This is a genomic window from Phycisphaeraceae bacterium, assembly GCA_019636655.1.
Classification (GTDB): domain Bacteria; phylum Planctomycetota; class Phycisphaerae; order Phycisphaerales; family UBA1924; genus JAHBXB01.
Map to the genome: position 1 here is coordinate 633,320 of JAHBXB010000002.1, position 57,671 is coordinate 690,990.

The 57,671-nt window shown below is 69.4% G+C and carries 50 protein-coding genes (2 of these 50 running past the window's edge); 29 read left to right on the plus strand and 21 right to left on the minus strand.

The annotated features are described in order from the left end of the window. Together KF745_08115 and KF745_08120 are read left to right on the plus strand one after the other, a co-directional pair. On the plus strand, window positions 1-861 hold the 3' portion of the coding sequence (locus KF745_08115) for a trypsin-like peptidase domain-containing protein (GenBank protein MBX3358378.1). The gene continues 546 nt to the left of window position 1, outside the view; only the last 861 of its 1,407 coding nucleotides appear in the window; its start codon lies beyond the left edge, outside the window; the stop codon is at window positions 859-861. Window positions 862-951: 90 nt separating this feature from the next. Then, window positions 952-3,285 carry a PDZ domain-containing protein gene (locus KF745_08120; protein ID MBX3358379.1) on the plus strand — a complete coding sequence of 778 codons (2,334 nt, stop codon included), beginning with the start codon at window positions 952-954 and terminating at the stop codon, window positions 3,283-3,285. Window positions 3,286-3,294: 9 nt separating this feature from the next. On the opposite strand, the gene KF745_08125 is transcribed toward KF745_08120, so the two are convergent. Both KF745_08125 and KF745_08130 read right to left on the minus strand, forming a co-directional pair. Then, a complete protein-coding gene (locus tag KF745_08125) occupies window positions 3,295-4,998 on the minus strand; it encodes a hypothetical protein (protein ID MBX3358380.1) in 1,704 nt (567 codons plus the stop codon). A 106-nt stretch (window positions 4,999-5,104) separates the two neighbouring features. Continuing rightward, window positions 5,105-5,959 carry an ATP-binding cassette domain-containing protein gene (locus KF745_08130; GenBank protein MBX3358381.1) on the minus strand — a complete coding sequence of 285 codons (855 nt, stop codon included), beginning with the start codon at window positions 5,957-5,959 and terminating at the stop codon, window positions 5,105-5,107. Between the two features lie 23 nt (window positions 5,960-5,982). Here KF745_08130 and KF745_08135 point away from each other — a divergent pair, with 23 nt between their 5' ends. Further along, the gene (locus KF745_08135) at window positions 5,983-7,266 is read left to right on the plus strand and encodes an aminotransferase class V-fold PLP-dependent enzyme (GenBank protein ID MBX3358382.1); all 1,284 of its coding nucleotides are present in this window, start codon (window positions 5,983-5,985) and stop codon (window positions 7,264-7,266) included. A 31-nt stretch (window positions 7,267-7,297) separates the two neighbouring features. On the opposite strand, the gene KF745_08140 is transcribed toward KF745_08135, so the two are convergent. From KF745_08140 to KF745_08150, 3 genes are all read right to left on the minus strand, one after another. Further along, window positions 7,298-8,551, minus strand: coding sequence for a methyltransferase domain-containing protein (locus tag KF745_08140; protein ID MBX3358383.1), 1,254 nt, complete (start codon window positions 8,549-8,551; stop codon window positions 7,298-7,300). Then, window positions 8,548-9,657, minus strand: coding sequence for a polysaccharide pyruvyl transferase family protein (locus KF745_08145; protein ID MBX3358384.1), 1,110 nt, complete (start codon window positions 9,655-9,657; stop codon window positions 8,548-8,550). The genes KF745_08140 and KF745_08145 overlap by 4 nt, the downstream gene beginning before the upstream one ends. A gap of 107 nt (window positions 9,658-9,764) precedes the next feature. Continuing rightward, window positions 9,765-12,662, minus strand: a complete 2,898-nt coding sequence (locus KF745_08150; GenBank protein ID MBX3358385.1) for a glycosyltransferase — start codon at window positions 12,660-12,662, stop codon at window positions 9,765-9,767. A gap of 134 nt (window positions 12,663-12,796) precedes the next feature. Here KF745_08150 and KF745_08155 point away from each other — a divergent pair, with 134 nt between their 5' ends. Beyond that, window positions 12,797-14,431, plus strand: coding sequence for a glycosyltransferase family 4 protein (locus KF745_08155; GenBank protein ID MBX3358386.1), 1,635 nt, complete (start codon window positions 12,797-12,799; stop codon window positions 14,429-14,431). On the opposite strand, the gene KF745_08160 is transcribed toward KF745_08155, so the two are convergent. After that, entirely contained in the window at window positions 14,416-15,495 is a 1,080-nt protein-coding gene (locus KF745_08160) for a glycosyltransferase (protein MBX3358387.1), read from the minus strand. The genes KF745_08155 and KF745_08160 overlap by 16 nt on opposite strands. A gap of 124 nt (window positions 15,496-15,619) precedes the next feature. On the opposite strand from KF745_08160, the gene KF745_08165 reads away from it, so the two are divergent. Further along, window positions 15,620-15,988, plus strand: coding sequence for a PilZ domain-containing protein (locus KF745_08165; protein ID MBX3358388.1), 369 nt, complete (start codon window positions 15,620-15,622; stop codon window positions 15,986-15,988). 4 nt (window positions 15,989-15,992) lie between these two features. Here KF745_08165 and rpiB read toward each other — a convergent pair whose 3' ends face one another. Beyond that, window positions 15,993-16,454 (minus strand): ribose 5-phosphate isomerase B, encoded by a 462-nt coding sequence (gene rpiB, locus KF745_08170; protein ID MBX3358389.1) that lies wholly within the window; start codon window positions 16,452-16,454, stop codon window positions 15,993-15,995. Further along, window positions 16,451-17,599, minus strand: a complete 1,149-nt coding sequence (locus KF745_08175; protein MBX3358390.1) for a Sua5/YciO/YrdC/YwlC family protein — start codon at window positions 17,597-17,599, stop codon at window positions 16,451-16,453. Before KF745_08175 ends, rpiB begins: the two co-directional genes overlap by 4 nt. 274 nt (window positions 17,600-17,873) lie before the next feature. Between KF745_08175 and KF745_08180 the strand changes: the two genes are divergently transcribed. Together KF745_08180 and KF745_08185 are read left to right on the plus strand one after the other, a co-directional pair. Next, complete coding sequence (locus KF745_08180; GenBank protein ID MBX3358391.1) at window positions 17,874-18,932, plus strand: prepilin-type N-terminal cleavage/methylation domain-containing protein; 1,059 nt, start codon at window positions 17,874-17,876, stop codon at window positions 18,930-18,932. Window positions 18,933-19,053: 121 nt separating this feature from the next. Continuing rightward, window positions 19,054-21,711 carry a ComEC/Rec2 family competence protein gene (locus KF745_08185; protein ID MBX3358392.1) on the plus strand — a complete coding sequence of 886 codons (2,658 nt, stop codon included), beginning with the start codon at window positions 19,054-19,056 and terminating at the stop codon, window positions 21,709-21,711. A 16-nt stretch (window positions 21,712-21,727) separates the two neighbouring features. Here KF745_08185 and KF745_08190 read toward each other — a convergent pair whose 3' ends face one another. Beyond that, a complete protein-coding gene (locus KF745_08190; protein MBX3358393.1) occupies window positions 21,728-23,761 on the minus strand; it encodes a hypothetical protein in 2,034 nt (677 codons plus the stop codon). Window positions 23,762-23,815: 54 nt separating this feature from the next. Further along, window positions 23,816-24,085, minus strand: coding sequence for an HU family DNA-binding protein (locus tag KF745_08195; protein ID MBX3358394.1), 270 nt, complete (start codon window positions 24,083-24,085; stop codon window positions 23,816-23,818). 147 nt (window positions 24,086-24,232) lie between these two features. Between KF745_08195 and KF745_08200 the strand changes: the two genes are divergently transcribed. The 6 genes from KF745_08200 to ruvX all read left to right on the plus strand — a co-directional run bounded on the left by KF745_08200 (window position 24,233) and on the right by ruvX (window position 28,619). Beyond that, the gene (locus KF745_08200; GenBank protein MBX3358395.1) at window positions 24,233-24,595 is read left to right on the plus strand and encodes an ATP-dependent Clp protease adaptor ClpS; all 363 of its coding nucleotides are present in this window, start codon (window positions 24,233-24,235) and stop codon (window positions 24,593-24,595) included. After that, window positions 24,592-25,569 carry a hypothetical protein gene (locus tag KF745_08205; protein MBX3358396.1) on the plus strand — a complete coding sequence of 326 codons (978 nt, stop codon included), beginning with the start codon at window positions 24,592-24,594 and terminating at the stop codon, window positions 25,567-25,569. Before KF745_08200 ends, KF745_08205 begins: the two co-directional genes overlap by 4 nt. A 72-nt stretch (window positions 25,570-25,641) precedes the next feature. Continuing rightward, entirely contained in the window at window positions 25,642-26,160 is a 519-nt protein-coding gene (locus KF745_08210) for a hypothetical protein (protein MBX3358397.1), read from the plus strand. Window positions 26,161-26,223: 63 nt separating this feature from the next. Further along, the gene (locus KF745_08215; GenBank protein ID MBX3358398.1) at window positions 26,224-26,829 is read left to right on the plus strand and encodes a nitroreductase family protein; all 606 of its coding nucleotides are present in this window, start codon (window positions 26,224-26,226) and stop codon (window positions 26,827-26,829) included. Between the two features lie 52 nt (window positions 26,830-26,881). Continuing rightward, window positions 26,882-28,030, plus strand: coding sequence for a hypothetical protein (locus KF745_08220; GenBank protein MBX3358399.1), 1,149 nt, complete (start codon window positions 26,882-26,884; stop codon window positions 28,028-28,030). 115 nt (window positions 28,031-28,145) lie between these two features. Then, window positions 28,146-28,619, plus strand: coding sequence for a Holliday junction resolvase RuvX (gene ruvX / locus KF745_08225; GenBank protein ID MBX3358400.1), 474 nt, complete (start codon window positions 28,146-28,148; stop codon window positions 28,617-28,619). Here the strand turns inward: ruvX and KF745_08230 are convergent. Further along, a complete protein-coding gene (locus KF745_08230; protein ID MBX3358401.1) occupies window positions 28,616-29,518 on the minus strand; it encodes an AsmA family protein in 903 nt (300 codons plus the stop codon). The two genes, ruvX and KF745_08230, sit on opposite strands and share 4 nt — an antisense overlap. 176 nt (window positions 29,519-29,694) lie before the next feature. On the opposite strand from KF745_08230, the gene KF745_08235 reads away from it, so the two are divergent. Continuing rightward, on the plus strand, window positions 29,695-30,501 hold the full coding sequence (locus KF745_08235) for a glycosyltransferase (protein ID MBX3358402.1): 807 nt from the start codon (window positions 29,695-29,697) through the stop codon (window positions 30,499-30,501). Continuing rightward, window positions 30,494-31,312: a polysaccharide deacetylase family protein gene (locus KF745_08240; protein ID MBX3358403.1), complete on the plus strand. Its 819-nt coding sequence runs from the start codon at window positions 30,494-30,496 to the stop codon at window positions 31,310-31,312. Before KF745_08235 ends, KF745_08240 begins: the two co-directional genes overlap by 8 nt. On the opposite strand, the gene KF745_08245 is transcribed toward KF745_08240, so the two are convergent. The 5 genes from KF745_08245 to KF745_08265 form a co-directional block, all read right to left on the minus strand. Further along, window positions 31,309-32,940, minus strand: coding sequence for a hypothetical protein (locus KF745_08245; GenBank protein MBX3358404.1), 1,632 nt, complete (start codon window positions 32,938-32,940; stop codon window positions 31,309-31,311). The genes KF745_08240 and KF745_08245 overlap by 4 nt on opposite strands. Before the next feature lie 134 nt (window positions 32,941-33,074). Continuing rightward, window positions 33,075-33,683: a hypothetical protein gene (locus tag KF745_08250; protein ID MBX3358405.1), complete on the minus strand. Its 609-nt coding sequence runs from the start codon at window positions 33,681-33,683 to the stop codon at window positions 33,075-33,077. Between the two features lie 112 nt (window positions 33,684-33,795). Further along, window positions 33,796-36,627 carry a leucine--tRNA ligase gene (leuS, locus tag KF745_08255; GenBank protein ID MBX3358406.1) on the minus strand — a complete coding sequence of 944 codons (2,832 nt, stop codon included), beginning with the start codon at window positions 36,625-36,627 and terminating at the stop codon, window positions 33,796-33,798. Between the two features lie 621 nt (window positions 36,628-37,248). Next, on the minus strand, window positions 37,249-37,995 hold the full coding sequence (locus tag KF745_08260; GenBank protein ID MBX3358407.1) for a hypothetical protein: 747 nt from the start codon (window positions 37,993-37,995) through the stop codon (window positions 37,249-37,251). Then, a complete protein-coding gene (locus KF745_08265; protein ID MBX3358408.1) occupies window positions 37,985-38,218 on the minus strand; it encodes a helix-turn-helix transcriptional regulator in 234 nt (77 codons plus the stop codon). The genes KF745_08260 and KF745_08265 overlap by 11 nt, the downstream gene beginning before the upstream one ends. Before the next feature lie 128 nt (window positions 38,219-38,346). Here KF745_08265 and dcm point away from each other — a divergent pair, with 128 nt between their 5' ends. From dcm to nuoF, 4 genes are all read left to right on the plus strand, one after another. Continuing rightward, window positions 38,347-39,558: a DNA (cytosine-5-)-methyltransferase gene (gene dcm / locus KF745_08270; protein ID MBX3358409.1), complete on the plus strand. Its 1,212-nt coding sequence runs from the start codon at window positions 38,347-38,349 to the stop codon at window positions 39,556-39,558. Window positions 39,559-39,561: 3 nt separating this feature from the next. Further along, window positions 39,562-39,966 (plus strand): DNA mismatch endonuclease Vsr, encoded by a 405-nt coding sequence (gene vsr, locus KF745_08275; protein MBX3358410.1) that lies wholly within the window; start codon window positions 39,562-39,564, stop codon window positions 39,964-39,966. A 125-nt stretch (window positions 39,967-40,091) separates the two neighbouring features. Next, window positions 40,092-40,799, plus strand: coding sequence for a hypothetical protein (locus KF745_08280; GenBank protein MBX3358411.1), 708 nt, complete (start codon window positions 40,092-40,094; stop codon window positions 40,797-40,799). 97 nt (window positions 40,800-40,896) lie between these two features. Next, window positions 40,897-42,309, plus strand: a complete 1,413-nt coding sequence (gene nuoF / locus KF745_08285; GenBank protein MBX3358412.1) for an NADH-quinone oxidoreductase subunit NuoF — start codon at window positions 40,897-40,899, stop codon at window positions 42,307-42,309. 55 nt (window positions 42,310-42,364) lie between these two features. Here nuoF and KF745_08290 read toward each other — a convergent pair whose 3' ends face one another. The 3 genes from KF745_08290 to KF745_08300 all read right to left on the minus strand — a co-directional run bounded on the left by KF745_08290 (window position 42,365) and on the right by KF745_08300 (window position 46,438). Then, window positions 42,365-44,566 carry a M48 family metalloprotease gene (locus KF745_08290; protein MBX3358413.1) on the minus strand — a complete coding sequence of 734 codons (2,202 nt, stop codon included), beginning with the start codon at window positions 44,564-44,566 and terminating at the stop codon, window positions 42,365-42,367. Between the two features lie 153 nt (window positions 44,567-44,719). Beyond that, on the minus strand, window positions 44,720-45,139 hold the full coding sequence (locus KF745_08295) for a hypothetical protein (GenBank protein ID MBX3358414.1): 420 nt from the start codon (window positions 45,137-45,139) through the stop codon (window positions 44,720-44,722). Window positions 45,140-45,553: 414 nt separating this feature from the next. Then, window positions 45,554-46,438, minus strand: a complete 885-nt coding sequence (locus tag KF745_08300) for a hypothetical protein (GenBank protein ID MBX3358415.1) — start codon at window positions 46,436-46,438, stop codon at window positions 45,554-45,556. Between the two features lie 367 nt (window positions 46,439-46,805). Between KF745_08300 and KF745_08305 the strand changes: the two genes are divergently transcribed. Further along, a complete protein-coding gene (locus KF745_08305) occupies window positions 46,806-47,675 on the plus strand; it encodes a menaquinone biosynthesis protein (GenBank protein MBX3358416.1) in 870 nt (289 codons plus the stop codon). Between the two features lie 27 nt (window positions 47,676-47,702). Here the strand turns inward: KF745_08305 and KF745_08310 are convergent, their stop codons facing one another. Continuing rightward, window positions 47,703-47,846 carry a hypothetical protein gene (locus tag KF745_08310; GenBank protein MBX3358417.1) on the minus strand — a complete coding sequence of 48 codons (144 nt, stop codon included), beginning with the start codon at window positions 47,844-47,846 and terminating at the stop codon, window positions 47,703-47,705. Between the two features lie 149 nt (window positions 47,847-47,995). Between KF745_08310 and KF745_08315 the strand changes: the two genes are divergently transcribed. The 4 genes from KF745_08315 to KF745_08330 all read left to right on the plus strand — a co-directional run bounded on the left by KF745_08315 (window position 47,996) and on the right by KF745_08330 (window position 52,180). Further along, window positions 47,996-49,708, plus strand: a complete 1,713-nt coding sequence (locus KF745_08315; protein MBX3358418.1) for a hypothetical protein — start codon at window positions 47,996-47,998, stop codon at window positions 49,706-49,708. After that, window positions 49,705-50,631, plus strand: a complete 927-nt coding sequence (locus tag KF745_08320) for a glycosyltransferase family 9 protein (GenBank protein MBX3358419.1) — start codon at window positions 49,705-49,707, stop codon at window positions 50,629-50,631. The genes KF745_08315 and KF745_08320 overlap by 4 nt, the downstream gene beginning before the upstream one ends. Before the next feature lie 87 nt (window positions 50,632-50,718). Then, complete coding sequence (gene lptB, locus KF745_08325; GenBank protein MBX3358420.1) at window positions 50,719-51,564, plus strand: LPS export ABC transporter ATP-binding protein; 846 nt, start codon at window positions 50,719-50,721, stop codon at window positions 51,562-51,564. A gap of 16 nt (window positions 51,565-51,580) precedes the next feature. Continuing rightward, entirely contained in the window at window positions 51,581-52,180 is a 600-nt protein-coding gene (locus tag KF745_08330) for a PEGA domain-containing protein (GenBank protein MBX3358421.1), read from the plus strand. Here KF745_08330 and KF745_08335 read toward each other — a convergent pair. After that, window positions 52,084-52,722, minus strand: a complete 639-nt coding sequence (locus KF745_08335) for a NeuD/PglB/VioB family sugar acetyltransferase (protein ID MBX3358422.1) — start codon at window positions 52,720-52,722, stop codon at window positions 52,084-52,086. The two genes, KF745_08330 and KF745_08335, sit on opposite strands and share 97 nt — an antisense overlap. A 62-nt stretch (window positions 52,723-52,784) precedes the next feature. On the opposite strand from KF745_08335, the gene KF745_08340 reads away from it, so the two are divergent. The 5 genes from KF745_08340 to plsY all read left to right on the plus strand — a co-directional run. Beyond that, complete coding sequence (locus KF745_08340) at window positions 52,785-53,378, plus strand: hypothetical protein (GenBank protein MBX3358423.1); 594 nt, start codon at window positions 52,785-52,787, stop codon at window positions 53,376-53,378. A 274-nt stretch (window positions 53,379-53,652) separates the two neighbouring features. After that, on the plus strand, window positions 53,653-55,032 hold the full coding sequence (locus tag KF745_08345) for a hypothetical protein (protein MBX3358424.1): 1,380 nt from the start codon (window positions 53,653-53,655) through the stop codon (window positions 55,030-55,032). A 126-nt stretch (window positions 55,033-55,158) separates the two neighbouring features. Then, window positions 55,159-55,743, plus strand: coding sequence for a UvrB/UvrC motif-containing protein (locus KF745_08350; protein MBX3358425.1), 585 nt, complete (start codon window positions 55,159-55,161; stop codon window positions 55,741-55,743). Next, the gene (locus KF745_08355; GenBank protein MBX3358426.1) at window positions 55,649-56,992 is read left to right on the plus strand and encodes a protein arginine kinase; all 1,344 of its coding nucleotides are present in this window, start codon (window positions 55,649-55,651) and stop codon (window positions 56,990-56,992) included. The genes KF745_08350 and KF745_08355 overlap by 95 nt, the downstream gene beginning before the upstream one ends. 23 nt (window positions 56,993-57,015) lie before the next feature. Beyond that, window positions 57,016-57,671, plus strand: partial view of a glycerol-3-phosphate 1-O-acyltransferase PlsY gene (plsY, locus tag KF745_08360; GenBank protein MBX3358427.1) — the 5' portion only. 49 nt of this gene lie beyond the right edge of the window; 656 of the gene's 705 nt are visible here — the first part of the coding sequence; the start codon lies at window positions 57,016-57,018; its stop codon lies beyond the right edge, outside the window.

Genomic DNA, 57,671 nt, shown 5'->3' on the forward strand with positions numbered 1-57,671 from the left:
CGCTTCCTCCCCGAGGTCAGCGAGTACAGCCTGTGGTTCCAGACCGATGCGGCGATCAATCCCGGGAACTCGGGCGGTCCGATGGTGAACACCGCTGGAGAGGTCGTCGGCATCAACTCGCGGGGTATGTCGGGCTGGGCCGAGGGGATGGGGTTCGCGATCCCGTCGGAGACCGTGAAGTACATGGTGCCGCAGCTGCGCGAGCACGGGCACGTGGACTGGACGTGGTTCGGGCTGCAGCTCCAGCCGCTGCGGGATTTCAACCGTGACATGTACTTCGAGGGGGTGGATGGCGTGATCGTGGCGGAGACCGATCCGGACAGCCCCGCGAGGTCGGCGGGTTTGCAACCGCGAGACCGCCTGCTGGCGGTGAACGGGACCCCGCTCAACGGCGTGACCGAAGAGGACCTGCCAGCGATCCGACGCACGCTCGGCCTGCTGGCCAAGGGCGAACCGGCGACGTTCGCCGTGCGGCGGGGCACGGAATCGCTGTCGTTCTCGATCGTGCCGAGGGAGAAGGGGAAGGTTGAAGGGGAGGAACTTGCCTGCAAGCGGTGGGATCTGACCGCCAAGTCGATCAACCAGTTCGACAATCCCGAGTTGTACTTCCATCGGCAGACGGGCGTCTTTATCTATGCCGTGAAGTACCCGGGCAACGCGTCGTCCGGCGGGCTCAGGACGAATGACATCCTGCTCAAGATCGAGGGGAAAGACGTCGAGTCGCTGGCCGACGTCGAGGCGATCCACAAGGAGTCGCTCGCTTCAATCGAAAAGAAGAGCCGGGTGGTCTTTTCTGTGCTGCGGGGCGGGCTGATGCGCCAGGTGGTTGTCGACTGCACTAGGGACTACTCGAAGGAGTAGCCTTGCCTCTCTCGTCCGCGTTGGAGTTGCCAGGAGCCCGATGGAACGCCAGCCGCGCGGGACCGCGCAGCGACCAATGGAGGTTCGACGATGCGCCGATGGACACTTGTGCTCGTGCTCGCGGTCCTGACCTGCATGACAACGCCGGCACTGCGTGCGGCAGCGCGTGGCGACGACGACTCGCCCAAGGCGCGAGCGTTGGCGGAGGTCGGGGCGAGCCTCGCACCCTCGCTGGTCCAAGTCGAGATCACCGGCCAGTACGACAAGGGGGAGGCCCCGGGCCAGGACCGGATGGCGATGTGGCGCGCGTATTACAGCGCGATCGATTCCAGCGGCGGAGTCTCGGAATCAAATGAACTGTGGGAGGAGTTGATCAAGCAGGAGCGGCCGCGGTCCCAGTGCGGCTACCTCGTGTCGCCGACACGGGTGTACACCTCGGACCCGATGTTGGACCCTCGCTTCATCAAGAGCATCCAGGTTCGGTTTGGGGATCGGGTGGTGGACGCGAAGCCCGCCGCGTACCCGTTGCTGGAGCACGGACTGTTCCTCGATCTGGCCGAGCCGCTTCCCGACACGAAGCCCCTGGTGTTCGACCCGTCGAAGCCGGGGCCGTACTACACCGTGTCGTACGGACGGAGCGGGGGCATCTGGGCCACGCGGGTGAACGGGCTGCGCGCGGGGGTGCTCCTGACCGACGACGGGCGGCGGCTCGTGCCGAACCCGATCGAGACGCTCGTAGTAAGCAAGGACGGGGTACCGGTCGCTCTGACGGGCTCCGGCGGGCTGGACGTCGACGACGCGTGGAAAGTCGATCCGTCCCAGTGGAAGGCCGAGACGTCGGCGGGCATGGATTCGGCGATCGAGCGGGTCAGGGCCGCCTCAGCTCGCGGCGTCCTTCGCGCCCAGCTTCTCTTCCGCAGCCCGCGTGTGGCTGACGGAGAGGCCTCCCGGTACGGCCGCTACATGCCACGGGGAGACGAGAGCGAGACGATGACGGAGTGGAACGGCTCGGCCGTTCTCGTGAACGACACAACCGTGCTGGTGCTTGCGAGCCTCAAGCCGAAGGTGACGGCGAGGCTGGAGAAGATCCGCCTGTTCACCGCCGACGGGCAGGAACTCGCGGCGACGTTCTCGGGCTCGTTGAAGGACTGGGGCGCCATCGTCGCGACGCTCGGTGCGCCGACAGCGGGCGCGGTCACCTTCTCGACGGCGCCGATCCGGCAGATCGAGGACCGGCTCCTGATCAAGTCCGAGGTGGCCGTCAAGGGGGAGACGCGGATCGAGCATCTCTGGCGGGACCGGATCGACGGGTTCTTCACCGGCCATCGGGGCGATGTGTTCCCCAACATGTCAGGATCGCGCGAGTCGATGAGCAGTTACTACGGTCGCGGTGATACGAACCCGGCCCTGAACTTCCTGTACACGCTCGATGGGTCGCTCGTGGGCGTGCCGATGGAGCGCCGAGAACGGGTCGCCGCGGATGACCAGTATTCACGCGGGTACTCCCTCGGCTCCTCGCTTCCGACGCTGATCGTGCCTGCGGCGCAGGTTACGGCCGTGCTCGATGCGGGGAGCGCGAGCATCGACCAGGACAACCGGCCGCTGAGCGAAGAGCAGGAGAAGCGGCTCGCGTGGCTGGGTATAGAAATGCAGGGGATGGACCCGGAACTGGCTCGCGCGAACGGTGTGACTGAGCAGACCAACGGCGGGCGGTCGGGCGGCATGGTGACCTTTGTCTACGAGGGATCGCCCGCGGCGGCGGCGGGGATTGAAGTGGGCACGATCCTGCTCCGGCTGCACATCGAGGGGCAGCCCAAGCCTCTGGAAGTCTCGGTGACGGAGAACCCGCTGGGCGCCATGGGCGACCAGTTCTGGCAGTACCTCGATCGCGTGCCGGAGGAGTACTTCGACAGCATGCCCCAGCCGTGGGGCAACGCGGAGACGCCGCTGACCCGGGCCCTGACCGACATCGGCTTCGGGACTCCGTTCACGGCGGATGTCTTCCGCGACGGGAAGGTCGAGCAGGTCGGCTTCACGGTCACGGAAGGGCCGTCGTACTACGGCTCGGCGGCCCGCATCAAGTCCGAAGAACTGGGGCTGTCGGCGCGGGACCTGACCTACGAGGTGCGCCGCTACTTCCAGATCAAGCCCGATGAGCCCGGCGTCATCGTGGCCAAGGTCGAGGGCGGCACGAAGGCCGCCGTGGCGGGTATCAAGCCCTACGAAATCATCAGGTCGATCAATGATGAACCGATCCGCAACGTCGGCGATCTGGAGGCCGCCATCAAGAAGGGCGGCGAACTGCGTATCGCGGTGAAGCGGATGACCAAGGGCCGGACCGTCAAGATCACGCTCGGCGCCAAGGACAAGGAACCGATCCGGGACACCGACGATGAGCCCGCGCCCGCCAACGCCGGCAACTGAGCGACGAGGCTACGGACAGCCGAGCGCGAGCACCCATGACCGCACCATCAAGGCGATGTCGGCCGGGTCGACGGCGCCATTGCGGTCGGCATCGGCGACCAGCGTTCCGTCGTTGAGGTCCCGGAGCCAGGCAACGATGAACGCGGCGAGGTCGGCCGGGGTGACCTCGCCGTCCTGGCTCGCGTCGGCACGGGCGAGGAGGCCCGCGGCGATATCGCAGTCATCGGGGATGCCGTTGCCGTTGCAGTCCCGGGCGGCGCCGGAGGCGATCTCGGAGTCGTCGGGCTGGCCGTTGGCGTTGCAGTCGTCGGGGCCGATGCGGGCGAAGTAGACGTCCTGCTCGCCGTTGTAGGTGGCGCAGAACGCAAGAGAGGCGCCGAGCAGGTCGGACTCCATGTCGAAGTAGTCGCCCATCTTGTTCTGATTGGGCCAGCCGACGTGGGAGTTGAACTCGACACCGAAGGGCCGCTCGGCGGACCATGTGTCGCCGCCGTCGGGGGAACTTCGGTAGCACATCGTGCCGCGGTTCGCGGTCTGGCTTGCGCGGGTGTCGATCCAGACGACGTCGAGCCGGCCGTCGGGGGCGACGGCGAGCGTCGCCATCCACTGCCAGGCGTTGGGGCCCGGCGGGTCGGTGTTCACGCGGATGGGGGGCGACCAGGTCTGGCCGTTGTCGGTGGAGCGGGAGAGCATGACATCGAGCGGGTCGACGCCGGGTGGGTCGACATTGGCGAGTAGGTAGATCCAGCCGCGGCGGAGGCCGTTGGAGTGGTCGATCGCGAGGTTGATCTGGCCAGGGAGGCCGCCGGGGTTGGGGCTCACGGAAAGCACCGCGTCGCCGCCCATGGGCACTGTGGCTACAAAGGAGAACGCGGGCGCCTGCTGAGCAATGCCGGCGTTGGCCGACCGGGCAACAAAGAAGAGACTGGTGCGCGAACTGTTGGGGATTCCCGCAACGAGCACCGATCCATCCGGGGCGACAGCGACCTGACCAAAGACGGGGCTCAGGGGAATCGGGGCCAGGTCGGTCCAGGTGACGCCGTTGTTGAAACATCGGTTGAAGGTGTTGGGGGCGTAGGGGTTCGCGGCAATGTTCCAAGCCTGGTAGATCGCGCCGCGGGCGGGCCCGGTGGTACGGTCAACGGCCATCCAGGCCTTATCGCCGCCGTAAGCGAGATAAGGGCCGCCGGCCCACGACTGGCCGGCGTTGTTCGACACGAAGATGTCGCAGCGGTAAGGTCCGCCGCCGGCGTAGAGCAGGTTCCAGAAGAGCACGCCGTCGGCGTTGAACCGCATGACCGGATCGGTCCGGAAGACTCCGGGCTGGATGGTGCGCGCCCGCCATGTCCGGCCGCCGTCGAGCGAGTGACCCCAGCCGCCCTGGCGGAAGTTGCTGGTGATGGTGTCGAACTGCCGCCATCCAATGACGACGCGGTTCGGGGCGGTGGGGTCGACGGCGATCGTCGGCTCGTTCGCCGCGTCACCAACCGTGTTCAGGCCAAGAGACGTGACGTTGACCTGGTGGATGCGGACCGAGGGACCGGGGCCGCGGAGGCCGTCGGCGATGGCGGGAACAGAGAGGATAAGGGGGCCGGGCTTGCCCGGCGGATCGTCCGCCCGCTCGCGAGCGATCTGCTGGGCCATGGCGGGCAGCGCGGCGCCAGCGATGATGATGCCGGCAACACACGGGCGACGACACAGAGCGGTGTTCATTGGTGCATTCATCATGCCATCGCCCGACTGGCTATGCAAACTCATGTTGTATTGTTGCTCGCGGGTCATGCCCGGCGGGCACCCGCCCGGCGAGGCCTGGGCGTCCCTACCACTGGCCGTCGCGAGCGTGCAGGACCGGCATCGCCTGGAGGTACTCGCGTGCCGCCTTGGAATCGGCCTCCAGGAACTGCTCGTAGGGCCCGTCAAAGCAGACGGTGCCGCCGTCGAGCATGACGACCCGGGGCGCGAGCCGGCGGAGCAGGTCGCGGTCGTGGGTGACGATGATGGAGGTGCGCCGGTCGGCGCCGTCGGGGGCGGGGTTCTCCACCTTGCGGTGGTGGAAGTTCCAGATCAACTCGTGGATGTGGCCACCGATGATGGGGTCGAGACCGGTGGTGGGTTCGTCGTAGAAGACCACGACCGGGTCGATGGCGATGGCACGGGCGATCGCGACCCGCTTGGCCATGCCGCCGGAGAGTTCCTCACGCGACTTGTTCATCACGTCCTCGGGGTCGAGGGCCGCGGCAGAGATGGCCTCGACCGCCCGCGAGCGGATCGTCTCTTCGGAGAGTTCGGTGTGCTCGCGGAGCCAGAGCGCGATGTTGTCGTAGACCGAGCCGGAGAAGAGGGCGTTCTTCTGGAAGACCACGGACCAGTGGAGGCGGATGGCGTCCATCGTGTCGGCATCGGCTTCGGCGATGTTGACCATCCGGCCGTCGGGCTGGTCGTGGTCGGTGACCTCGACGGTGCCGCTGGAGGCCAGGAGCAGGCCGTTGAGGTGGTCCAGGAGGACGGTCTTGCCGCCGCCGGAGGCGCCGACGATCGCGATGATCTCGCCGGAGCGGATCTCGAAACTGATGCCCCGGAGGACCTCGTGGTCGTTGAAACTCTTGTGGAGCTTCTGCACCCGGATCTCCACTGGTAAAATGGCCTGCCCGGGCGCTGGCTCGGCGTTGCTCATGGCTCAGAATAGCGGGTATCGCGATGACAGGACCCGGACCGACCATCTACCTCGACTCGAACGCCACGACGCGGCCGGCGGATGAGGTTGTCGCCGCGATGACCGAGGCGCTCACCGGGTGCTGGCACAACCCGTCGTCCATCCACCGGCCCGGCCAGGGCGCCCGGCAGAAACTGGAACTGGCCCGCAAGGAGGTCGCCGGGCTAATCGGCACCAAGCCGCGGTTCATCACGTTCACAGGTTCCGGCACCGAGGCGCTGGACCTGGCCGTGCGCGGCACGCTGGGGATGACGACCCGCCGGACGATCGTCACCACGCAGGTGGAGCACGGGGCGCTGCGCGGGCTGTGCCGGAGCCTCGCGTCCCACGGCGGGTGCCAGGTGAGACACGTCGGCCTCGGCGCGGGCGGCGTGGTGGATACGCGGAGCCTCGAATCGCTGATCGACGACTCGGTGGCGCTCGTCTCGATCCAGTGGGCGAATAACGAGACCGGCGCGATCCACCCGATCGACGCCATCGGCGAGATCTGTCGACGCAAGGGGGTGACGTTCCACTGCGACGGGACGCAGTGGGTCGGCAAGATGCCGACCAACGTCGAGGCGGGAACGGAAGCGGGGGCCGGGGCCGCGGGGGGAGGGGGTGTCAACGGTGCGGCGGGGCACACCGGCGCCGACCAGCACACGAGCGTGCAGGCGACCTGGGGCGGATCGGGGCGGTTCATCGACATCCTCACGTTCTCGCCGCACAAGTTCCACGGTCCCAAGGGCGTGGGCGTGGTGTACCTGCGGCAGGGCGTCAAGCTCGCTCCGGTGATCCATGGCGAGCAGGAGCTGGGCCGCCGCGGCGGGACAGAGAACGTGCCCGGGATCCTCGGGGCCGGCGCGGCGGCGCGGCTGGCGAAGCAGTGGCTCGCGGATCCGGCTCGCATGGCGGCGATGGAAGCGCTGCGGGACCGCTTTGAGCAGAGCCTGGTCCGGGCCGTTCCCGACGCGGTGCTCAACGGGCCGCCGGACCGCCGGCAGCGGCTGTGGAACACCTCCAATGTCGCCTTCCCGCGCCTGGAGAGTGAGGCGCTGCTGCTGCTGCTGAGCGAGCGCGGCGTGTGCGCCTCGGCGGGGTCGGCGTGCTCCTCGGGGTCGCTCGAGCCCAGCCCGGTGCTGCTGGCCTGCGGCGTGCCGCCGGAGCGCGCGCACGGCTCGCTGCGGTTCAGCCTCTGCCGGGAGACGAGCGCCGAGGAGATCGATCACGCCGTGCGGATCGTTGCCGAGTGCGTGGACCGGCTGAAGAAGTCGATGGTGACGGCGTAGGGGCGGGGCGTGGCAAGAGAACCGTGCGTGCTCAGCCGCGAGCGGCCTTGTCGTTGCGGGCGAGATCGGTCCCATAGATCCGCACAACGGGGATGCGCCTGGGGGTCAACCACGCGTGGGCACGATCGAAGATCGCCTGCTCGAACGCGTCCGAAGAAATAACGACGGCGTCGACGTCGTCCAGGGGAAGCGCCTGGGGCCTGTAGACCGGCACGCCCCGGAGAGTCGAGACCTTGGGAGTGTCATCGATGACGGCGACCACGCGAACATTGCAGGAGTTCCATGGCTGGCAGATGATCGGCTCGGTGTGCCGCCCGGCGCCGTAGAGAGCTATTCGGCGCCACCCAGAGGCGGCGCATCGCTCGGCGACTGACTCGATGAGCCGTCGGCGGATCTGCTCGGCACGTGCAGCCAGATCGCCGTGGTGGGCACGCAACGATCCGAGTTCCGCCATGGCCCGCTCCAGCGCCGAGGGAGGGGCGGGCGGCGCGGCGCTGGGGGCGGCGACCGTCTCCAGCCGTTGCGGCCGCGTCGCCTCGACGACCAATGCGATCGATGGAATCCACGCGCGGCCGGTTTCGCCGCCATCGTGCTTGTCGATGCCTCGCAGCTCCGCATGGCGGCTCTCGCCGAACCTTGCACGCACCACGGAGTCAAACCCGGCCAGCCGCAGCGACTGCCCGATCGTCTCGAAGTCGTACACAAACTTGTGTCCATCGAGCCACATGCCGTGGTTGAGGACCATGGCGCGGGTCAGTTTCTCCCCAGGCTGGAACGCGTACCGCGTGTCTAGCCAGCGGAGACGGTGGGCGTCGATCACCTCATCGGGAGCAGGGTTCAGCTGCCGGAGGTAGATCCGGGCCTCGGCCTCGAGGTCGGGGGTGACGACGCGGACGACGCCGCCGGGACGGAGAATGCGAGCCCACTGGCGCAGGATCTCGTGCCCTTGCTGGAGCGTGAAGTGCTCGAAGACGTGCTCCGAGTACACGCACGAGGCGCATCGGTCGGGGAGCGCCGCGAGGGCTTCGAAGATGTCCAGAGCGACAACCGGTTCCTTTGCAGAGTCAACAGCCGGCGCGACGTACCACTCGCCGTCGCCGTTATCAATGTTGGTCCAGCCGGCGAGCGGGAACGTGCCGCACCCGAAGTTGAGCTTGTCGAGGCTGGAAGCGAGGAGCCTGGCGGTCTCTCGCTCGACACGGGCCGCGGATGTCGCGGGTGCCTGCAGTGCTGTGACGGTGGTGGCCATAGTGTCCTGCATGTTGCGGATCTGACGGGTGCTCACGCCGCGCGTGTCTCGCACGGGGCCGCTTCGGACGGCTGGTTTTCCGCGGCGACGCCGAAGGTCCAGATCTCGGGGCTCGGCAGCCACGGCCCCACACCGCGGACCTGGTCCGCGAGGGTGCGAAGTTCCCGCTGCGCCCCGGCCTCGCCGCGAACAGACGGCCTCGGGTCCGAAGCGGGCGGTGCGAGTGCGCTCAAGGTGGAGAGCGGCCGCGCCTCCCGTATGAACGCCGCGAACTCCCGGAACACCGCCGGGTTCGAGCGGGCGAAGGCGATCGCGCTCTCGAGCTGTTCCGACGACCGGCAGACGGGGATCGGCACACCCGAGGCCTCGATCATGCCTTCGATCTTCCACGTGTTGCTCGGAAGAGCAACGAAGGGAATTCCGGCGCGGCCGGCGAGGCAGACGCCGTGGTGCCGCGCGGTGACCAGCAGTTCCGCCCGGGCGATGTTCGCCAGGGCCGACCGCCAGGTCGCATGGTGCGATCCGTGCGCAAACGGGTAGTAGAAGCTCTTCGACGCCGGGAGCGACCTCCAGTATCCCATCATGATTCGGCCGACGTCGTTGTTGCGCGCCGAGTGCCAGTCGGTGATGACGATCCTGCCGGAGAGATCGATCAGCGGCTGGTCGTCAAAGGACGCCTCGAAGAACGAATCCGGAACGACGCGGCAGCGGATGCCGCGAGACTTCATGTAGTCGGCTGATCGGACATCACGGAGGCACAGGTCCTCGACGGCGCTCAGAACCCCGTCGAAGCCCGGCACGTCCTCGAGCACGCCGTTGATGATGAGGGTGCGCTTTCCGAGCCGCTGGGCCGCGCCGAGGATGGCGAGCCATTGGAGGCCGAGGCCGTGGTGCACCGAGCCCTCCGCGTTCAGCACGACCGCGTCGCACGCCTCGATGTCGGCGACGACTTCGGGGTCGGAGAGCGCGGCATCGATCGCGGCGGCCTCATTCGGCCGCGACAGGTGCGCGTGCGTAGCGACGAAGCGCCGGCGCACCACCTCGTGGCCCATCGCTCCGAGCATCCGGGCGTGGGCGTCGCCGACGGCCAGGCACCCGATGTGCGGGTAGATCGCGGTTTCGTTCAGGAGCACGATTCGCATGTGACGGGAAACCTCGGGCGACGGACTCAACGGCAACGCACGCGGGGAGGATCGGCATTTGCCCGAAAGAGGGGTGAGAAAGCCCGCGACTCGGCCGGGCGCCCGGCTCAGACCGCGGCGACGGGCTCCTCGTACGCCGCGTAGACCGGCAGCACACGGACGCCGCGGTCCATCAGCGGCCGGCAGCGCTCCCACATCTGGCTCTCGAAGGCGTCGGAGGAAAGCAGCACCGCATCGGGCCTGAGTTCGTCGATGGCTCTCTCGGGGGTCAGCACCGGGAGTCCGAACATGTACTCCCACACCGGGGGGTGATCGTCCATGATCCCGACGATGGGGAGGCCGCGGACGAAGAGCCCGGCAACCCGGCGGGTGTGCTTGCCCGCCCCGAAGACCACGATCCGGCCACACCCTTCCTGCTGCGCCCGGCGCGCGATCGCTTCCATTCGGCCGACGATGCGCGAGGCGCGGTGCCGGTCGGCGTCGCTCCAGTCCGGCGCCGTCAGCGACGGGGAGAAGACGACTGCAAGGCCGGCGTCCGCCCAGCCGCGGGACCGGGCGAGGATGTCGGCGTCGCGTGCCGCCTCCTCGGAGTCGATGATCACGGCATCGGAGGAGAGCGACGGCGAGCCGTGGGCGATGCGGGCGTAGCCGTTCTCGCGCAGGACCGCCTCGATGCGGCGGACCGCCGCCTGCGGCTCCTCCGCCCAGCGCTTGAACCAGCGCCATGTCTCCCTGAGATGGAGCCCCAGGGCCGACCGGGTGTTCTCCGCGGGGTGCGCGAGGGCCGAATCGAAGACCCGCCGGTACTGCCTCGCCATCGCCTGAAGGGAGGCATCGGCACGCGCCTTCTCCCACGCCGCGCGGGACATGGACGCCAGGCGGGCACGATCGGATGCGAGATCCGCCAGCCGCTGCGCCATCAGGCCCGGCTCGCCGACCGGGACGACGACGCCCGAAACGCCGTCGCGGACCCAGTCGTCCACGCCGCTGTTCACCGCGGTGACAGAGGGAACAACGCCGGCGCCCATCGCCTCGAGCATCGAGATGCTCGTCCCCTCGAACTCGCTGACGAGCACGCTCACATCCATCGTCGGCAGGAACTCGCGGACCCACTCGGCGCTGCGGGCGCCGTGGATCGTCACCGTTCCGGAGCGGAGCGTCCGCCGCGCGAGCGACTCGCGCCACGCGCCCAGGTTCGGGCCATCACCCACCATGTGGAACTCGAACGGGGCGCGCCGGGACTCAAGGCCGTCGATCAGGGGCAGCAGGTCGTCGATCCGCTTCTGGGTCTGCACCATGCGGCCCAGGTAGGCCAGGCGCAGCGGGCCGCCCGCGGGAACCGGCCGGGGCTCCGGCGCGACGGGAACGCCGTACGTGATCTGCGAGATCTCGCGAGGCTGGGCCGTCCCGCGTGTCGCCCGCTCGATCTCCGCCATCCACCGGGCGCACACACGCGACACACCGACGCCAGCGTCCCACTCCCGGTACGTGGCGATCATGTCGCGGTAGTAGGGCTCGTCGGTGTGCGCGATGGCGACGGTCCGGACCCCGGCGTGCCGGAGCTGCGCCGCCGCGATGTAGGTCAGGTCCGTGTAGTTGGGGAGGACGATCGAGGCGCCCATCCGCTGGAGCGAGTCGCGGACCGTGTGGATGATCTCGGTGTGATCCACGTACGGATCGATGAAGCACACTTCCGTGAGATCGTCCCGGTCGAGCGGCATCCTGCCGACCCGCCACGCATCGGGCTGGAGGACGATCAGCAGGGTTCGGACGTCGTAGCCGAGGTCCTCCTGCGCGAAGGCCCGTGCGAGGCGACCCGACCATGTCCGCACCCCTCCTACCGCCGACTCATCGCATACCACGCAGCTGACGACCCTCGGACGCGAGGGCGGATCCAGCCGCGGGGCCGGCTGCATGGGCGAGTCGATGACCACTGTCGTGCGGCCTCCTCGGGGCCGGGCGATCAGATCGGCGAGCAGATCCGCAAGGGCCTCGGCCGCCGCAGCGCCGCCGCCGGCGGGCTCGTGAAGCTCGACCAGAGCTCCGAGCTGCCGGGCATCATCGGCCCGCGTCGGCGAGAGCAGGCGACTGACCAGTTCGTCCGCCGTCGCAAGCCACTGGGTCTGCCCGGCGACGAGCTCGCGCGCGGCGCGGAGGCGTGCCAGTGTGGCTGGCGGCAGGGACGCCGCCGCGGACCAGTCCGGGCCCTCTTTGGAACCACCGCTCCACGCACACATCGCGGGCTGCCAGAGCGGAGTCGGGTGGACATGGAGAAGCCCGGTCGGGCATCCCGCGGCCATCGCCTCGACCATCAGCGTTGACGGGGTCGTGATCACCGCCGATGCGGAGGCCAGGGACTCGCCAAGGGGGAGTGTGTCGGGCGGGACGCCCAGGTCGGAGTCGAGGCCCGCCGTGAGGCGCCAACGGACACCCAGTCCGCGGGCCTCGAGGACCGCGCGCAACTCCCGCAGCGCCCCGAGCAGGCGGGCCCGCTCCGCCGGGGCAAAGGCGGGCTGGTTGGCGGTGGCAATCAGAACGGTCGGCCTTGAGCCGTCCCGGCGGCGCCCTTCGGGCAGCGATTGGACCATCCGATCGATCCGCGGCAGGCCTGCCGCAACCGCTTCGTTCCCCAGCGCACTGAGCACCTCCTGGTCGACACGCCCGGCGCACGCCACGATGTCGACCGGCGCTGGGCGCAAAAAGTGCGCACCAACGCGGGGGTTGACGAAGGTGTTGCGGTACTCGACCAGGCCGTCCATCAGCAGCACGGTCGTCGCCCCGATGCGGCGGGCCTGGCGGAGCGCCAGCGCGTTCGCCGCGGCGAACGCGTCGGAGATGACCACCACGCGAGTGCTCGGGGTGAGGGGCACGGGCGGTTGGTCTGGGAGGAGCCGGTCGCAAGCGAGGCTGTGTCGGACGAGGGCCCGCTCGAGCCCCGCGAAGTGGTCGACCACCGTACCGCACTGCACCAGCATGACCGGGAAGGAGTGGCGAGCATCACTCATGGGCGTCTAGATCGGTTGCGGGGCGATCCTGGTCGCGAAATCGAGAGGCCGTCATGGGGTCGGCGCGTGGGAGTCGATTCCTGCGCACTGTTCGCGTGCGGGGCTCCGGCGGGCCGATTGACACTACCTCATCGATGACCCTGGCACCCACGACATCGCCGGCCCCGATCCCGAGCCGGACGCCCGCGCCTGCACCGTCGCGCGCGCCGGTGGTGATCTCGCTGCCGGACGGCGTGTCGGTCTCCGGGGTCACCACGTGGGCGCTCAGGCTTGCCGGAGCCCTGGCGACCGCGGGGCGGCAGGTCGTGCTCGCCGCGCACGCGGAGCCCGACGGGATCACCCGGTTGGAGGCCCGTCTGCCCCGCGGCGTGCACACCGTCCGGCTCGATTCGCTGCCTCCCCTGCGCTCCGCCGGCGGGAACCTGGGGCCGTTCATCGACGCGTACCGGGACGTGTTCCGCACCGTCTCGGACGCGGTCGGATCGCCGGTGGTGTTCGCCCCATCGCTGCTGGGGGATTGCTACGGGATCGGCGCGGCGATCTGCCTCGTCGAGCCCGAACTGGTGCGACTACTCGCGGTTCAGCACTCCGACATCGAGTACGACTACCGCGTCCTCGGGCGCTACGAGCCGGTGATCGCCCGGTTCGTCGGCGTCAGCTCCAGGGTGACGACGACGCTGCGGTCGCGCCTGGCCAAGTCGGGGGCGGCCCGCAGCGCGGACACGATCCATGTGCCCTACGGCGTTCCGGTGTCCCCCGCGCTCCCCGGCCGCGCCCCGGTGATGATGCGTCCATCGCGCCCGCTGCGGCTGGTGTACACGGGCCGGATGGAGCACGCGCAGAAGCGGGTCGGGGCCCTGGTCCTGCTGTCGGATGAACTGCACTCGCGCGGCATGCACCATGTGCTCACCCTGATCGGCGATGGCCCCGCCGCGCCGGAGATTGACGCGGCGTGCGCGGAACGCGCCGGGCGGATGAAGAGGATGGCCGGCGTCAACCCCGACGATGTGCTGCAGCACGTCGCCGCGTCGGACGGGTTCGTGCTGGCGTCGAGGTACGAGGGGCTGAGCGTGTCGATGCTCGAGGCCATGTCGCGCGGGTGCGTGCCGATCCTGACACGGGTCGCGTCCGGGGCCGCGGAGGCTGTCGTCGACGGCGAGAGCGGGTTCTTCGCCGACGTGGACGCGGCCGATCCCGACGACCGCGCTGTCGCCCGGGCCCTGGCCGACGCGATCGAACGCTGGCTGGGGTGCGATACCGCCGGGGCGGCGCACGCGGCGTGGCAGACCGTCCGCGAGCGGTTCAGTCTCGATCGCCACGCCCAGGTGATGAGCGAAGTGATCGACGATGCGGCCACATCGGAGCCGCGACGATGGCCCGCCGACAGGCCGTGCGCCTACTCGGCGATGCCCGGCGGCGAGGGCGCCTCGGGGAGCATCCCCGCGGACGGCGCGGCCCGGCTTCAATCACTGCTGGGCTCGCTCGCCGGCCGGACGGTGGTGCTGCACGGGGCCGGCGAGCACACGGTCGGGCTCTCGCGGGTTCTCGCCGCGTCGCCGGCCCGCATCGTCGCGGTGTGCGACGACGACCGGGCGCGGTGGGGAGGATCGCTGCTGGGCTGGCCGGTCATCGACCCGGCCAACGCCGCGGCGACCGGGGCCACCGACGTCGTGCTCTCCTCCTGGCTCCACTCGGGCGCCCTGTGGGCCCGACGCGGGATCTACGAGCGACAGGGCCTGCGCGTGCACCGCGTCTACCCGGCCGATTGAGGCCCCCGTCCCGGCTCGGACCCCGAAGCCTCGAGAAAGCCCCGCCGCCACTGCCACCGCTTGAGAAGCAGGTGCTGCTGGTAGATCGCATCGATCAGCGTGCGCGCCGCCGGGGAATCTCCCGAGGGCGGGAGCGTCGCCGCGGGCGTGGTCGCGAGCGAGGCGAACGTCTCGCGGACCCGGGCCGCCGCGCCGGCTTCCCGCTCGACAAACTGGCGGGAGTACTCGACCTCGGCCGGGGCCGTGATGTCACGCCCGAACGTCGCTCGGGCGCAGTCGGGAGACATCCGCGCGAACCCCCACGCGGCGAGCCCGAGCGCGTGCTCGCGTGCGAGATACCCCTGCGTGCTCTGGTGGTGGTCGTGCCACACCCGAGCGGCGGGCCGGAAGAGCACCGGCATGCCGAACCTCGCGTGAAGCCGGAAGGCGATCTCGATGTCCTCGTAGCCGTACTTCTCGGGATAGACGGTGAAGCACCCGGCCTCGCGCACGCGGTCCAGCGGGTAGGAGACGTTCAGACCAAACGCGTGGCGGAAGCCCCAATCGCGCTCCGGGTCCGACGCCGCATCGACCCCGTGCCGCTCGCGCCAGGCGTGCGAGCCGGGCATCTGGTCGTGGAAGAAGATCATGGACGTCTCTCGCACCAGGCGGTCGAGGAGCGTGTCGTCCTCGCCTCGCAGCCGCACCCACGGCGAATCGCCGACGACCGTCGCGGGTCCGAGCCCCGCGCCCTCCCGCGCCCGGTGCGCCTCGATGTGCAGCCGGCACAGGGGCGGTTCGGCGAGCACATCGTCGTTGAGCGACAGCAGGATCCGGCCGCGGGCATGCTCGATTAACCGGTTCCGCACGGCGGTGTAGCCGCAGCGCGGGTACTCGAAGATCGACGCCCGCAATGCCCCCGAGGCGTTCCGCGCGATCGCCAGGGTTTCGCCGTCATCGGGGCCGTCGATCCCGACCAGGACCTCAAACCGCGCCGAATCCAGGTCCTGCCGCTGCAGGCACCCGATGCACGCGGCGAGTTTCTGCGGCCGGGCCCGGGTCGGGATGATGACTGAGAGATCCATGCGAGTCCTGCGAAAGGGTCGGTGGGGTCGTTTTTGCCGTCTGGGAGCCGCCTGACGTTAAGCCGGCCGGTTATCCGGCCGATTCGATAACCACCGGCACGTCGGCCAATGAAGGAGATCGGCCATGGACAGCGTCCCGCAGCGCGACACGTTCCCGTTCCCGACCTTCGGCCCCTCGGCCATGGAACGCCGTCGGCACGAGCGAGTGGTGATCAGCAGGGCCTGCAAGATCTTCCGGCCGCTCACCCGCCGGTACACCGCCGCGCTCACCCGCGACCTCTCCGAGGGCGGGGCCATGATCGAGATCGAATCGGCACGCCCTCTCGCGGTCGGCGAGCAGATCGGGGTCGGGGTGTCGTGGACCGACTCGCCGGTGCTCCGGGAAGAATCCCTGATTGAGGGGGTCGTGGTCCGCGTTGTCGAGACCGACGACGACCGGCAGTACGTGGCTGTGCGGTTCTCCGACGCGTGCGCCCTGGTCGCCGCGGCGTAGTCGCCTACTCAACCTTGGCCGGGTCCTCCCCCTGCTCGATCGATTCGATCTTGCGGAGACGCCGCTCGTGCCTGCCGCCCTGGAAGGGGGTCGCGAGCCAGACCTGGACGATCTTCTCGATCAGCCGCTGCCCGAGCAGGTCCGCGGAGAGGCAGAGCACGTTGGCGTCGTTGTGGCTTCGGCTCATCTCGGCCGTCAGTTCGTCGTGCACCAGCGCGGCCCGCACACCCTTGACCTTGTTCGCCGCGATCGTGGACCCCACGCCGGTGCCGTCCAGCAGCACGCCGCGATCCGCCTGCGCCGATGCGATCGACGTGCCCACGGCGAACGCCGCATCCGGGTAGTCGGTGGTCTCCCCGCCCAGCGACCCGGCGACGGTAACGTCGTGCCCGTCGGACCGGAGCCGGTCGGCAAGCTGCTTCGCCGCCGCGGCACCACGGTGATCGGCCCCGATGCACAGCCTCATGCGTCCGCCTCCCTCAATCGCCGCTCGATCGCGGCCTTGATCGCCCCGGCCGTCTGAGTGTACACGTGCGGCGGAAGGCCCATCGGGTCATCGATCTCCCGCCCGTCCGGGTCGAGGAGGGCGGTCTTCGCGTCGGCCTCCGGGTCCAGGGAGAGCACGGCCCGCAGGTGGGACGTCGTCATGACATAGATCACATTGGCCTGCGCAATCAGCCCGCGGGTCAGGGGACGGGAGCCGCGGAGCATCGACGAATCGACCCCGAGCGAATCCAGGGCCGCAACCGCCTCCCGGGTGGGCCTCGCGCCGGTCGTCGCCCCCGTGCCGGCGGACAGCACCACGGTCTTCTCCCCCGCCGCGACCCCGACCCCCCGGCCGATCAGGTCGTCGGCAATCGCCTCGGCCATCGGGCTGCGGCAGGTGTTGCCGGAGCAGACAAAAAGGATGGTCCGCTGCATCTGCTTGGCCACGAAACGCTCCTCGTACGCCCCCTCCCGCACCACCTCGTATCCGCCCGCGGCAGGCAGGCGGAGCACCGTCGCCGGACGCGATCCGGGCAGGCCGTCATCGAGGACGTACGTTACGTCCGCCCCGAGTTCGGCAGCCGCCCGGGCGGCATCGTCAGCACTCGTCGCAAACCGCCCCGGCCCCACTGGCATCTCCGCGACCAAGAGAGACCCGCGCGCCTCGGAAAGCACCCGGGCCGCGGCGGGGTGGCGGATGCGCCAGATCGCGGCCTCGGGCCCCCGATCCGCCACGATGGTTCCGCCAAAGGCCTCGCGGACGCGATTGGCCATCGGGTCCGGCACCGGAAGCAGGACCACGACCGGCCCCGGGCTAAGCCGACGAACCACCCTCTTCTGGGAAGGCCGCAGCCCTGAAGTCACGCCAGCCACAATCTCGTCGTCGTCGGCGCTGCCGGGGTTCGCCGCGGCCACCGCTGTCGGATCTCGCTCGCGGCGAGCCCGATCGACCACCCCCCGCAGGGCCGCCGCGGATCCTCCCCCGGCGAGGGCAGCAATGGCATACACCCCGTCGGTCGGGATCACGATGCACCCCCCGGCAAGCGCGGTAACAGCCTCGGAGATCGCGCTGGAACGCTGCGAGGCGGTCATCGTTCGCAGAATGGCCGCCGGGGTCGCCCTCATACCGGGAGTATGGACGTCCCGGGGGCGAAGTTCAAAGGCGAACCATATATACTCCGAACACGTGTCGCTGGGCGATACTGTGTACTCTTTGGTAAGGTTCCCCGGTACGGGGATCATCGCCGCGTTCGCGGACGAATAGGTCGGCGCAGCACACGCCGGACCGCCAGGCGGCGGAGCGTCCCCGGTTGGGTGGGCTGGTTGGTTCCGGCGTACCGGGCCGACGGTTGCGGCTTCAACACTGGCGTGTGTGGTGGCGTACAGGAGCAAGGGCACAATGGCACACGGCAAGGGTTCGGATTCGCTCCGCGGGTTCACGATCGTTGAGTTGCTGGTCGTGATCCTGATCATCGGGGTCGTGGTCGCGCTGGTCTTCCCGGCGATCACCGGATCTCAGCGGGCCGCAAAGAAGGTTGCCACAACGGCGATGCTTGCGGACCTGTCATCCGCCGCGTCGGCGTTCTCGATCGACAACAAGCGCACCCCGGGGTACTTCACGACGGCGGACATGGGCGATCAGGCCAACGTCGATCGCGGGTTCACGGGGATGAACAACGTGCTGCTCGACCTGGCTGGCGGGATCGTTGCTGCCGGGGGCGGCGGGCCGGGCGCGGGCGACATCGTCGTGGTCGGACCGACGGCGGCCAAGACCGTCACCGTTGACGTGGGCCGCATCGGCGCCACGGGCGGGAACCAGAAGGCCTACTACTCGCCCCCGGCCAAGAACTGGGTCGTCAACGGTCTTGTGGCGCAGAAGCAGACCAACGTCGCCGACCACTCCAAACTCCCGGACCTCGTCGACTCCTTCGGCGACCCGATCCTGGCATGGTCCGAGGACTCGACGGCGGGGAACTCGAACTTCTCCAGCAAGGCCCGCATCGCGGGCACACCGGGCAGTTACGCCAGGTTCTACTGGGCGGAGAACGCGGCCTTCCTCCAGGCAACGAACCTTGGCAGACTGGGTAAGACCCAGGCGTACACCGCTGCGAATACTCCGAGCAGCCTTCTCGGCGGCGGCCGGTCCGATGTGGACCTGGCGACCTCCCTCGCAGGCCTGCTGGGTAACCCGGCGTTCCCCGAGTCGACGGCCGCGGGCGTGGCTCCGAAGCCGGCCGCGGCTCGCGGCGGGCTGGTGTTCCACTCGGCCGGTGCTGACGGGTTTTACGTTGGGACCACGGACGACGGCGGCAAGTTCGCCGCGTCCAATGCGGGGCCTTTCACGCCGAACACGCTGGCGTACAACAACCCGGTCGCGACCCAGGCCGGGCAGGCCCAGGTCGATGCAATGTCTCGCTTTGACGACATCATCTTCAAGGGCGACGGCAGCGGCGGCTGATCGCACGCGGTTCCGAACTCCAATGCAACATTCGAGCCGGCCGGCGGGCCGGCTCTTTTTCTGCGCCCGAGTCACTTGACGTTCCCCTGTGGATCCGGGATCGTCTGGCCCCGTGGGCGGCATGCCGAGCGTGCATTCGTGGGCCGATTCCGCCGGCGCAGCGCCGGGGCGAAGTGCGCCCGCGCGCCGGTCGCTGGTAGCACTCGCTGCGTTTGCAACGGGCCTCGTGTTGGCACGGGGCATCCCGACGGTCCCTGCCTCGGCGTGGTTCGCGGTCGCATGCGGGGCGATGGCCGCGGCGAGTGCGCTCGGATGGCGAGTCGGCGCGCCGCGGGCCGCGCTCTCGGCGTGGGCCTGCCGCGCCGCGCTGGTCGCCGCGGCGGTTGCCTTCGGTGCCGGATGGCTGGACGCACGGGTTTCCCAATCGCCCGCAGGATCGCTCGCGGCGCTGCTCGCCACGGGCGATGACACCGATGGCGAAGACGAATCGCGGCCCGTGATCGTGACCATAGAAGGGATCGTGGCGGCGCCGGCCCGTGCCGAGCCGCCGATCCGTGGGGCGCTCGCCGAGTTCGCATCGACGCCGCCCTCTCGGCTCCAGACCATCGAGATCGCGGTGTACGCGGCGATCTCGGATTCGGGCCCGCAGCACGCCTCGGGCTCCGTCCTTGTGCGGGGACCCCGCGAGGCCATCTCGCCGCTGCCGGTCGGCTCCGCGGTGCGCGTGACGGGCGAGTTCCTCCCCATCGAGCACGCACGCAACCCGGGCCAAGTGGACCGCGCCCTGATCGCGGCCCAGGAGGGGATCGCCGGGACGATCACGTCGCCCGATGCATCGCTCCTTGCTCCGGCAGAACTGCCCGTCCCCGCCTCGGCCAGACTCGGCGAGCTCTGGTCCCGCGTGATCTGGAGGCTTCGATCCGGCGCCGCATCGGCGCTCGACGCGGCGCTCGCGGATACGGGCGATCCCGGGACCGCCCGCACGACTCGGCAGCGCGGCGTGCTCCGCGCCCTGCTGCTGGGGGACTACGACCCCGCGGCCGGGGACGTGACCTCCGCGTTCACGCGCCAGGGGCTCGTGCACCTGCTGGCCATCTCCGGGTTCCACCTTGTCGTCATGGCCGCGGTGGCGATGTCGCTACTGCGGCTCCTGGGCGACCTTGGGTGGCTCGAGCCGGCGATCACCGCGTCGCTCGTGCTGCTGTACCTCCTGGTCGTGCCCGCCCACGCGCCGGTGCTCCGCGCCGGCATCACGGTCCTGGCCATCCTCCTCGCGCAGGCGATGGGACGCCGCTACGACCCGCTGAGCGTGCTGGGGTGGACGGCGATCGCGCTGCTGCTGTGGCGTCCGCTGGACCTGTGGTCGCTGGGGTGGCAGCTGAGTTTCGGCATCGTCGGATCGCTGCTGTGGCTCGGCCGCGACGCCCACGGGCTGCTCTTTGGATCCCCCCTCAAGGGGACCGTTCCCACCCGGCACAAGACCCAGCTCGGCGCGGCGGCGGCGTGGGCGATGGCGGCCCTCTCCCGCCTGCTGGCCACCAGCCTGCTCTGCTGGGCCGTGGCGGCGCCGGCCATCGCGCTGCACGCGGGCCTGCTCAGCCCCCTGGCCGCCGTCACGGGGCTGGTCGTGCTCCCGCTGATCGTCCTGATGATGTGGATCGGGTACGCGGCGGTCGTGCTCGCGCTCGTCTCGCCGGCGGCGGCCCATCCGCTCGGATCGGTGCTGGCATGGCTGGCCGACCAGACCGTCGCGATGGTCATGGCGCTTGATTCGATTCCCGGACTGGTCGTGCGCTTGCCGAGCGTGAGCGTGGCCTGGACGTTCGCCGCGACAGGGCTGGCGCTCGCCTGGTTCCGGTTCGGGCGTACACGGTTCAGATTTCTCGCGCTGGCATCGATCGTGGTCGGCGCGTGGTTCGCGGGCGAGGCGCTGCTGGGTCCGCGACTGGCCGCCTCCGGGTGGCTGGGACGCACCGTGCTCTCGGTCGGTGTCCTCGACGTCGGCGATGGATCGTGCACCCTGATCCGGTCCGGGTCGGACAGCGTCCTGGTCGACTGCGGCTCATCGCGCACGGGGATCGGAGAGCGGGAGATCCCGAGGTCGCTCCGCGCCCTCGGCTCGGCGCGCGTCGGCACGCTCGTGCTCACCGGATCCGACATGGCCCGCGTGGCAGGCTCCGTCGACCTCTTCGACACAACGGGGGTGCGCACCCTGGTCGTCGGCGAGACCTTCAACCGCGTGGCGACGCTGATGCCAGGCTCGACCCCCGCCGCGGTGCTGCGGGCGGCAAGAGAACGCGGGATCCGCGTCCACACCGTCGCCGCGGGAGACCGGATCCAACTCGGGCGAGCCACCCTCGAGATCGTGTCGCCCGCGCGCGGCTCCGCGGTGCTCGATGGCGAGGATGGCTCGCTGGTGGTGGTCGCCGTCGTCGAGACCGACGCCGGCCCCCGGCACGCGGCGGTGATGCGCGGCGTCGGCGACGCGACGGCCCGGTCGCTCCTCCAATCCGGCGCCATCCCGCACCCCGACCTGCTCGTGCTCGGGACCCGCACCAGGGCCAAGGAGGCGACCGGGGCGCTCCTGCGTTCCCTCGGGGCGCCCGCGACGATCATCTCGACCGGCCGCACCCAGGTAGGCCGGCGCGGCGCCTCGTCGCTGTTGTCATCACTCCCTCACGCCCGGGTGTGGACAACCGCGCGGCACGGCGCGATCGAGGCGCGGTTCGACCGCGATGGAAGCATCGGGGTTGTCCCTCTGGTTCGCACCCGGGAGTAAGCGCCGCGACCGAGACTCAGTGCGTCGCCGCGTCCAGCTCGGCCTTCGCGTTGTCGTCGGGCATCTTCGACCGAACCGAGTCGGCAAACGACCGCGCCGCGCCGGGGCCCTGCACGAGCCGGATCGCCCTCGCCGCCTCCGCCGCGTCACGCGCGATCTGCTCCGGCCGGAGCGACAACTTGATCAGTTCCACCTCGGAGGTCCGCAGCGTGCTCATCGTCGGTGCCAGCGTCTGCCACACGATGTCGCGCACGAGGGGGACCTGGTCAAGCCGCCCGGCGTCCGCGATGATCCGCGCCGCCTGCAGCGTCTCGTTGAACCGCCCGGCCAGGTACGCCGGAACGATCCCCGCCAGGGCCACATCCACATCGACGGCGCTCGCATCGTCGCTCAGGAGCGAGACGAGCAGCCGCGCCGCGTCATCCCCCCGCCCTGCCAGGGAAAGGGCCGTCATGGCGTCGGCGAACTTGCGGCTCTTGATGGCCGGGGCCACCTGGTCCTGCACGTTCGCAGCGCCCTCGAGCGGAACATCGGTGGATTCGTTCCGTTTGGCCGGCGGCCCGAAGGTGATCAGCGGGTCGCCGACGACCGCGATCTTCCACACGGGCGCGACATCGAGCCGCCCCGCCACGCCCCATGGGAACCCCGCCAGCAGTCGCTTGGCCATCAGCGGTGTCGGCACGAACGCCTGCAGGAACGGCTCGTGCACCGAGCCGATGTAGGCGTACGCCCCGTGGTCGATCCACCGCCCCCCCACTCCCGCCCGCTGCCCGGGCCGCATCAGCGACCAGGAGTGCACGAAGTGCACCATCGCTGGGTGGGCGAGCACGGGCGCATCGCCGGCAAAGCCCTTGCCGGGCTTGAGATCGAAGTAGTCCCAGTACCCAGACGAGTTGACGAAGACCAGGTCGCAGTCAAGCCCGCCGCGGTAGGCGCCGTCCTTCTCGTCCGCGTTGGCGCCGCGCACGCGTCCCGCCGCGCTGCGACGAAAATCCTCGATGCCCTGGCGGCCGCTGTCGTTGACCATCGACTTGATGCCGGCCTTCTCCAGCTCCGTCGCCGCGGCCGTGCAGTCGAACGCGTTCCAGGGGGCGGAATCGTCGTAGCCGTCAAACAGCCACGCCCGGCTCGGCTGCAGGAACAACCCGCACATCCCGCGGTACGCCGCCCGCGGCTCGGAGCCGAACACCTGCCCGGCCCACGCCCACCTCGCGCCGCGCTGGCCCTCGAGCGAGCGGCCCACCAGGTCGGTCGTCGCCAGCCGCTCGCGCTGGTCGCCGGCCGGGAGCGCGGCCTTCGCCGGGACGTCCATGCAGAGCGTGACCGCGTCGATGTCGTCGCCCAGCGCGCTCCAGCGATACCCGGTCGCCTCGAGCCCCTTCTCGATCGCGGCGCTCAGCGAATCGATCTCGCTCAGCGGCGCATCATGGTCGACGCCGCCGCGAGGAACATCGGCCCAGATGATCGGCTCGCCCCGCCCCGCCGCGATCGCCAGCGCCGCGGTCCACGCGGGATCCCGCGTCGACGAGACCACAACCCCCGGCGGCACAAACCCCAGGTGCTTCCATTGAGCGGCAAGCCCCGTCGCGTCCGCGGCGCCCCAGGCCCGTGCCACGGCGTCGGCCACCGCCGCCTCGCGTGCCGCGGGCTCCTCAGGGAAGCCCGCCGAATCGGCCGGGCGCTTCCACCGCACCACCCTGGTTGGCTTGAACGCCCTGACAAACCTCGCGATGTCCTCTCGCGCGGTAAAACTCCCGTCGTCGATCAGCACGGGGAACCGGCTCGCGAGCGACCACGACCCGATCGCCGCCACGTACGACGCGGCATCGGGCACCAGGACGACCACGGGCGTGACCGCCAGTTGCCGTCTCGCAAACTCGACCCTCGCCCCGAGCCGCACTTGAGGCGGCAGGCTGTCAATGCTGATCTGCTGCCCGTCGGCCGGCGGAGCGGGCGGAGTGGCGGGGCCGGGTGAATCGGGGGGCTGGCCCACGACCGCCACGCAGGGAGCCACCAACAACACCGCCGCCCAGGCATGGAGCATGGCCATAGAGGAGTCTACGTCCGGTGGACCGCGATGTTCCGAACAATGGCCGAGCGACGGCTACAGCGATTCCTTCATCTGCGTCGCCGGCTTGAACGTGCAGGTCGTCGACGCCTTGATCTCGATGGGCTGCTTCGTCGCGGGGTTGATCCCCTGCCGGGCCCCGCGGTGCTTCTTGGCGAAGGTGCCGAACCCGGCAATGGCCACCTTGTCGTCCCGCTTCACGCCCAGGGAGATGCAATCCAGCACCGTCTCGAGGGCCTTCTGAGCCTCGGGACGGCTCACCTTCAACTCCGACGCCACCGCCTCGATCAAGTCGCCTTTGTTCACACGTCACTCCTTTATTCCGGCCCGGCCCGGGAGGCGCGGTCCGTCGCGCCGGTCCCGGAGGGGCTCGGTGCACAATAGATCTCCAACGCCGCAAGTCCAGCCTCCGCGGCAAGGCCCACCGCGGGCGCCGCCGGCTTAGCATTCCCCGTGGCCCAGGCCCAATCGACCAAGCCGGCGCCCCGACCGAAACTCGATCCCGAGCAGCCCAGGCTCTGGAACGTGGTGCTCCTCAACGACGAGGAGCACACCTACGAGTACGTCATCAAGATGGTCCAGGAACTCTTCGCCCACCCCGTTGAGAAGGCGTTCAAGATCGCCAAGACCGTCGACACCGACGGCCGCGCCGTCTGCCTGACCACCCACCGCGAGCACGCCGAACTCAAGCAGGAGCAGGTCCACGCCTACGGGCGCGACCCGCTCATGGTCGAGAGCAAGGGCTCCATGTCCTGCATCATCGAGCCCGCGGACCTCGGCAGCGACGACGACGAAGACCGGGACGCCGACCGTTGAGCACCGCCCCGCCGCCCGCCGCCGCGCGCCCGGTCGTCATCCAGACCGAGCACCTTGACGCCTCCGCCGCGGCGTGGCTCGCCGAACGCTGCGAGATCGTCCGCTGCTCCAGCGACGATCCCGGCTTCGCCCGCGAACTGGCCCGCGCCGATGGCCTCGTCATCCGCACCTACACCCAGATCACGGACTCCCTGCTCGCCCAGGCGCCCCGCCTGCGCGTCGTCGGCCGGGCGGGCGTCGGCGTAGACAACGTGGATCTCGCCGCGTGCGCCGCTCGCGGTGTCGCCGTCGTCAACACCCCCGCGGCGAACACCCGGGCGGTCGTCGAGTTCGTCACCTCGCTCCTCTTCGATGCCATCCGGCCACGCGTGGCCCTCGACCGGGCGCTCCCCACCTCCCAATGGAAGGCCCTCCGGTCCGAGTTGATCGCCCCGCGCCAGGCGAGCGACCTCACGCTGGGCATCCTTGGCCTGGGCCAGATCGGCTCCCAGGTCGCCCGTGTCGGCGCCGCCCTCGCCATGCGCGTGATCTACCACGACCTGGCCGAGATCCCAGAGCCCGGCCGGCACGGCGCCGTTTCGGTGCCCCTCGCCGACCTGCTCGCACAGTCCGACGTCCTCACCCTCCACGTCGACGGCCGGCGCTCCAACCGGCACTTCATCGCCGCTCCACAACTCAACCTCATGAAGCCGGACGTGGTGCTCATCAACACCTCGCGGGGGTTCGTCGTCGATCCCGCCCCGCTCGCCGCGTTCCTGAAAGCCAACCCCGGTGCCGCCGCCATGCTCGACGTCCACGACCCCGAGCCCTTCGACCCCTCGTTCCCGCTGCTCGGGCTGGCCAACGCCAGGCTCTCGCCGCACATCGCCGCGGCCACCGCCACCGCCCACCGGAACATGTCGATGGTGGTGCGCGATGTCTGGCGGGTGCTGCAGGGCCTCGCTCCGGAGTTCCCCGCCCGTTCGGACGACTAGGCCCGCCCGGGGGCGGCGCCGCCTCGGACCGCCCCGGCGCGCCTACACAACTCCGCCGCCACGGAGTCCCCGATGTTCCTCTCGCCGCTGCTGTCCGCCGTCCTGATCTTCCTCGCCCGCATCGCGGACGTCTCGCTCGATACGCTCCGGCTGGTCTCCATCATCCAGGGCCGTCGCGGCGCCGCGTGGGTGCTCGGGTTCCTGCAGGTCCTGATCTGGCTCTACGCCGTCTCCAGCGTGCTGAGCCACATCCAGCAGATGCCCTGGCTCGCCCTCCCCTACGCCCTCGGCTACGCCACCGGGAACTACGTCGGCGTCACCATCGAGCAGTGGCTCGGCTACGGCGTGCAGGTCGTCCGCATCTTCACCCGGCGCGGCGCCCAGACCGCCGCCATCCTCCGCGGCGACGGCTTCGGCGTCACCGAGATCGACGGCCGCGGCAAGGATGGCCCCGTCTCCATTCTCACGATCGTCACCCGCCGCCGCGCCGCGACGACCGTCACGGTCCGCGCCCGCGAACTGGATCCCGCCTGCTTCTTCACGATCGATGATGTCCGCTTCAAGTCCGCCCCGGTCCCGGCCTCGCCCTGAGAACCCGCGGCCGCGCGACACCGCCGGCCTCGCTAGGCTTTCTTTCACGATTGGAGGCCCGCGATGCGCAAAGACGCCCCGACCGAGCACCCCGTGCACGAACTGGTCCGCCAGCGCTGGAGCCCGCTCGCGTTCGATCCCGCCCGCTCGATCGATCTCCCCACCCTCGCCTCGCTCTTCGAGGCCGCCCGCTGGTCGCCCAGCGCGTACAACGAGCAGCCTTGGGCGTTCATCTACGCCCGGCGGGAGGATGCCAAGGCCTTCGACCGCATCATCTCGTGCCTGGTTCCCGGCAACCAGACCTGGGCGAAGCGCGCCTCCGTGATCATGATCACCGCCGCCAGGCAGGCCTTCGAACGAAACGGCAAGCCCAACCGGCACGCGGGCCACGACATCGGCCAAGCCGCCGCGTGGATGACCGTGCAGGCCGAGTCCGTCGGCCTCCGGGTCCACCAGATGGCGGGGATCGACCCCGAGAAGTGCCGCACGGAACTGGGTATCCCCGCGGGGTGGGACGCCCTCACCGCGATCGCCATCGGCTTCCCCGACAGCGCCGAGACCCTGCCGCCGGACCTCCAGGCTCGAGAGACCGCGCCGCGCTCCCGCAAGCCGATGAGCCACGTGGCCCACGCCGGGACCTTCGACGCTCCGCCCAACTTCGCGGGCTGAGCCTCCCCGGCGGGCGTGCAGCCGGGCGGCGAGGCGTGTACATTCCGCTGCTATGCGATACGCGATGATCATGGCCGGTGGATCGGGCACCCGCCTGTGGCCGATGAGCCGCAAGGAGCGCCCGAAGCAACTCCTGCCGCTGATCCCGCGCGACGGCGGAGCCCCCGTCTCGCTCCTCGAACTCGCCGCCCACCGCCTCGAAGGCCTGATCCCCGCCGAGCGCCGCTACATCTGCACCGGCGAGCAGTACCGCCACGCCATCAAGAGCGTCCTCCCCGAGTTCTCGGATGACCGGATCCTCGGCGAGCCCACCGGCCGCGACACCGTCAACGCCGTCGGCTTCGCCGCCGCGGTCTTCAACAGGATCGACCCCCCCACCGCCAAGGACCCCGGCGCCATCTTCGCCGTCCTCACCGCCGACCACATCATCGAGCCCGAGAACGCCTTCCGCGAGCGGATGGACCTCGGCTTCCGCCTCGTCGAGGCCGATCCCGCCCGCCTGGTCACCTTCTCGATCAAGCCCACCTACGCCGCCACGGGCTTCGGCTATGTCGAGCGAGGCGCCCCGATCACCGACACCGCCGACCCCGCCCGCGCAAGGAGCCCACAGGCCTTCCGCGTCGCCCGGTTCGTCGAGAAGCCCAACGCGCAGCGCGCCCAGGCCTACGTGGAATCGGGGCACTTCGGCTGGAACAGCGGGATGTTCGTCTTCAGCGCCGCCACCGTGCTCGACTGCCTCAAACGCTTCAAGCCCGAGAGCCACGCCGGCGTGATGCGCATCGCCGAGGCGTGGGGAACGCCGCGCCAACGAGCCGTCCTCGACGAGGTCTACCCCACGCTCCCGAAGATCAGCGTCGACTACGCCATCATGGAGCCGGCCTCACGCGACCACGCCGTCTCCATCGCCACCGTCGTCATGGACCTCTCCTGGATCGACGTCGGCTCCTGGCCCAGCTACGGCGAGACCCTCCAGCCCGACGCCACCGGCAACCGCCGCGGCGGCGAGGGCGGCTCCTCGTCGATCATCCTCCAGGGCCGAAACAACCTCGTCGTCAGCGACAACCCCGGCCACACCGTCAGCATCCTGGGCGCCGACGACCTCATCGTCGTGCACACCAGGGACGCGACGCTGGTCATGCCCCGGAGCAAGGCCGAGGAACTCAAGTCGCTGCACGCCGTGGTTGATGAGAACCTCAAATAGGTGAACCTCTATCCGGTGCAGCCGCGATCCCGCCCGCCGCCCCGGAGCGTCTCGCACCGCCCCGCAACCCCCTCGAACACTTGCCCCCGCCACCGCAACCCGGTGTAATGTGCCCGTGCGCTACCTCGCGATCGACCTCGGCGACAAGCGGACCGGCCTCGCCGTCGGCGACGACGAGACCCGGATCGTCTCCCCCTTCGACGTGATCCAGGTCCCTCTCTCGGTCAACGGCGGCGATGCGCTCCTGGGCGCCCTCGCCCGCGCAATCGAGGAGATCCTCGGCTACTCCGCTCAATCCAAGGGCGAACTGATCGTCGGCCTCCCGCTCAACATGGACGGCACCGAGGGCCCGCGGTCCAAGGTCGTGCGCTCCTTCGCCGCGCGCCTCGGCGCCCGCGTCAAACGCCCGATCCGCTTCCAGGACGAACGCCTCTCCTCCGCCGCCGCCGACTGGTCGATGGCCGGCTCCGGCTTGACCCGCGGCGAGAAAAAGGAAAAGCGCGACGCCCTCGCCGCCGCGGCGATCCTCAACGACTTCCTCGCGACCATCCCGCCAAAGCCCCGCCCCAACCCGCCGCCGGGCCCTTAGTTCTTCTTCTTCGGGATCAGGTCCCCGATGCCCTTCTTCGCGTCCTCGAGGCCCTTCTTCAGATCGTCCCCGGTCTTCTTGATGTCCTCGACCGCCTTCTGCGCCTCCGCCTTCACATTCTCCACCGTCCCCTTTGCATCACCGATCACCTGCATCCCCAGCCCCTTGAGGTCGTCCAGCTTCGCCAGCGAACCCTGGAGGTCGCTCAGCACATCCGCCGGGATCAACCCCCCGCCCCGCTCCACCGCCGCGTTCATCAACGCCTGCACCACGATCCCCGCCAGTTCCGAGATCGTCACCCCCGTCCCGCCCACGCCTGTCCCCGTCTTTCCCACGTTCTTGAGCGCGATCTCGTCGATGGGCACCTCCACCTTGCCGATCCCACCCGGAGCATCAAGCAGTTCCAAGTGCACCTTCACGTTGCGGATCGTCAACTCGTTGATCACCAACTTTTTGTCCGATCCCGACGACGACGGCTTGGGCTCTGCGCCCTTTGGCCCGGAGACCTTCTGGATGTTGTCCAGGATGACGTTGTAGTTCCCCTTCCCGTCCTTGCGTTGCAATCGGACGTCGATGTCCTCCAGCCTGAACTGCGGCACCTCGATCACGTCACTGGTCAGCGAAGCCAGCGACACCTTCACCCCTCCCTCGCCCAGCGCCAGGAAGTGCGGCGCCGAGTACCCCGCGGGGGAGCCGACGCTCAGACCCGTCAGCGAAAACCGCCCCGAGAGAAGCCCGAGGCTGACCCCGTCCACCCTCGTGGGAACCCCAAGGGCATACGTCCCGCCCTTCTCGATACCCGACTTCGCCAGCGACCCCGCGAAGTACACCACCCCACCCACGGCCACCATGAGGAGAACGACCAGCACCACCACGGCGATCAGCAGTTTCTTGATCATGCACCAACTGTATCAAGCCGGCCCGGTCCGACGGCACGCCACCCACCCCTATCACCACCTCCCGTCCCACCCCGTTTCAGCGTAGAATCGCCCTTCGTTCGGTCACGGAACGGTCAGTCCGCTCGTGCGGCCCGGCCTCCTCCGCGGCCGCAGTCCCCGCGATGCACGGAGGCTTGATGGCGACAACGACTCCCGCACCGGTCTTCGGCGGCGCCCTCCGCGCCCCGGTGCGCGTCGAAGTCCCCGTGCACCGCGCCGCGGTCATGGCCGTCCTCATGCCCGTCTACAACGAGGGCGAACAGGCCGCCCAGGTCGCCCGCGACGTCACCGCCTTCGCGCAGACCCGCCCGCAGCACGACTTCACCTTCGTCCTCGACGGCTGCAGCGACAACACCGAGCAGGTCATCCTCGACCACCTCGCCGGGTACCCCGGGGGCAACGTCCACGTCCTCGCCCTCCGCCGGAACCGCGGCAAGAACGGCGCCATCCGCGCCGGTCTGCGCCGGACAAACGCCCGCCTCGTCTGCTACCTCGACGGCGATCTGGCCTACTCCCTCGACCACCTCGATGCGCTGGAGTCCGCCCTCGCGACCCACGACGTCGCCATCGGCTCCCGCAGCCTCGTCGCCCGCGAGGAGGGCCGCCCCGGCCTGCTCCGCCGAATCCTCGGCTCTACCTTCAACACCATCGCCCGCGCCATCCTCGGCATCCCCTTCCGCGACACCCAGGCCGGGCTCAAGGGCTTCCGCATCGACGCCGCCCGCCGGCTCTTCGCCCAGCAGCGCATCCGCAACTTCGCCTTCGATGCCGAACTGCTCTACCTCGCGTGCCGGGACGGCCTTTCCGTCGCCGAGATCCCCGCCCGCGTGAACCCCGGGCACGCCGCCATCGGCTCCAACGTCCGGCTCGTCCGCGACTCGCTCCGCATGCTCGCCTCCCTCATCCAGGTGCGCCTCGACGACTGGCGCGGCCGGTATGACTGACCGCGCGGTCCTGACATTCGACGCTGAGGAGTTCGACATCCCCCTCGAGTTCCGGCGGCAGATCTCCGACGCCGATCAACTCCGCATCGGCGCCGACGGCTTCGCCGCGGTCCTCGACATGCTCGACCGCACCGGCGCCCCGGCCACGTTCTTCATCACCGCCCGCCTCGCGCTGCACAGCCCCGACCTGGTCCGCCGCGCCGCCTCGCGCCACGAGATCGCCTCGCACTCCTGGAGCCACACCGGCTTCGCCCCCGACCACCTCCGCCGCTCCCGCGAAACGCTGGAGTCTGTCTCGGGCGCTCCGGTCATCGGTTTTCGCATGCCTCGCATGGCGACCGTGGACCACGCCGCCCTCGCCGAAGCCGGGTACACCTACAACTCCTCCGAGAACCCCACCTGGCTCACGCGCCGCGCCTCGCGCACCGAGGGCCCCCTGGGCGCCTATTTCTCCGGCCCCCTGCTGAACATCCCCGCCACCGTCACGCCCATCCTGCGGCTCCCTCTCTTCTGGCTCGCCTTCAAGCGGATGCCCACGCGCCTGTTCCGGAGCTGGACCACCGCGTCGCTCCGGTCCCGCTCCTACGCCAGCCTCTACATGCACCCGTGGGAGTTCACGGATCTCGCGCACTCCGGGCTCCCCTGGTGGATCCGCCGCCCCGACGGCGCCCGGCTCCTGGACCGCCTCGCCGCCTACGCCCACTGGCTCCGCGAACGCGCGACCCTCGTCACCATGGCCTCACTCGCCGAATCGATCCGGCGCGGCAACCTCGCCGCGCCGGACCGCGAATCCGCGCTGCGATCCCGCTAGGCGCGGCGCGACGGCGCCGCGCTCTCGCCGTCGTCCTCCGGTCCGGCCGCGTCGATCCGGTCCCCGCTGGGCTTCACACGCCCCAGCGCGCCCGGCAACTCGATCCCCGCCTGCATCGCCAGCTCGTGCAGCCGCGGCAAGGCGTTGACCATTCCGGCCAGGAAGTCGCTCGTCGCGTTCCGGCCCGCGCCGTTCGTGCCCGTGTCCCACACGGTGATCTTGTCGATCTTCAGGTTCTGGATCGCCTTCACCTGCTCCGAGACCAGCTTCGGCAACTGCTCGATCAGCAGCAGCGTCGGGCCCACCGCCGGATCGACGCCGCACGCCTCGATCAGCTTGCGGTACCCCTCCGCCTTGGCCTCCATCACCTTCTGCACGCCCGCCGCCTCCGCCTCGTACTTGGCCAGGATCGCGTCCGCCTCGCCCTGCGCCTCGATGCGCCGCTTCTCGGCCTCCGCCATCGCGGCGATCTCGATCCTCCGCTTCTCGATCTCCTGCGGGACCACCGTCTCCTTCGCCAGCCGGGCCGTCTCCTGCTCCCGTTCCGCGATCAGGATCGCCTCGGCCGCCTTCGCCGCCGCGGTCTGCGCCCGCCGCTTCGCCTCGGCCTGGATCTCGCCCAGTTTCGCGTTGACCTCCGCGATCCGCCCGCGCGCCTCGTTCTCGCCGGTGGTCGCCGCCGCCTCCGCCTGGGCCACCTTGACACGCTGCTCCTGCATCGCCTGCGCCTTCGCCGAGGCCGTCTCCGCCTCGCGCTGCGCGATCGTGATCTCCCGGTCCCGCTTCGACTGCGCCTCGCCCTGCACCGCCTGGGCCTCCAGCGCCGCCACGCGGATCCGCTGCTCCTGCTCCGCCTCCTTCTCGCCCTGGGCCGACGCCGCGGCCTCCTTCGCCACGCCGATCGACTTCTCGCGCAGCGCCGTCGCCTCGCCCGTCGCGCCCTCCCGTTCCTGCTGCGCCACGTCCACCTTGGCCCGGTTGATCGCCTCCGCCGCGGCGCGCCGGCCGATCGCCTGGATGTACCCGCTCTCGTCCGTGATGTCCCGCACGTTCACGTTGATCAGGTCCAGGCCGATCTTGTTGATCTCCTGCCCCACGTTCTCGTTGATCAGCATCATGAACTTCTCGCGGTCGCGGTTGATCTCCTCGATCGTCAGCGTCGCGATCACCAGGCGCAGCTGCCCCAGGATGATGTCCTGCGCCTGCTCGCGTATCGCCTGCGTCGTCAGGTTCAGCAGCCGCTCCGCCGCGTTGTTCATCAGCACCGGGTCCGTCGAGATGCCCACCGTAAACGTCGACGGCACGTTCACCCGGATGTTGTTCTGCGACAGCGCCCCCTCCAGGGGGATCTCGATCACCAGCGGCTCCAGGCTCAGGTACGCGTAATCCTGCACCAGCGGCCACACGAACGCGCCGCCGCCGTGCAGGCACCGGCTCGCCTTCCCGCCCCCCACCTGCCCGTAGATCACCAGGATCCGGTTGCTCGGGCAGCGCCGGTACCGCTGCACGATGAACACCAGCATGAACAGCACCAGCAGCAGCAGCCCGCCGACCACCGGCAGCCAGAGCCACGTCGCCGAAGACGATTGCTGCGCCAGCGTGCCCGACATCATGAGCGTCGTGAACATGGACCGTGCCTCCTCTTCCCTTCTGGTCCGGCCGCGCCCCATCGGGCCCGCCCGGATCGTGCGACCACCTCAGCCCGTGCAGACTACCACCTCCCCATCCCACATGGCGTTGTTCGCGTGCCCCCCGCCGCCTGCTACGTCGCCGCCACCGTCACCGTGTTGTCCTCGTTCACCCGAGTGACGCGGACCCGCGTCCTGGTCGGCAACTCCCCCGCCTCCGAGACCGCGTTCACAATCCGCTCCCGCGAGCCGATCACCAACCGCACCTGTCCCCGCCCGGCCCCCGCCGCGGGAACCCCCACATACACATCCCCCTCCGCGCCCATCGTCGCCTGCAGCGGAACATTGCCGCTGCTCTGCAGGTCGTGCATCCCCTTGAGCATCAGCGCCAGCGCCCACACCATCGCCACTCCCGCCGCGCAGCCGATCAACACGCTCACCGGCACCGACAGCCCCGACCCCTTGTACGCCGCCAGCGCCGCCCAGCCGAACCCCATCATGAACGCGCAGATGCTCTGAAACGACAGCACCTCGAACGCGTGCGTCGAGCCGTGATCCCCCGCATCCGATGCGTGCCCGCTCAGGCTCCCGTGCGCCCCGCCGTCCGCAAAGTCCGTATCCAGCCCCAGGTGCCCGTCCCCGCCCACCAGCATCAGCAGCAGCCGCACCACGAAAATCCCCGTCCCGAACAGCGCCGGCACCGAGAACCACGCCGCACCGTTGTCGAACAGCAGACTCATCATGGCACACCCCTTTCGAAACCCATGGAATGGTATCGAAGCCTTCGCACAAGGGTATTAGGACCGGACTCATTCCGGTTTCGCAGCAACGCCCCCCGCTTTCCCCTCTCCCCCGCTACTTCGCCACGATGTTCACCATCTTCCCCGGCACCACCACCACCCGCTGCACCGTCTTCCCCGCCAACAACTCCTGGATCTTCGGCTCCTCCAGCGCCGCCGCTTCGATCGCCTTCGCATCCGCGCCCGCCGCCACCACGATCTTCCCCCTGACCTTCCCCATGATCTGGATCGGGATCTCCACCGACGAATCCGCCGCCAGGCTCATGTCCGCCACCGGGAACGCCTCGTCGCACGCCAGCCTCGAATACCCCAACCGCGACCACAACTCCTCCGCGATGTGCGGCGCAAACGGGCACAGCATCAGGATCAGCCCCTCCCCCGCCTTCCGCGCCAGCCCCTTCCCCTTCGCCACCACCGTCGTCAAGTGGTTGTTGAACTCGATCAACTTCGCGATCGCCGTGTTGAACGCCAGCCCCTCGATATCCCTTCTCACCCCCGCGATCGTCTTGTGCAGCAGCCGCAGCGTCGCCTCGTCCGGCTCGTCCGCCACCACCGTCGCCGCGCCCGTCCCCTCATCAACCACGTTCCGCCACACCCGCTGCAGGAACCGGAACAGCCCGATCATGTCCCTCGTGTTCCACGGCTTCGAGGCGTCCAGCGGCCCCATGTACATCTCATACAACCTGAACGTGTCCGCCCCGTACTGCGCGATCACATCATCAGGGTTCACCACGTTCTTCAACGACTTGGACATCTTCGCCACGACCTGCGTCACCCGCTGCCCCGTCGCCTTCTCCACGAACGCCCCCTCCGACACCTCCTCCACCTGGTCCGTCGGCACCAGCGTCTTGTCCCCGCGCTGGTACGAATACGCCGTGATCAGCCCCTGGTGGAACAACGTCTTGAACGGCTCCGGCGTCGACACGTGCCCCAGGTCGAACAGCACCTTGTGCCAGAACCTCGAATACAGCAGGTGCAGCACCGCGTGCTCCGACCCGCCGATGTACAGGTCCACGCCCCCCGCCTCCCCCTCACCCATCCAATACCGCTCCGCCTCCTCCGAGATGAACTCCCCCTGGTTCTTCGGGTCGCAATACCGCAGGTAATACCAGCAACTCCCCGCCCACCCCGGCATCGTGTTCAACTCCCGCCTCACCGGCGTCTCCGCGGCCAGCACCTCCGCCGACACCCCCGCCGCGCCCGCCGTCGTCTCCGCCCACGCCGTCGCCTTCGCCAAGAGCGGCCGCGGTTCCTCCGACTCCTCCGGCTGATAGTCCGCCAGTTCCGGCAGCACCACCGGCAGCGCCCCCTCGCCCACCGGGTAGTGGTTCCCCGCCGCGTCCCACACGATCGGGAACGGCTCGCCCCAATACCGCTGCCGCGAGAACAGCCAGTCCCGCAGCCGGTACACCACCTTCCCCGACCCGATCCCCTTCTCCTCCAGCCACTCGATCATCCGCGCCTTCGCCGGCCCGATCTCCATCCCATCCAGGAACTCCGAGTTGATCGCCTGCCCCTCCCCCGTGTACGCCTTCCCGCCCGCCGCCTCGAACCCCTCCGGCGGCCTCACCGTCCGCACGATCGGCAGCCCGAACCGCTCCGCGAAGTCCCAGTCCCGCTGGTCCTGCCCCGGCACCGCCATGATCGCCCCAGTCCCGTACCCCATCAGCACATAGTCCGCCACCCACACCGGGATCGCCTTCCCCGTCGCCGGGTTGATCGCGTTCACCCCCGTGTACACCCCCGTCTTCTCCTTCGTCTCCGCCATCCGGTCCACATCCGACCGGTTCCGCGCCTCCCTCACATACGCCTTCAGCCCCGCCGTCTCCGCGGCGTGCGCCCGCTTCGACACGATCCGCTCCACCAGCGGATGCTCCGGCGCGATCACCATGTACGTCGCCCCGAACATCGTGTCCGGCCGCGTCGTGTACACCTGCAGCGACCGGTACTCCGCGATCTCCTCCGCCAGATCGAAATCGATCAGCGCCCCCTCCGACCGCCCGATCCACTCCGTCTGCTGCGTCCGCGTCGATTCCGGCCACGACACCAGCGCCAAATCCCTCAGCAGCCGCTCCGCGTACGCCGTGATCCGGAACATCCACTGCTTCAGCGGCTTGCGCAGCACCGGGAAGCCCCCGCGCTCCGACCGCCCGTCCACCACCTCCTCGTTCGCCAGCGCCGTCCCCAGTTTCGGACACCAGTTCACCACCTGCTCGTCCACGTACGCCAGCCGCTGGCGATCGATGAACGCGCGCCGCTCCTCCTGCGTCAGTTCGTGCCACCGCCGCACCCCCACCGCCTCCCCCGTGATCGCCGGCGCCACCGCCTGCTCCACCCCGAGCCCCGCCACCTCGCCGAACACATCCACCCCGTACCGCCCCCGCTCCAGCCCCTCCACCAGTTCCCCGATGGGCCGCGCCCGGTCCTGCTCCCTGTCGTACCACGCGTTGTACACCTGCAGGAAGATCCACTGCGTCCACCGGTAATACTCCGGATCGATCGTCGCGAACTCCCGCGACCAGTCGTAGCAGAACCCGAAGCGCTGCAACTGCCGCCGGAACGTCTCGATCGCCCGCCGCGTCGTCACCGCCGGGTGCACCCCCGTCTGGATCGCGTACTGCTCCGCCGGCAGCCCGAAGGCATCCCACCCCATCGGGTGCAGCACGTTGCACCCCGTCATCCGCTTGTACCGGCACACGATGTCCGTCGCCGTGTACCCCTCCGGATGCCCCACGTGCAGCCCCGCCCCCGATGGGTACGGGAACATGTCCAGCGCGTAGAACTTCGGCCGCCGCCCGTCAAACCCCGCCTCCCCAGGCCCCGCCACCTTGAACGTCCCCCGTTCCTTCCACACCCTCTGCCACCGCCCCTCGATCTCCTCCGCCATCGCCGCGGAATACCGCTGCGCCGGCTCATCTCCCGCGGCGGACCCAGAACGCTCATCGCCAGTTCGTTGCTGCATATCCCCGCAGTCTAAGTCGCCCCCACCGCCCCAGTGTGAGCCAGGCGCCCCGCCTCCCCCACTCTCCACGTCCCCGCCCCCTTGTCGCCCCGCTCCCCCAGATACTCCGGTGGGGCAGGCGTCCCGCCTGCCATCTTCCCCTCCCCTCCTCCTTCCTCCCTCATCCTCCCTCTTCCTTTTCTCTTCCTCTCTCTTCTCACCCCTCTCCCCCTCCTCTCCTTCCGGCCCCGAAGGGGCCGAGGCCTGTAGCCACGGGTGAAGCGACGCCGCCCCGGCGTCGCGCAACCCGTGGACCCCGACCCTCAATCTCCCCCGCCCCGGAGGGGCGGAGGAACGCCCACCCTCCCCGCCCCCTTGGGGCACACGCCCCTTTGCCAGAGGCGCACGAGCAACACGAGCAGCCTCTGATCACGCCCCCCAAACTCCTCCCCGCCCGAGGCGGCTCGATGCCGCCAAGGGCGTGCAGCCGATGAACTGGCCGCCCGCGGAGCGACCGGCTGCCTCACCAGCGTTGAAACAACACGCCTCCTTCCTCCATCGCCTCTTCTAATCGACAGTGGGCAGCAACGAAACGAATGGAGCACGCGAAAACGACGCCTTCAGCGTGGTGGCCTTGGTCTTGGGCTCAGTGATCCGATAGTCCGCGTACCGCAGAAACGCGACCAAGACATCATCCACCACGACACGATCGCCAGTTGTAATAAACGAGAGCATCAAATGCAACCCAACGTGTGGATAGTGGCAATCTATGTTGGCATTATCGCGCGATGTCTTGATTTCCAGACCATCCGGAACGCGTACTGGCTTCTTCTCCTTGCCACGGACCGCTGCTCCGAGTTCTTTATCAGATCGCGTCCTCGTAGGTAGTTTCGAGTAGTCAAGCGTCTTGATGTACAGGTCCGGGTAATCACTCTTGCTATTCCCGACGAGTTCTCCGCTCGGATACCTAGATCGCAATCGTCCCGTAACGACGATGCTGACCGTATCCCCGGCAACAAAATCGAGGAGCACCCCTTCCATAGCTAAGAGCTCGTCGATGCGTGCCACCTCAGACGGCGCGTCGATCTGCAACCTCAGTGCTGCCCACACATCACGGAGCTGAGCGGGCGAGTTTAAGACCTCCTCTACATAGAGTCGCAAGCTAGGCGCTTCCTTGGCAAGCCAAGGCACGAGTGTCTTTGCCGCCAGCATTGCTCGATCGTACCACGCGAGTTCAACGGGCGCGTAGGATTCCAGTTCAGGCTGCGCCGCCTTGATTTGCTCGATTACGTGTGCGAGCGGCTCATTCGCCATTCTCGCCCTCTCCACCGAAGAGGTCCGCCGCCGGGACGCCGAGGGCATCCGCGATCCGCCAGACGTTCTTGATCCCCGCGTTCCGCTCGCCACGCTCAATCCCACCGATGTATGTCCGATCAATCTTGGCGAGACGCGCCAACTCCTCCTGACTCAGCCCCTTCTGTCCGCGGATCTCCCGCACGCGCTTGCCGAACGACTTGAGGACATCCCGCTTCGCCATCAGCAGAATCGTGACCATGGAGGTCGATCCGTCCACGGACTATGAGTACCATCTGACGCGTGTCTACCCACGATCCATCCTGCCCGATACGATCGACCACTAGTCCCAACGGGAGATGACAGAAGACGATGGGCAAGGTCAATCCATCCAAGCGTTTCGCAGAGTTCTTCGCTGGGATCGGCTTGGTCCACGAGGCGTTGAGGGGCTCGGGTTGGGAGTGCGTCTATGCCAACGACATCGATGCCAAAAAAGAGGCGATGTACAAGGGCCATTTCGGTGACAGCCCGTACTTCCATCGCGAAGATGTATGGGAAACGGAACGGATCGTGGCCGGAATGGCCGAACGGCCATTCCTCGCTACAGCGTCGTTCCCCTGCACTGACCTTTCGCTTGCCGGGCGCTGGCAGGGCTTTGAGGGCGACCAGTCTTCCACATACTTCGGGTTTATTCGCGCCCTGCGAGCACTCAATGCGGACAAGCCCAAATTGGTCATGCTGGAGAATGTGACCGGCTTCCTCACGTCGAAAGATGGGGCTGATTTTGTTCGTGCCGTCACGACGCTGGCGGGCGAAGGTTACTGGATCGATAGTGTTGTGCTGGATGCCAAGGCATTCGTCCCACAGAGTCGCCCGCGAGTCTTCGTAGTTGGATTTCATGATTCCCTCCACTCGAGTCGAATCATTCGGCAGGGAAACGGCGGGTTGTTCGGCGACGGCTGGCAAGCCGCGATCGACGAAGGGGGCTCGCTTCGACCCGATTCACTTCTTCGACTTATGGCGAAGACTCGGTTGCCAACAGGTTGGGCGACGGTGGCGCTTCGCCCTCCCAAGCAGGCTGAGTACTCGCTTAGGTCTGTTATTGACACCGACGATGAACAAAGTTGGTGGGATGGTGCGGCGACCAAAAAGCACTACGCGATGCTCTCCGACCTCCACCGGACCGAAGTGGAGCGCCGCCGAAAGTCGGGTGGCCTGCACGTCGGAACTGTGTACCGCCGCTGTCGCTATGACGAGATGCGGGCAGAGGTTCGCTTTGACAATCTGGCGGGTTGCTTACGCACGCCCCGAGGAGGCAGTGCGCGGCAAATCGTGATGGTAATCGATGACGGGCGAGTTCGCTTCCGCTGGATGTCTCCGCGTGAGTATGCGAGACTGCAGGGAGCTCCTGATTTCACGCTGGCGGAGAACACGATCCAATCGCTATTTGGGTTCGGGGACGGTGTGTGCGTGCCGGTGATCCGTTGGATGGATCAGAACATCCTGACGCCCCTTTTTGAGGACGCGCTGACCAGGGAGAGTGCCGGAAAAAGCGGCGAGATATCGAAGAAGGCGACGGTGTAGGTCATGCCCGACAACCTCACTCACGCTCAGCGACGCGCGTGCATGCAGGCAGTAAAGAGTCGGAACACATCGCCCGAGCTCGCGGTCCGTTCGATCCTCCATCGTATCGGTCGTAGATTCGCCGTGCATCGTATTGACCTGCCCGGCAAGCCTGACATCGTAATGCCAGCGAGGAAATGCACAATCCTTGTGCATGGATGCTTTTGGCACGGGCACGCGTGCCGGCGAGGAAGGCGACAGCCCGCGACGAATTCGCTGTATTGGCAGTCGAAGATAAGGCGAAACCGGGCTCGAGATCGGCGGGTGGCGATTGCCCTCAAACAACTAGGTTGGCGTGTTGTGATCGTGTGGGAATGCGAGCTACGGGATCCTGCACGTCTAACACGGCGGCTTGCGAAGCTGTCGTGATTCGTTGACTCCGAGCGACCAGAGCAGCGATTCAAGTGCTGATTTGGACACGAGTTATGAAAATCACAGGGCTCCTATCAAAACCCTATTGACATGCCGTCAAAAACCCGTATCCTGCTCGGGTCATGCTCAACCTCCCCTCCTCCTTCAACCCCTCACTCGACCTCGCGGCCAAGATCCTCGACTCCGTCACCGACCCCACCCTCACCCTCCGCGACGTCGCCGAACTCCACCACACCACCGTCGAAGCCCTCGTCCTCTGGTTCGCCGAGCCTGAGATCGCTGAACGCCTCGACCAGATCGAGTCCACCATCGCCCGCCGCACCCGCATCGTCGCCAGCAACTTCCTCCCCGCGGCGACCATCGCCCTGGGCCGCTCCATCGACGAGCACAACGCCGACGAAGCCCACTTCCCCGTCCGCCCCGGCGACCAGCGCGGCCTGGAACTCCGCCGCCGTTCCAGAGAGACCGCCCGCCGCGCCGCCGCCCTCCTCCTGCGCCTCGCCAACTTCACCCCCGGCCCGCGCCGCTATTCCTACTCCTCCCGGCCCACCCCCACCCAGCCCTCAACCCCCTCCTCCCCACCGTCCGCCGCTCCTCCACCAGCGCCCACCTCCGCCGCCCCATCCCCCGCCGCGCCGACCGCGCTCTCCCCCGCCCCCCACTCCGCCATCCCCTCTCGCGCCCCGGCACCGACCCCTCTCGCCCCGGCCGTCCGCTCCGCCGCCGGGCGCGACGCCGGCCATCCCGCGCCGCACCGCCCCGCCTCTCCCGGCTCCATGCACCTCGCCGCCGCGGCAACCCTCCGCGACACCACCGACCCCCCGCTCTGACTCGGCTCCGGGCGGCGGCGTCCGGCGGCAGCACGGGGTGTTCCGTCTACAATCGCCCCCAAGCGAGGCCGCTGCCGGCGCTCGACGAGAGCCACCCATGCCCTGGACGCCCAAGACCACGCGCCCCATCCTCACCGCCCGCATCCCCTGCGCCCCCTACGGCGACCCGTCAAAGCGGCGCATCATCTCCTACGCCGACTACACCTCCTCCGGCGGCTATCAGGGCCTCCGCAAGGCCATGACGATGACCCCCGAGGCCGTCGTCGACGAGGTCAAGAAGTCCATGGTCCGCGGCCGCGGCGGCGCCGGCTTCCCCGCCGGCATGAAGTGGTCCTTCCTCCCCAAGCCCGACGCCGCCACCGGCGACGGCGGCACCCGCTACCTCGCCGTCAACGCCGACGAATCCGAGCCCGGCACCTTCAAGGACCGCCTGCTCATGGACTTCGATCCCCACCTCCTCCTCGAGGGGATCGCCATCTGCTGCTACGCCTGCCGCATCCAGCGCGCGTTCATCTACATCCGCGGCGAGTACCACCACCAGGCCCGCGTCCTCGAGAACGCCATCAAGGAGGCGTACGAGAACAAGGTCTTCGGCCCCCAGGGCCTCCTCACCGGCGCCAAGGGCCTCAACCCCTTCAACAACGGCATCTGGGCCGTGGATTGCCACGTCCACCGCGGCGCCGGCGCCTACATCTGCGGCGAAGAAACCGGCCTGCTCGAGTCGCTGGAGGGCAAGCGCGGCTGGCCCCGCAACAAGCCCCCCTTCCCGGCGATCAAGGGCCTCTTCGCTCGCCCGACGATCATCAACAACGTCGAGACCCTCGCCCACGTCCCGTTCATCATCAGCGAGGGAGCCGAGGCGTTCACCCGGCAGGGCACCGAGTCGACTTTCAAGGGCGCCATGCCCTCCTACGGCACCAAGCTCATGGGCGTCTCCGGCCACGTCGAGCGCCCCGGGATCTTCGAGTTCGACCTCGGCATCCCCCTGCGGACCCTCGTCGAGCAGTACTGCGGCGGCATGCGCGCCGGCAAGAAGTACAAGGGCGCCATCCCCGGCGGCGTCTCCATGGGCATCCTCGGCCCGGACCAGTTCGACGCGGAACTCGACTTCGACATCGGCCGCAAGTACAACGTGCTCGGCCTGGGAACCGCCTGCCCGACCGTGTTCGACGAGGACACCGACATGGTGGCCGTCGCCCGGAACATCGCCCGCTTCTTCAAGCACGAGTCCTGCGGCCAGTGCACCCCCTGCCGCGAGGGAAGCGGCTGGCTCTACCAGCTGCTCGGCCGCATCGAGGAAGGCGACGCCAAGACCAAGGACCTCGACCTGGCCCTGGAGATCGCGACCAGCATGGGCTCCATGCCCGGCACGACCATCTGCGGCCTGGCCGACGGCAACAACTGGGCCGTGCGGACGATCATGAACAAGTACCGCGCCGAGTTCGAGAAGCGCGTGCGGCCAAGTTTCGTGCCGGTCAAGATGACCGTCGGAGCCGCCGCGCGGGGGTGACCTGAGGAAGGGGAAGGGGGAGGGGCAGATGGGACATCCTGTGCCGGTCGAGCCGCTACGCGCGGGCTTCCGCCTTGGCGCGCTTCTTCATCGCCAGCGCCACCGCCTTCTCGACACCCTCCGCCTCGCCCACCAGTTCCCCCAGCACGCGCCGGTAGGTATCGCCGAAACGGTCCACGAAGGTGTCGCCTGCGAGGATGATCTCCTCGATGTCGCGCCACGCGGGCGTCGCGCCGACCAGGGTTTCGCCGAGGTTCTGCGAGGCCTCGGAGCGCGAGACCGGATCGCGCACGCCGCCGCCGATGCGGCGGGCGCTGTCGAGTTCGTCGCGCACCTGGTCGCTGACGGGGCGGACGAACGCCTTGAGTTTCTCGAGAGCCTTCTCGGAGTTGATCTTGTCCCCGATCCCGGACAGGGTTCCGACGTGCAGGCGGACTCGCCGGGCGATCGGAAGGATGTCGCGGAGCGGGCCGGAGGTGGCGAGCAGCGCATCGGCACGGGCCCGGCGCGTGGGGGCGTCGGGGATGAGCTGCTCGATGCCCTTGGCGCCGAGCAGGGCGAGCGCGGCGGCCATTCGCCGCATCGCCGCGTCGCCGGCCTCGTCCATCACCATCACGTGCTCGGTGGACTTCTCGCCGAGGGTGTCGAGGCGCTGGCTGACGCCGGCGCGGGTCGTCGCCTTGAGGCCCAGGGACTTGAAGTCGACGGTCATGCCCGAGTCCATGATCGCGCGGGCCTGCTCCCACTTGCCGATCTCCTCGCTCATCGACCGGAACTGGGTCGCCGCGGCGCCGGCGCGGCCGGCGGCGGCTTTCAGATCGGCCTTGGCGGCCTTGAGCCGGTCGAGGATGGCGCGGGCGTCGCCGCCGGCGGGGACCTTGGAGATGGCGGGGAAAATCGGCCGCCAGGTCGGGGGCTCGAAGCCGAAATAGCGGGAGGTGGCGTCGCCGCCGGCCTGAGCGTCGCCCGAGGCCCGCAGCAGGGGGCCGGTGGGGACGAAGGTCACGCCCGCGGGGTATCCGCCGAGGACGCCGCTGAAGTGGCCGTAGGTGGCCTTGCGGCAGGCGGCGAAGAAATCGGTGAAGAGTTCGCTGGCGGGGGACTCGTCGGTATACAGGCCGGGGTCGTTCGCGTTCGCCGCGGCGGCGAGGCGAGCGGCGGTGCTCGGGTGGGTGGAGAGGAGGGTGTTGGACTTTTCCTCGCTGCGGCGGATGAGTTCGTCGCGGGCCTCGGGGGTGAGGCGGCGGGCGTAGTCGGCGACGAGGGCGGGGAAATCGTCGGGGAGTCGGGAACCGGAGTTGAACATCCGGCGGCTCTCCTCCATCGCCTTGGGGTAGGCCTCGCCAAGTTCGGCAAGGCGGCGGAAGGCGCTGGGGAATGACGCGGAGCCGGCCATCTGCACCTCGTAGCGGTCGGCGTCGAACTCCATCTGCTTGAGGAGGACGGAGCAGAAGGCCATCGCCGCGAGCGCCAGCACCTTGATCGCCAGCCGGCCAAGTCCGATGCACGCGCGGGCGAACCACGCGAGGAGGCGGTAGAGGATGTCCGTGGAATAGGACATCTGGTAGAGCAGCACGTCCCAGCCGTCGCGCCGGTAGGCGGCCTCGAGGAACCACTGGACCATCCGCATGCCGAGGTAGCTGACGCGCAGGCCGGTGCCCTGGGAGAAGTGGCCCAGTTCGTGGGCGAGCACGCCGGCGAACTCGCGCTTGGACATGCCGGCGACCAGCGGCAGGCCGATGGTGAGGACCATGTCGCCGCGCTGGAAGACGCTGACGAGGCCGGAGCGGAACGAGGCGGAGGCGTTGACGTCGCAGTTGATATCGATCCGCTTCGGGGCGGGGGCACCCATCGCAGCGCAGACGTTGCCGACAAAGGTGTGCAGACGGGATTCTTCGAACTCCTCGAGCACGATCGGGTCGCCGGCGTCTCCCCTGGGGGCGACCAGGGGCTTGAGCATCAGCAGGATGAGCGCGATGCCGCCCGCGGCGGGGAGGATGTAGAGGAAGATCGAGACGAGGTTCACCCGGGGGCGGCCCATCACGGCCGCGGCGATTTTCTCGGGCGAGTTGTTCGCGAGGTGCCAGTAGACCCCGTAGCCGACGGACGCGACGATGGCGAAATACAGCAGGGGGAGCAGGATGACGCCGGCCCCGAGGACGATGACGCCCAGGGCGTAGCCCGGCCGCTTGGGGACCGGCTTCCAACGAGCCGCCAACTCGGACCAATCGGGTTCACCCACCGCACCAGTTGCCATCGGGACGCTTCCACATAAGGTCCGACGCAAGGTTTGGTGCACCCGCACCCGGCCCCCGCGCAGGGGGAGGCACAATATCACAAACAGAATCGGAGAGCAATGGGCTGGGCGCCGTTTCGGGCTCGGGAATCGGCATTGGAGGTGGGGCCAGACTCAGACAGTGGCGGAGGCGATCCAGATGGCGATGAACGCGGCGAAGTCGGTCGGGTCGGTGACGCCGTCCGCGTTGACATCGACGTTCAGGTCGCCGCGGAGCAGGCTGGCGTTCCACTCAAGGGAGAAGGCCGCGATATCGGCGGGGGTCACGGCGCCGTCCATGTCCCAGTCGCCGGGGCTGTGCACCACGAACTGCCGATCGCCGGAGGAGTAGAACCCCAGGCTCACCAGGCAGCCGACCAGTTCCCAGGTGTACGTGCCCGGTGGAAGTGCGTGCTCGGCCGGGATTGTGAACGGCGACGACGTGATGTGAGCGAACGTCAGTGGATCGGTGTCTGGCGGGAGCCGGTCCGGGTCGGAGCCCTTGAAGATGTTGATTGCGTAGGACTCGCTGTTTGTTGTGGTATCGGTCCACACGAAGGTGACTCGACCCGAGCGCAGCCGAGCGCCCTGGGCCGGCGATACAGCAATCGGCGGAGGAACCCCTACGCCTGCGGCCGGTGCGCCGGCTCGCGATCCTCTTGCTACCGGTGTCAGACCGAGGCCGAGCGCCAGCGCGGCGGCGCTCAGCATCACTTGACGGCAGTTCCTGACTGGCCGCGAGTTCTCCAATGCTTGCCTCCCGTGGCATCTTGCAATCGGACCGAGGTCTGATTGACTGTTTCATCGGCTGGGGCTACGGGCTGGCTCGAACCACTGTCCGCCACCATCCCGTTGCCCGGCGGCTTCTGCACTCGCGGATACGCCGCGCGTTGGCCCCTGAACGCGGCGCGTGGGGCCTTCGACGGCCAGTGTCAGCCCTTCTACGGAGCGCGTCGAGACCCTGCTCAATCATCCTGTCAGGTGCGGGCCGACGCAGAACGCGGTCAGGGCCAGCACCAGCACACCGCCCAACGCCCAGCCCAGCACTCCCGCTGCGCGGAATCTCGCACGCCGAAGATGGCCTGTCGCACCGGGGCGTGCCCCGCACTCGGAACATGGGGTCATCCAACGACGAACGCTGCCCGATGTCTTCGGATACCCGCACACCTGACAGCGCTTGCCGATGCGGGCCTCCCTGGCCATGAACGCCTCGCGCGTGGTGAGCCACACGATCCCCAGCGGCAGGACGATCGCCCACGCGATCACCGCGATTGCGTCTGGCGTTGCCAGGCATCCCAGTACCGGCTTCATGTAGACCACGCTTCCCGGCGCGCCCCTCGCCCACGCGGCTTCGAGGCGGAGGTGCCCGACGGTCCTAGCCCAGGCATCACCAAAGAGCGCGATGCTGAGCCCCCCGACAGTTGCCGCCCCCAGCCACAGCCAGCGCGGTATTGTGCGGCGGCATGGTGGAGAGCGACGGAGCATGACGCCCCACTCACGGCCCGCGCGCCGCCGCTCGCTGGAACGCACGCCGCGAAGGTGCGGCAGCGCCGCGGCCGCCGGGATCCACGCTGAGGCAAGGAACCCGGCGGTCGCGCCCCCGAGCACGACCAACAGCACCGTCTCATAGAAGCCCGGGTTGGTGAGCATCCAGCTGGGATAGCGATAAAAGGCATACGCACTGAACTCCGGCACGAGCCACGTCAGCGACTCAGGCACACGCACAAGATGCCACGGCAGCGGCTCGCCGGCCTGGTAACCCATATTAACGGGGTTGTATTGGTAGTAACGTGCCTCGCTCAACTCGTTGCGCCAGCAGACCGCCACGAGGCCTGCGCCGTACGCGATGAACATGATCACACCGAAGGCCAACGCCCGGCTGAGCAGCCAAGCGTGGCGAAAAAGCACTCTCCGTACGCGGGTCGGTCCCATCGGCGTTGGTCAATAGACGGGGCTGCGGTTGTGTGGTTCCTTCCACGTCCAGGGGCTCGCGCGGCAAACGCATGATATTACGAGGGGCGTTTCATTTGGAGATCGAGTGTGGACAACCTAACGCTCGACCGCGGTTGGCGCACCCGCACCCAGCCCCCCGAGCGGGCGGACGTGCATCGCAAACCGAATCGGAGAGCACCGGGATCGGGCGCCAGTCGCGACAGGAGTTGGCATCCTCGCGGCGGTACACGGACCCGCATCCTTCGCCCGGCGGCTTCTACACTCGCGGATGCTTTCTACGACTTCCACTCCGGCCGCGGAGCGGCCGATCCGGATCGGCTGCGTGCAGTACCTCAACACCCTCCCGCTGATCGAGGGCTTGCGGTCGTGGCGGGATGCGGCGCTGGTGTCGGCCGTGCCGGCGCGGCTCATCGACCTGCTGCTGGCCCCGCCGCCGCCGGAGGGGGAGGGGGTTGACCTTGCCCTGGCGTCGATCATCGACTTTGCCCGGTCGCCCGAGCCGCTGGTGATGCTGCCGGTGGGGATGATCGGGTCCGACGGGCCAACGCTGACGGTGCGGCTGTTCAGCCGCGTGCCTATTGATCGTGTCACGCGGGTGCACGCGGACACGGAGAGCCACACGTCGGCGACGCTGGTGCGGATCATCCTTTCGCGACTGCACGGCCGGCCGCCGGTGCCGCTGGTGGAGTTCGACGCGGCGGGCGGGTGGGAGGGGGCCGAGGCGGTGCTGCTGATCGGCGACAAGGTGGTGGCGAACCCGCCGCCTCCGGAGCAGTTTCCGCACCAGCTCGACCTTGGGCAGGCGTGGAAGGACCTCACGGGGTTGCCGTTCGTGTACGCCGCGTGGATGTGCCGGGCGTCGGTGTGGGATGCGGAGGGTTCCGCATCGCAGCGCGTGCGCGATGCGGCGATGGTGCTGGAGCGGGCCCGGATGCACAACGCCACGCGGGCGGACTGGCTCGTGAGCGTGCACGCGGGGGCCCGCGGCTGGGGCGACGGCGAGGCGCGGCAGTACCTGGGGCGGTCGCTGCGGTACGAGATCGGGGGGCGCGAGCGGGAGGCGGTCGACCGGTTCTTCTCCGATGCGGCGGACCTTGGGCTGGCGTCGCGGCGACCGGCGCGGTGGGCGGAGTTGTGATGATTGCCAGTCGGACTGCGTTGCCGGTCAGAACAGGAACCGCCACGCGAGAATGCCGAGCCCGATGAGGAACATGATGATCAGGATGGTGTAGAACACCACCCGTGGATCGGCGCGGTGCACCGTGACGTCGGCGATGTGAACCAAGAAGTTCAGCAGTACTTCAAGCACGCGCGATACTCCGTCTGCCGCCTCTAGTTTGCCTTCCGCCACGTCACCTCCCGGTTCGCGGTCAACATTATTCCGGAATCGCGGTAGCGGTGTTTCGGGGTCGTGCGAACCAGATGGGTGTTCGCGGGCGGTTTCGCTACGCTTGATCGATGCCCCCGCTCCCGCGACTTCGGATCCCGGCGCTTGCGGACCTTGCGAAGCAACTGCGCTTCCAGCCGGCCAAGTCCGCGCTGCGGCAACTGGAGAGCACCGAGCGGCTCGCCGCGGAGATCGACCCGAACCGGGCGTATCCGCAGGACTGGGTGGTCTTTCGCATCACGGGGTATCGGGCGGATTCGGGGGCGGAGGACGAGCACGCGGGCAACCTGATCGTCGGGCAGGCGCTGCTGGCGGACCTGACCGCGCTGGCGGAGCGGCTGAGCGTCACCGCGCAGATCGGCCCGGCGCAGCACCCGGAGGGGGCGTGGCTTGACGCGGCGGCGCTCGGGGCACGCTGGGGGGTGAGCCGGAAGACGATCGACCGGTATCGCCGGAGGGGGCTGCTGGCGCGGCGGCTGATCGGGGACGACTCTCGGCATCGGCTCGTGTTCGCGCGGGAGGCGGTGGAGGCGTTCGAGAGGGCGCACGCGGCGGCGCTCGCGGAGGCGCGGGGGTTTTCCAGAGTGGACGCTTCGGTGGAGGCGCGAATCGTTCGGCGGGCGGGGGTGTACCGGCGGCGGCTGGGGTGCTCGCTGAACCAGGCGGCCCGGAGGCTCGCCGCGCGGTTTGGCCGGAGCCAGGAGGGGGTGCGGCAGGTGCTGCGACGGCACGATGCGGCGCTGGTCGGGCGGGGCGGGGCGCCGATCTTTGATGACCCGGCGCCGCTGCGGCCCGGGGATCGGGCGGCGATTGCGCGGGAACTCGATGCGGGGCGGCCCGCGCGCGAGGTCGCCCTGGGGCACCGGAAGAAGCCGGCGGATGTGCAGCACGCCGGTGTGCTGGCACGGGCCGAGCGGCTGCGGGGCCTCGGTCTTGCCGAGCCGCCGTCGCCGCCCGCGGCGGGGAAGAAAGCGGCGGCGCTGCTCGCATCGCCGGAGGTGATGCTCGGTCTTGGGAGCCCGGGGCCGGCGACGCTGGCGGAGTTGCTGGCGTATTGCGCCAGCGCGCCGCCGCCGGATGCCAGGGCCGAATCGGCGCGCGGGGCGGCGTACTGGGTGCTGCACGACCGGGCCCGGTCCGAGATCGAGATGCTGGACCGACACCGCCCGTCCGCGGCGGCGGTGGACGAGATCGAGACGTCGCTGCGGTGGGCCGCGCGGCTGCGGGCCGAACTGGTGCGGTCGCTGCTTCCCCTGGCGCTGCGGTCGATCGTCGGGCGGCTGGAGCGGGAGGTGACGGCGCTTCCGGGTCCGGCGGCACGCGACGTCGTGGTGACGTCGATCAGCGTGCTGGTCGAGTCGCTCGACAGGTTTGACCCGCACAAGGGCGGGCGGGCGGCGGCGCCGGCGGGGCTGGCGCTGAACAGGGCGCTCTCGGCGTGGGCCCGCGGCGCGGGGGCCACGTGGCTCGCCGCGCCGAAGGCGGGCGCCGGCCGGGCTTCGCCGCGGGCTGATCCCGGCGCGGTGGCTCTGGAGGACTTCACCCGGCGCGTCTGCCCCTGGCAGGAGGTCCTGGAGCCGGATTCGCGCGTGCGGGGCGCTCTTGCCCGGCTCGAGGCGAAGCACCGCGACATCCTTGTTTCGCGCCACGGCTGGGGGGGGCGGCCGCCCGCGACGCTTCGAGATCTGGCGCAGGCCCGGCGGGTGACGCCGTCGCAGATCGTGCGGCTTGAGCGCTCGGCGGTCCGGGCCGCGCTCGCGATGGCCGCGGGGGGCTCACGGTGACCGCCGCGGTCGAGGCGGGATCGGCTGCGTGGGTGGTGCATGCCGGGGCGCTCGGCGACTTTGTGATGACGTGGCCGCTGCTGCGGGCGATGGTCCGGCTCGGTATTGAGACGACGGTCGTGGCGCGGGCGTCGCACGCGCGGCTCGCCGCGGGGCGGCTTGGTGTTCACGCGGTGGACATCGAGCAGCCGGTGTTCAACCGGCTGTGGACGGGTGAGGCGGGAGGTCCGGCGGGGGCGATAGGTGGAGCCCGGGCGCCAAGCGTTATTGTTCACTTTGTGGCCGACCCGGCGACGCCGGCCGGGCGGGGGTGGGGCGAGGCGGCGGCGCGGGCGTTCGGCGCCGAGGTCATCTACGGCGGGGCGCCTGGGTCGCCGGAGCGTGGCGCGGTGTGGCGGCGATTTGGTGTTGCGTCGCTTGGTGGGGCGCCGGCGGCGGAGGGGCTGGGTTCGGCCGTGCTCCTCCATACAGGCGCGGGGGCGAGAGCGAAGCGATGGCCGGTCGATCGATGGGTCCTGCTCGCGGAGCGGCTGAGGTCCGAGGGGCACGATGCGCGGCTGGTGGCGGGCGAGGCGGAGCTGGAGCGGGACACCGATGCGGAGCGGGCGGGGTTCCTTGGGGCGCTGGGGGAGTATCTGGAGGGGCTTGAAACCCTCGAGGGCCGCATCGCTTCGGCGCGGGTGGTGATCGCGGCGGACACAGGGCCGGCGCACCTGGCCGCGCAGATGGGCGTCCCCACGATCGCGCTTTTTGGTCCGACGGACCCGGGCGTGTGGTCGCCGATCGGGCCGGGCGTGGTCGTGCTCGCGCCGCCTGAGCCCGGCGCGGAGATGACGTGGCTCGCGGTCGAGACCGTGGCGCGGTGCGCGGCGGCGGTCGCTGGTCGCCAGAACACCTTGAGGAGCGGTGCACGCCGCGACTGAACGCGGGCGCGGCCGCCCGCATAAACTCCCGACTACGCTCGCGGAGAACCAGGCCGCGATGCCCGCGGAGCCCTCGCCGTTCCCACCATGCCACTGCTCTACTGCACCAACCTCAAGAAGACGTTCGCGGAACGGACCGTGGTCAACGGCGTGTCGTTCTCGGTGGACCCGGGGGAGATCGTCGGGCTGCTGGGCCGGAACGGGGCGGGCAAGACGACGTCGTTCCGCATGGCGATCGGGATGATCGCGGCGGACGACGGGCAGGTGTTCTTCGACAACCAGAACATCTCGGACCTGCCGATGTACAGGCGGGCGCGGCTGGGGATGGGCTACCTCTCGCAGGAGCCGTCGGTGTTCCAGCGGCTGACGTGCGAGCAGAACCTGCTGGCGATTCTCGAGACGCTGCCGCTGTCGCGCGCCAACCGGCGGGCCCGCGCCGCGTCGCTGCTGGATCAGTTCGGGCTGCTGAAGAAGGCGCACCACCACGCGCGGACCTGCTCGGGCGGGGAGCGGCGCAAGCTCGAGATCGCGCGGGCGCTGGTCACCGATCCGAAGATCATCCTGCTTGACGAGCCGTTCTCGGGGGTCGACCCCATCGCGGTCGAGGACCTGCAGCGCGAGATCGTTGCGCTGGCCGAGCGCGGCATCGCGTGCCTGGTCACCGACCACAACGTGCAGCAGACCCTGCGGGTGTGCCACCGCGTGTACATCATCGATGAGGGGAAGGTGCTGCGCGAGGGGACGCCGGCCCAGCTGGTCAAGGACGAGATGGTCCGGCGGGTGTACCTCGGCTCGCTGTTCCGGGGCGATGAGTTCGACGACCACGATCCGATCACGAACCTCCAGGGCCCGAGGCGTCAGCCCGCCGCGGCGGCGAGCCACGGCGCGAACGGCGCTCCGGGCCCGCGTGTCCCCGCCCCCAAGAGGCCCTGATTTGCCGGTGAACACCATGCCGAATGTTGGACCGCGCCCGTCACTCCATGCACTTCGACTTCGAGCCTGCATCCTGGCCGTCGCGGCAGTGAGCGCCTGCGGGCTGGCCGGGTGCGTCGAGCGGACGCTGCGCATCACCTCCGATCCGCCGGGGGCGTTGGTGTGGCTCAACGACGTGCAGGTTGGGAGGACGCCGGTCGAGACGGATTTCACCTATTACGGCTCGTACGACGTGCGGGTCCGGCTTGATGGGTATGAGCCGCTATCGACGGTGCGGGACGCGAAGATCCCGGCGTACGAGATCCCGCCGATTGATCTTGGGGCGGAGATGGTCCCGACCAAGATCTCGTCAACGATCGACTGGCACTTTGTGCTCGAGCCGACGCTGGAATCGCGCGCCGAGAAGTCCGGCAAGGAGGAGGATGCGGCTCGGGCACGGGCGGATCTGATGATGCGGGGCCGCAACCTCGCGGCGCAGGCGGGGCTGTCGACCATCGGCGTGCGCCCGGGCATCGACGCTCAGCCGTCCAGCGGCGATGCGGGCACACCGGCCACGACGGAACCCTCGTCGACCGAGTGGAGGACGACGGACCCTGCCCCGACGACCCCGCGCTGACCGATCGACAGGTTCGGCAGGACCCTGCACCCCATCCCGATCAGGGAGTGAGGCCCGACGCGCACGCGGCCGCCGAGGATGGCCCCGGGCGCGATGTGCGTGTTGGCGCCGACGTGGCACTCGTGCTCGATGATGGCGCCGGTATTAATGATCGCATGGTCGCCGACCACCGCCCGCGTGTGGACGACGGCTCCGGGTCCGACAAACACCCCGGCGCCCAGGCGGGCGGTCGGGGAGACGACGGCATCCGGGTGCACCACCGCCGCGGCGGGGGGCAGACCGGGCAGGAGGCCGGCCGCGGAGATGAGGCGTTCGCGGAGGGAGAGGTCGCCGACGCCGATGATCCAGGCCCGCGGGCCGATGAGGTCGAAGCGGTCCATGGCGCCCAGGCGGGCGGCGTGGGGCTCGCCCTGGGAGAGGGCGGATGCGGGCGAATCGTCGAGGAAGCCGGCGAGCGTCAACCCGGCACGCAGCGCGGCCTCGGCGACGACCAGCGCATGGCCCCCACCACCGATCAGGATGAGGTCGCCCCGGTGCGGCACGAGCGAAGCCTATCCGGTCGTCACTTCGCAGCGGAGAGGGGCGGTGGCGGTACACTCGCCGGATGCCGCCGCGTGCCGCCATGGTTGTTGCTGTTCTTGCGTTGAGCCTGACGGGGTCGTGCGCCTACTCGCCGGACTCGTTCTCGGGGCCGGGGGAACTGGCGGTGGAGCGTTCCCCGGGGGGCGAGCGGTATGTGGCGACCCTGACGCCGCTGGAAACATCGCGGGAGGGGGAGTCGCAGTGGGCGCTTTCGGGGATGCCGGGGGCGTTTTTTGAACTGCAACTTGGTGTAGAGGATGGCTCGGTGCCCGCCCTGGTTGGGGGGGAGTTGTTGTTCAAGGCGTGGGTCGAGGAGGCGAAGGGGGGTGGGCGGGTTTTTGAGGCCACGCAGGGGGCGGCCACGATGCAGCCGATCGAGGCGCCGACGGATCGGGGGGTGGCACCGATCTGGATGAGGTTTGACGGGGCAGCGGGCCTGCTGGCGAAGGGGGACGCGTATGTCCTTGTGATAGCCGTCGTGCACCCGACGGAGGTGCCGGTGGTGGTGACTCCGAGGCTGGTGAGCGTGCCGGAGCCGCCGGGGGCGTGGATCTGGGGGAGCCTGCATGATGGGGAGGAGGCGCCGCCGGCCGAGGGCGCGGGAGGCGGGGAGTAGGATTGCGGGCTTCCGGAGCGAGGGAACCGGGGTACGTACGGGTGCGAAAGAGGCTCGGGGGTCTTGCTTGAGGCGCCTCGTCCTTGACGTAGGCTCCTGATTCGGCGAGACTTGCCGCCCCCTCCGTCTCCCGCTGCTGAGTCACCCGGCCTGAGCCGGAACCACGTGCCGTCGGCAAACGGGAACCCCCGCGGTGGACTGCCATGGCGGCGGGCCGGCGGTGGACGGGGGCGGAGCCTCGGAAGCGGTCTGTCACGAAACGGGAGTGCGAGTCATGGCGGTACGGAGCGGTGGCGGAACGGGGATGATCGTCGCGGTGGTGATTCTGAGCGTGCTCACGCTGGGCCTGTTCATCACCACGATCGTGTTCCTGAGCCAGAAGCAGTCCGCCGAGCAGAAGTACGCCACGTACTCGGACGAGGTGAAGGAGTTCGTCCGCGAGGACGAGCGCCGGCGGGACGACATCGGGGCGATCAGGGCCGCGGCGAAGGCGAAGAACAAGTCGGCCATCGGCTACATGAGCGACTCAATGCAGGACCTGGGGCAGGCGGTGGCCGGCAGCCGGCGCGTGGCGGCCGATGCGCTGCTGGAGCAGATCCGCAAGGTGGAGGGCGCGGAGTCGTCGAACCTGCTCGCGGTGCTGCGGGAGCGTGACGCGAAGGTCACGGCGCTGGCGTCGCAGCTCAAGGACGCCGTGGAGGCGCGGCAGCGGGCCCAGAAGGACCTGGAGAATGAGGCCAAGCGGACCCTTGCCATCGAGACTGCCAAGAACGAGACGGTCGCCGCGCTGACGGCGGAGGTCGACAAGTACAAGGACGAGATCGAGAAGTACCGCGAGGACATCAACGTCACCAAGGACCGGATGGACCAGGAGATCGACAAGACCCGCGAGGCGGCGCGGGCCCGCGAGGCGGAGCTGATCGGCCAGGCCCGGGAGTCGCAGGAGAAGGCGGCGATCGCGGGCGAGACCGTCAAGCGTCTGCAGGAGCAGCTGCGGGGCAAGGTCTTCAAGCCGGGTGAGGAGTTCGCCCTGGTTGACGGGCAGATCGTCGGCGCCGACGCCGGCCTCGGGCAGTACTTCATTAACCGGGGGCGCAAGGACAACGTGGTGCTGGGGATGACCTTCGAGGTCTACTCGGATGCGAACCAGATCCGCCCCGACCCGCAGACGGGCGACTACCCCGCCGGCAAGGCGACGCTGGAGGTGATCAAGATCGATGACACCACCTCCACGCTCCGGATGATCCGCGAGCGGCGGGGCAACCCGGTGGTCAAGGGCGACGTCATCGCGAACGCGATCTACGACCCGAACAAGGTGTACAAGTTCCACATCTACGGCCTGTTCGACGCCAACCGCGACGGCCTGGCGACCCAGCAGGAGCAGGCGGACATCGAGGCCCTGATCAAGGAATGGGGCGGCGAAATCGCCACCGACCTCACCGGCGACGTCGACTTCCTGGTCCTGGGCCAGAAGCCGACGCTCCCCCCCGCCCCCCCGAGCACGGCGCCCCCCGCGGTCGTCCAGAACTACGTGAACCTCCGCAACTACGTGCAGCAGTACGACCGGCTGTGGGAGCAGGCGAACGCCACGAGCATCCCGATCCTCAACGAGAACCGGCTGCGGACGCTCACGGGCATCGGCGTGCGGAACTAAGGGATCTGGTCCACTGAAGGAAACTTTGCACCGCGCCGGCCTCCCGGCGCGGCTTTTTTTCCGGCGGCCGCTCTCCGGCGCGGATCGCGCACCGGCGGCGCTGTCCGGTGCGACTAGGATTCGCCCGTGAAGTGCGACAAATGCGCCAGCGAAGCGACCGTGCACGAGGTGCGGATCCAGGGGGGCAAGAAGGTCGAGCGCCACCTCTGCGAGAAGTGCGCGCGCGAAGAGGGGTTCGCCGTGCAGTCGCACGTCACGGTCCCGGAACTGCTCGGGCAGTTGATCGCCGAGCAGGCCGCCGCGGCCAAGTCCGAGATCGGGGTCCCCACGGCGCCGATCGATCCCACGAAGATCCAGTGCCCGACGTGCGGCACGACGTACGGCCAGTTCCGCCACAGCGGGCTGCTGGGGTGCGCGGTGTGCTACGAGGCGTTCGAGGCGCCCCTGTCGCCGCTGCTTCAGCGCGCGCAGGAGGGGGGCACGCACCACACCGGCAAGGTGCCCAAGCGGCTGGGCGGCCAGCGGGCAGCGCCGCCGGCCCCGGCGAAGGCACCAGCCGCGGCGTCGGGTCTTGAGGAGCGGCTCCGCCGGCTCGAGACCCTGAAGAAGCAGCTCAATGCCGCGGTCGCGGCGGAGCAGTACGAGCAGGCGGCGAGCCTGCGCGACCAGATCCGCAGGATCGAGAGCCCGGCCCAGGAATCGAAGGGGTAACCCGGTGAGCGGTGCGTTCGAATCCGCGTTTTCGGCGGCGGCGCTGCGTCGCGGTGCGCCGTGGCTCCGCGGCACGGGTCCGGACAGCGACGTCGTGGTCTCGTCGCGTGTGCGGCTGGCGCGGAACCTGGCGGGGCTCCCGTTTGTCCGCAAGGCCGGTCGGGAGCAGCGGGACCGGATCCTGTCGCTGGTGCGCGAGCGCGCGATGAGCGCCGGCGTGGCGCGGTGCGCGGCGACCGGCGGGGGCGGGCAGACCGAGCGGATGCTCTGGCTCGACATCCACCGCTGCCCGGCCCTCGAGCGGACGCTGCTGGTCGAGCGGCACCTGATCAGCAAGGAGCACGCGAAGCAGGGTGGTGGCGGGGCGACCGCCGCGACGCCCGGCCAGCCCGCGCCGAAGGAGGCCGCCGAGGCCGCGACCGAGGCCGCCGCCGCATCGGCCAGCGCCGGGGGCGAGCCCCGCGCCGTCGCCATCACGCTCCCCGACGAGCAACTCTCGATCATGGTGAACGAGGAGGACCACCTGCGCATCCAGGTGCTGCGCAGCGGCATGGACCTCGACTCCGCGCTGGACCTGACCGACTCGGTCGACGACGCCCTCGAGGGCGCCGGGGAACCGGCCCACGGCGCGGACGGGCCGGGCCTGGAGTACGCGTACTCGGCGCGGTTCGGCTACCTCACCGCGTGCCCCACGAATGTCGGCACGGGGCTGCGCGTGAGCGTCATGCTCCACCTGCCGGCGCTCAAGCTCACGGGCGAGATGGAGAAGGTGAAGCGTGCCACGCGCGACCTCTCGCTCGCCGTCCGCGGCTATTACGGCGAGGGCTCGGACGCTGCGGGGGACTTCTACCAGATCTCCAACCAGACCACGCTGGGGCGGACGGAGCGGGCGATCCTCGACCAGTTCGAGCACCAGATCATCCCGCAGGTCATCCAGTACGAGCGGCACGCGCGGCGCGTGCTGGTCGAGCGTCGACGGCGCGTGATCGAGGACCAGGTCCTGCGGGCGCTGGGGGTGCTCCGTCACGCCCGGCTGCTCACGCCCGAGGAGGCGCTGACGCTTCTCTCGCAGGTTCGCCTGGGCATCTACACCGGGCTGATCTCCAATGTCCCGGCGCAGACGGTCAGCCAGCTCATGCTCCTCACCCAGCCCGCGCACCTGCAGCGGCTCCTCGACCGGGAGATGGACCAGAACGAACGTCGGGAGGCGCGCGCCGACCTGGTCCGTCAGCACCTGGCCGGCGAGTAGCCCGGATCGACTATTCTGCCGGGATGCCCGTCTTCATCTGGCCGCTGCTGTCCTACCTCGCCGGCTCCATTCCCTTCGGCCTGCTGATCGGCCTGGCGCGGGGCATCGACATCCGAAAGCACGGCTCGGGGAACATCGGCGCGACCAACGCGGGACGGGTGCTCGGGCGCAGGATCGGCTTGCTCTGCTTCGCCCTGGACGTTCTCAAGGGCTTCGGGCCGACGCTGGCGTTCGGCCTGTACAGCGGCTCGGCCGGCCGGTTTGCGCTGGCGCCCGAGGCGTGGGCGTGGTGGCTGGCGGTCGCCGCCGCGGCGGTCCTGGGGCATGTGTTCCCGGTGTGGCTCGGGTTCAAGGGTGGCAAGGGGGTCGCGACGGGGTTCGGAGCGATGCTCGGGGTGTTCCCACTCCTCACGATCGCGGGGGCGTTGTCGATGATCGTCTGGATCGTTTCGGCGCGGGTGACGCGGTACGTCAGCGTCAGTTCGTGTCTCGCCGCGGCGAGCCTGCCGGCGTGGACCGTCGTCACCGGCCTGGCCGCATCGCGCGGGACGATCGAGGGCGTGCAGTGGCCCTGCGCCGGCGCGGCGTTGCTGCTTGGGGTGCTGGTGATCTGGACGCACCGCGGCAACCTGGCCCGGGTCCGCGCGGGGACCGAGCCCAAGATCGGCGCACGCCGCAC

Bases quoted from the DNA above. Each gene is read 5' to 3' on its own strand.
- KF745_08145 (MBX3358384.1), bottom strand. From the start codon at position 9,657: ATGCGAATCGTGCTCCTGAACGAAACCGCGATCTACCCGCACATCGGG.
- KF745_08135 (MBX3358382.1), top strand. From the start codon at position 5,983: ATGACAGGACCCGGACCGACCATCTACCTCGACTCGAACGCCACGACG.
- KF745_08185 (MBX3358392.1), top strand. From the start codon at position 19,054: ATGCCGAGCGTGCATTCGTGGGCCGATTCCGCCGGCGCAGCGCCGGGG.
- KF745_08220 (MBX3358399.1), top strand. From the start codon at position 26,882: ATGCGATACGCGATGATCATGGCCGGTGGATCGGGCACCCGCCTGTGG.
- KF745_08165 (MBX3358388.1), top strand. From the start codon at position 15,620: ATGGACAGCGTCCCGCAGCGCGACACGTTCCCGTTCCCGACCTTCGGC.
- KF745_08300 (MBX3358415.1), bottom strand. From the start codon at position 46,438: ATGTTCATCGCGTACGGCGCAGGCCTCGTGGCGGTCTGCTGGCGCAAC.
- KF745_08190 (MBX3358393.1), bottom strand. From the start codon at position 23,761: ATGGCCATGCTCCATGCCTGGGCGGCGGTGTTGTTGGTGGCTCCCTGC.
- KF745_08330 (MBX3358421.1), top strand. From the start codon at position 51,581: ATGCCGAATGTTGGACCGCGCCCGTCACTCCATGCACTTCGACTTCGA.
- KF745_08120 (MBX3358379.1), top strand. From the start codon at position 952: ATGCGCCGATGGACACTTGTGCTCGTGCTCGCGGTCCTGACCTGCATG.
- KF745_08125 (MBX3358380.1), bottom strand. From the start codon at position 4,998: ATGAACACCGCTCTGTGTCGTCGCCCGTGTGTTGCCGGCATCATCATC.
- KF745_08150 (MBX3358385.1), bottom strand. From the start codon at position 12,662: ATGAGTGATGCTCGCCACTCCTTCCCGGTCATGCTGGTGCAGTGCGGT.
- KF745_08215 (MBX3358398.1), top strand. From the start codon at position 26,224: ATGCGCAAAGACGCCCCGACCGAGCACCCCGTGCACGAACTGGTCCGC.
- dcm (MBX3358409.1), top strand. From the start codon at position 38,347: ATGGGCAAGGTCAATCCATCCAAGCGTTTCGCAGAGTTCTTCGCTGGG.
- KF745_08155 (MBX3358386.1), top strand. From the start codon at position 12,797: ATGACCCTGGCACCCACGACATCGCCGGCCCCGATCCCGAGCCGGACG.
- vsr (MBX3358410.1), top strand. From the start codon at position 39,562: ATGCCCGACAACCTCACTCACGCTCAGCGACGCGCGTGCATGCAGGCA.
- KF745_08345 (MBX3358424.1), top strand. From the start codon at position 53,653: ATGGCGGTACGGAGCGGTGGCGGAACGGGGATGATCGTCGCGGTGGTG.
- KF745_08245 (MBX3358404.1), bottom strand. From the start codon at position 32,940: ATGTTCACGACGCTCATGATGTCGGGCACGCTGGCGCAGCAATCGTCT.
- nuoF (MBX3358412.1), top strand. From the start codon at position 40,897: ATGCCCTGGACGCCCAAGACCACGCGCCCCATCCTCACCGCCCGCATC.
- KF745_08290 (MBX3358413.1), bottom strand. From the start codon at position 44,566: ATGGCAACTGGTGCGGTGGGTGAACCCGATTGGTCCGAGTTGGCGGCT.
- rpiB (MBX3358389.1), bottom strand. From the start codon at position 16,454: ATGAGGCTGTGCATCGGGGCCGATCACCGTGGTGCCGCGGCGGCGAAG.
- leuS (MBX3358406.1), bottom strand. From the start codon at position 36,627: ATGGCGGAGGAGATCGAGGGGCGGTGGCAGAGGGTGTGGAAGGAACGG.
- KF745_08265 (MBX3358408.1), bottom strand. From the start codon at position 38,218: ATGGCGAAGCGGGATGTCCTCAAGTCGTTCGGCAAGCGCGTGCGGGAG.
- KF745_08280 (MBX3358411.1), top strand. From the start codon at position 40,092: ATGCTCAACCTCCCCTCCTCCTTCAACCCCTCACTCGACCTCGCGGCC.
- KF745_08235 (MBX3358402.1), top strand. From the start codon at position 29,695: ATGGCGACAACGACTCCCGCACCGGTCTTCGGCGGCGCCCTCCGCGCC.
- KF745_08355 (MBX3358426.1), top strand. From the start codon at position 55,649: ATGCCGCGGTCGCGGCGGAGCAGTACGAGCAGGCGGCGAGCCTGCGCG.
- KF745_08160 (MBX3358387.1), bottom strand. From the start codon at position 15,495: ATGGATCTCTCAGTCATCATCCCGACCCGGGCCCGGCCGCAGAAACTC.
- KF745_08175 (MBX3358390.1), bottom strand. From the start codon at position 17,599: ATGAGGGCGACCCCGGCGGCCATTCTGCGAACGATGACCGCCTCGCAG.
- KF745_08210 (MBX3358397.1), top strand. From the start codon at position 25,642: ATGTTCCTCTCGCCGCTGCTGTCCGCCGTCCTGATCTTCCTCGCCCGC.
- KF745_08315 (MBX3358418.1), top strand. From the start codon at position 47,996: ATGCCCCCGCTCCCGCGACTTCGGATCCCGGCGCTTGCGGACCTTGCG.
- KF745_08305 (MBX3358416.1), top strand. From the start codon at position 46,806: ATGCTTTCTACGACTTCCACTCCGGCCGCGGAGCGGCCGATCCGGATC.
- KF745_08180 (MBX3358391.1), top strand. From the start codon at position 17,874: ATGGCACACGGCAAGGGTTCGGATTCGCTCCGCGGGTTCACGATCGTT.
- lptB (MBX3358420.1), top strand. From the start codon at position 50,719: ATGCCACTGCTCTACTGCACCAACCTCAAGAAGACGTTCGCGGAACGG.
- KF745_08340 (MBX3358423.1), top strand. From the start codon at position 52,785: ATGCCGCCGCGTGCCGCCATGGTTGTTGCTGTTCTTGCGTTGAGCCTG.
- KF745_08260 (MBX3358407.1), bottom strand. From the start codon at position 37,995: ATGGCGAATGAGCCGCTCGCACACGTAATCGAGCAAATCAAGGCGGCG.
- KF745_08240 (MBX3358403.1), top strand. From the start codon at position 30,494: ATGACTGACCGCGCGGTCCTGACATTCGACGCTGAGGAGTTCGACATC.
- KF745_08130 (MBX3358381.1), bottom strand. From the start codon at position 5,959: ATGAGCAACGCCGAGCCAGCGCCCGGGCAGGCCATTTTACCAGTGGAG.
- KF745_08230 (MBX3358401.1), bottom strand. From the start codon at position 29,518: ATGATCAAGAAACTGCTGATCGCCGTGGTGGTGCTGGTCGTTCTCCTC.
- KF745_08250 (MBX3358405.1), bottom strand. From the start codon at position 33,683: ATGATGAGTCTGCTGTTCGACAACGGTGCGGCGTGGTTCTCGGTGCCG.